Consider the following 57,671-nt stretch of genomic DNA (forward strand, 5'->3'; position numbering starts at 1 on the left):
TATCCGCCATAGCTCAGTTGGTAGTAGCGCATGACTGTTAATCATGATGTCGTAGGTTCGAGTCCTACTGGCGGAGTAAGATCAAGAGTCTGAGACAAAATGGTTCTCAGCCACAAAAAAGCTAGAGATTCCCAATAGTGGAACTCTAGCTTTTTAATTTTGAGTCGTTCTCTTATTGTATTTTAGGAAGTTATTAGCCATGAGTACCAATCCCATGTCAATTCTCACTTGACGCTTACCTCTCAGATTACATCTCTTGTAACCTAAACAAGCCTTTATCTGCCCAAAGACAGGTTCCACATCAATCTTACAGTGTAGCTATCCTCCTTGTCATTATAATGCCAATTTGCTAAGTTTCTAGCCGACTGTTTATACCCTCTCTTCTGTTCCTGATCAAACATGGCATATTTAATCAGATGGTTCACCTTCTTTTCATCTAGACGAAGGAGGTTTTCTTCGCTTCTATATCCAGCATCTGCGACAACTGTCTTCAAGTCATGCGGATAGGTTTCAAGTAAAGGTAAAAGAGTTTTGGTGTCTGTCGGATTTGAGAAGACATCATAGTGAAGAACAAATTGGTTTTCCGTTCATCCTTTCCTTTAACGGGTGTCTCCTCCATGTCTTGGCTCAGTTTTTCCAATTCTTCTTCAAGGACTTGGGCGAATTCAATCAACTGCTCTGAGGAGATAGGCTCTTGTGTATCCAGTTCAATAGCTTGATGGATAAGGGGAGTGATTTCTTCTTGAAAATAGACCTGTATCTGTTCTTGAAGTTTGGCGGAGAATTTCTCTGTCGCTTCCTTCCACACGAAACTATACTTGTTGGCATTGGCTTCAATCTTAGTCCCGTCAATAAACAAACAATCTAAGGTTACTAACTCTTCCATTTTTAAACGAAGATTGAGGTCGATGAAAAGATCACGAATGAGTTCTTCCATCCCTTCAGCGACACGAAAAGGATTGATGGTACGATAGCTGACAACCAACTGCCCTGTTAGGTATTGATAGCGAGATTTTCAATCATCATTTTTTCAATTTTTCGTCCAGAGAAAATCCCTTGTGAATAGGCAAATAGAAGAGTAGATACAAGCATTTTAGGGTGATAAGACGGGCGACCAAAGGTATGATAGAAGGCGTGGAAGTGACAATCCTCCAAGGTATTTACCACTTTTTCAATAGTAAAGACGAGATGGTCTTGTGGCAAGAAAGAACTGATTTCTAGTGGTACAGTTGTTTGATTTGTGCTATAGTGAATATGCATGAGATAGCCTTTCTAAATGGTTTATTGGGCAATTCTATTTTACCAAGACTATCGCAACCATGCCAAAAAGCAATGGCAAATCCGTTGCTTTTTGGGGAGACAAGGGACTATTGTCCCAGTCTCTTTTCTTATGTGAACCGCGTCCCAAAAGTTAGACAAAAAAATCTAACTTTTGGGATGTGGTTCATAGACGGGTGGTCATGATTTTATAAATGAAGTAAACTTCTCAAAATTCAAAACTTAATTTTGGCATCTATAATTACCTTTATATTTTATTTTTAGTTTGTTTAGCTTTAAATTCTTCTTTTATAGGATTTGAAGCTTTTTTAGTTCGTTTTTCTGTTAGACTAGTGTTAATAATAAGAAAGGGATTTTTTATATGCTTCAAAAATTTTATGAACGAGCATTTGTCTTTTTGAAACTAGTTGAACAAGAATATGCTTCTTTATGTCAGAGTTGTGCTGAGTGGGAATCACTTCATCTTCGTTTTTTACTTTATTACTTGATAAGATTTAGAATTAAAAGCGATAAAGAGTTTTGTCTATATCATTTCCAGACGGCCTATCGTCTGTATCTAGATAAATTCTTGCTAGAGGGTGCTACTCTAAACTAGTGAGGTTCATATATATCATTTATCACGAACAATAATGAGCATTGAATTTGTAATTTTAAGGATTTTATTTAAATTATAAGGTTTCAAATTTTATAATTTGCAGAAATTCCAAATCTTTTCCAGTGTTTCTTCTTGATAAAATGGTCTTTTTTTCTTATAATAAATTGTAAGATATAATTGCGGGTGAAATTCCTGCCATGTATATGAGAAAGGACGAGCTCCTAGTAGCTCAGACAAGATTATGACTTCAGTTGTTGTTGTAGGTACCCAATGGGGCGATGAAGGTAAAGGGAAAATTACAGATTTTCTTTCAGCTAATGCAGAGGTGATTGCTCGTTACCAAGGTGGTGATAATGCTGGTCACACAATTGTGATTGATGGCAAGAAATTTAAGTTGCACTTGATTCCATCAGGTATTTTCTTCCCTGAAAAAATTTCAGTTATTGGGAATGGGATGGTTGTGAACCCGAAATCTCTTGTGAAAGAGTTGAGCTATCTTCATGAGGAAGGTGTGACAACTGATAACTTGCGTATTTCTGATCGTGCACATGTCATTTTGCCATATCATATTGAATTAGACCGTTTGCAAGAAGAAGCTAAGGGCGACAATAAAATCGGGACTACTATCAAGGGTATTGGCCCAGCCTACATGGATAAAGCTGCTCGTGTAGGGATTCGAATTGCAGATCTTTTGGATAAGGATATTTTCCGTGAACGCTTGGAACGGAATCTTTCGGAAAAGAATCGTTTGTTTGAAAAATTGTATGACAGTACCCCTATTTCAATTGATGATATTTTTGAAGAGTACTATGAGTATGGCCAACAAATCAAGCAGTATGTGACAGATACATCTGTTATCTTGAATGATGCACTTGATAACGGTAAACGTGTACTTTTTGAAGGTGCACAAGGTGTCATGTTGGACATTGACCAAGGTACTTATCCATTTGTTACTTCTTCAAACCCTGTCGCTGGTGGTGTGACAATTGGGTCTGGTGTTGGTCCAAGTAAGATTGACAAGGTTGTAGGTGTTTGTAAAGCCTATACAAGTCGTGTAGGTGATGGACCTTTCCCAACTGAATTGTTTGATGAAGTGGGAGATCGCATTCGTGAAGTAGGTCATGAGTATGGTACAACAACTGGCCGTCCACGTCGTGTGGGTTGGTTTGACTCAGTTGTGATGCGTCATAGTCGCCGTGTATCTGGTATTACCAATCTTTCATTGAATTCTATTGATGTTTTGAGCGGTTTGGATACTGTGAAAATTTGTGTGGCTTATGATCTCGATGGTCAACGTATCTACCACTACCCAGCTAGTCTTGAGCAATTAAAACGTTGCAAACCTATCTACGAGGAATTGCCAGGTTGGTCAGAAGACATTACTGGAGTCCGTAATTTAGAAGACCTTCCTGAGAATGCACGTAACTATGTTCGTCGTGTAAGCGAGTTAGTTGGTGTTCGTATCTCAACTTTCTCAGTAGGTCCTGGTCGTGAACAAACTAATATTTTAGAAAGTGTCTGGTCATAGGAGATTTTTAAGATTAGTTTAAGACAGGTTGGGTATACTATAGACAGTTACAAGAAGACCTCCTAACTTGTTGTAACAAATATCCTAAACTTTTCTTTTTCATAATAATCTCCCTACTAAGTCACCCCATTGGGTGGCTTTTTTTTAGTTCATAAGTCCTATATAGGCTTCTACTTGACTTTTTAAAATAAAGAAAAAAACAGTGGGACAGAAATCTGTAGACCAAGTCTTAATTTGATAGAACTAGAACTTCATGGTTTCAACAATTCGGTAGATTGGTTAAGGTTGTGAATGGAGAAAAGAAGTTTTGGTAAAAGTAGCTTTTTGAATTTTAAAATACCAACAAATAGTTTAATCTACTAATAAATTATGGGTGTACAACTAAGCAAAAATGAGGTTGGGATTTTTGATCCCAGCCTCTTCAGTGAACTATTTTCTTTAGAATTTATAAGTTAGATAAAATTAAATTTTTTGTAAATTAGCTTATTTGATAACTTGGTTTCCTGATTTGTCATTTTGAATTTGGTTCATTTCGTGCATAAAAACATCTGCTTTCAGTTTATCTGTGATGATACTGACACTTATTAGCTTATTTAGATTTTTCTCATATCCTTCTAAAAAAATAGGATTTCTAATTTTCATGGTTAACTTTGCACAATTAAAGGGACGCTTTTTAATGGTTATTTGTTCGATATCTTGAAGTTTAAATTGATAATGTAATACGCTGAGGCCCCTGCTACTATAGGTGTAATACTGAATAGTATTGTTTTTATGAACTTCTAATTTTACTCCATTTATGAAGAGATAATACCCCATAAACCATAGAAGAAGTGGAACATAAATCAGTACAATTGCTATAATAATCTTGTCTGTAAAATCGGTATTATAAGCTATCAGATGCTTTAGAATCCAGAGAATCATAACAGATAAAGATATCATGAATGGTCCCCCTACTCTATTAAGTTGATTTTTATATGGAAACATTAAGGTAAATTTTGGTTTATCCAGTAATAACTCTAATTTCATCATTTACCCTCTCATATTGTTTATTGTATAAATTTCAGTATATTCATCATTTTTGATTTTCTATCAATTTTGCTAATATTATACTCTTTTTAAAACATTATTTCTACAATCCAGCTATTTAATACTATCTAAAGTTAGTCAGTGTAAATATTATAGAGCTCTTTTTTTGTCTAGGAAAACATGCTATAATGATAGAATTGATAAGCAGGAAAAGAGAGAAGCTATGAATTATACAGTTAAAGAAAAAGAAGCTTTTATGAGAGAGGCCTTGAAAGAGGCAGAAATTGCTCTAGAACACGATGAAATTCCAATTGGCTGTGTGATTGTCAAGGATGGAGAGATCATTGGCCGTGGGCATAATGCGCGCGAGGAGTTGCAACGGGCAGTCATGCATGCAGAAATCATGGCTATAGAGAATGCGAATGTGAGTGAAGAGAGCTGGCGTTTACTAGATTGCACCCTTTTTGTGACCATAGAGCCCTGTGTGATGTGTAGCGGGGCGATTGGGCTTGCCCGTATTCCAAACGTAGTTTACGGGGCTAAAAACCAGAAATTTGGTGCAGCTGGAAGTTTGTACGATATTTTGACAGATGAGCGTCTAAATCATCGTGTAGAGGTAGAAACGGGAGTTTTGGAGAGTGAGTGTGCAGCGATTATGCAGGATTTTTTCCGAAATCGACGGAAAAAATAATTTCTCTTTAAAAACAGAGTGGAATGTGGTATAATAAATAGTGGAGCAACAGTTCTGCGTGAAGCGGGTCAGGGGAGGAATCCAGCAGCCCTAAGCGAGTGTGAATTGTGTGCTCTTTTTTCGTGCTTTTTTCGAATAAATAAGATAAAATAGCCTAGAATAAATGATTATAGAAAAGAGAAAATATGAAAATTCGTGGTTTTGAATTGGTTTCGAGTTTTACAGATGAAAATTTGCTCCCTAAGCGTGAGACAGCCCATGCAGCTGGTTATGATTTAAAGGTTGCGGAACGCACTGTGATTGCTTCAGGAGAGATTGTTCTCGTCCCAACAGGAGTCAAGGCTTATATGCAGCCAACAGAAGTGCTCTATCTCTATGACCGTTCATCAAACCCTCGTAAGAAGGGCTTGGTCTTGATTAACTCAGTTGGGGTCATTGATGGGGATTATTATGGAAATTCTGGAAATGAAGGGCATATTTTTGCTCAGATGAAAAACATTACTGACAAGGAAGTGATTCTTGAAGTTGGGGAACGTGTGGTTCAGGCTGTCTTTGCACCATTTTTAATCGCAGACGGAGATGCAGCTGATGGCGTGCGGACTGGTGGATTTGGATCGACAGGGCATTAAGATGAAGATAATCTTTGTACGTCATGGGGAGCCAGATTACCGTGAGTTAGAGGAACGTTCTTATACAGGTTTTGGGATGGATTTAGCACCTTTATCTAAGGAAGGACGGCAACAAGCTCAGGAACTTTGCCAAAATCCTTTGCTTGGCTCAGCTGATATACTGGTGTCTTCTGCAGTGACGCGAGCATTAGAAACGGCTTTTTATGTATCTTGTGCTACAGGCCTTCCTTTGAGGGTGGAGCCTTTGTTACACGAATGGCAGGTTTACGAAAGTGGCATAGAGAATTTTGAAAAAGCACGTACTCTGTTTTTAGAAAACAAGGGGGAGTTGCTTCCTAATAGTCCTATTCAGTATGAGACAGCTGCGGAAATGAAGTCTCGATTTCTAGAATCTATGGCTAAGTATCGAGAACATCAGACTGTAGTTGTTATAGCTCATCGTATGCTAATACGTCAGTTTGTGCCAAGTGAGAAGATTGATTTTTGTCAAGTGATTGAGTGTGAGGTAGAAATTTAGAAAGAGGTTTATCATCGCAAAGAAAAAAGCGACATTTGTATGTCAAAATTGTGAATATAATTCCCCTAAATATCTAGGGCGCTGTCCAAACTGTGGGTCTTGGTCTTCTTTTATAGAAGAAATCGAGGTTGCCGAGGTCAAGAATGCGCGTGTATCCTTGACGGGTGAGAAAACCAAACCCATGAAACTGGCTGAGGTAACCTCAATCAATGTCAATCGAACCAAGACTGAGATGGAGGAGTTCAACCGTGTACTTGGAGGCGGAGTGGTACCAGGAAGTCTTGTACTCATTGGTGGGGATCCAGGGATTGGGAAATCAACTCTTCTCTTACAAGTTTCAACCCAGCTATCTCAAGTAGGGACTGTTCTCTACGTCAGCGGGGAGGAGTCTGCTCAGCAAATCAAGCTACGAGCAGAGCGCTTGGGAGATATTGATAGCGAGTTTTATCTCTATGCAGAGACCAATATGCAGAGTGTTCGCGCTGAGGTGGAGCGCATCCAACCAGATTTTCTCATCATCGACTCCATCCAGACGATTATGTCTCCTGAGATTTCAGGGGTGCAGGGGTCTGTTTCTCAGGTACGTGAGGTGACAGCTGAACTTATGCAGTTAGCTAAGACTAATAACATTGCTATCTTTATCGTAGGGCATGTGACCAAGGAAGGGACCTTGGCTGGTCCGCGTATGTTGGAGCATATGGTAGATACAGTGCTTTACTTTGAAGGGGAACGTCACCATACCTTTCGTATCTTGAGAGCGGTCAAAAACCGTTTTGGTTCCACTAATGAGATTGGCATCTTTGAGATGCAGTCGGGCGGATTGGTTGAGGTACTCAATCCGAGTCAAGTTTTCCTAGAAGAGCGTTTGGATGGGGCTACTGGTTCATCAATCGTGGTGACCATGGAAGGGACCCGTCCGATTTTGGCGGAGGTTCAAGCTTTGGTAACACCAACCATGTTTGGAAATGCTAAGCGCACAACGACAGGTCTTGATTTCAATCGTGCTAGTTTGATTATGGCTGTTTTGGAAAAACGTGCAGGATTGCTCTTGCAAAATCAGGATGCCTATCTCAAATCTGCTGGCGGTGTCAAATTGGATGAACCTGCGATTGACTTGGCTGTTGCGGTTGCCATTGCTTCGAGCTACAAAGACAAGCCTACCAATCCTCAGGAATGTTTTGTGGGAGAGTTAGGCTTGACCGGAGAAATTCGGCGCGTAAATCGTATCGAACGACGCATCAATGAAGCGGCAAAACTGGGCTTTACCAAGATTTATGTACCCAAGAATTCCTTGACAGGAATCACTCCTCCTAAGGAAATTGAAGTCATTGGAGTGACGACTATTCAGGAAGTTTTGAAAAGGGTCTTTGCATAATCCGTGACAAATCTTCTTAAAAATGATAAGATAGGAGAAATATTTGATTATCAAATTTTTAAGGGGGAAATCGTGTCGTATTTTGAACAGTTTATGCAAGCCAATCAGGCTTATGTTGCCCTTCATGGGAAATTAAATCTGCCACTTAAGCCGAAAACAAGAGTAGCAATCGTGACCTGCATGGACTCACGGCTACACGTCGCGCAAGCTTTAGGTTTAGCACTTGGAGATGCCCATATCTTGCGGAATGCGGGTGGTCGAGTAACAGAGGACATGATTCGTTCACTTGTGATTTCCCAGCAACAAATGGGAACTAGAGAAATTGTGGTGCTTCATCATACAGACTGTGGAGCTCAAACTTTTCAAAATGAAAGTTTTCATGAACATTTGAAACACGAGCTCGGAGTTGATGTGTCTGATCAAGATTTTTTACCATTCCAGGATGTTGAAGAGAGTGTGAGAGAGGACATGCAGTTGCTTCGAGAATCTCCACTGATTCCTGATGATGTGGTTATTTCAGGTGCTGTCTATGATGTGGATACAGGAAGTATGAGAGAAGTATACTAACTTTGTCTCGAAAAAAATTCATCCTAGCATAAAATCGATTGTTAAAATGTAGGATTTTTAATTTTAATATAGCTAATATAAAAAAGTAAAAAACAAGGGTATAAATGTTTGCTCTTGTTTTATTTTTGATTGAAAAATAAAGGAAAAAGCGCTACAATGGTAGATGGAAAATGTTGTGTAAAAAACAAGTGATACATAAATACCGGAGGAAATCATGTCTTTTTCTGATTTAAAGCTGTTTGCCCTTTCTTCAAATAGAGAATTGGCAGAGCGTGTGGCGCAAGAGATTGGGATAGAGTTGGGGAAATCGACTGTTCGCCAATTTTCAGATGGGGAGATTCAGGTCAACATTGAAGAATCAATCCGTGGTAAACACGTCTTTATCCTACAATCAACGAGCTCACCTGTAAATGACAATCTGCTCGAAATTTTGATCATGGTAGATGCCTTGAAGCGGGCTAGTGCAGAATCTGTCAACGTTGTCATGCCTTACTATGGCTATGCACGTCAGGATAGAAAAGCGCGCGCGCGTGAGCCAATCACAGCAAAACTCGTTGCAAACATGCTAGAAGTGGCTGGGGTGGATCGTTTGTTGACGATTGATTTGCACGCTGCACAGATTCAGGGATTCTTTGATATTCCTGTGGATCACTTGATGGGCGCTCCCTTGATTGCGGACTATTTTGAACGTCGTGGCATGGTTGGCTCCGACTACGTGGTTGTCAGCCCAGACCATGGTGGGGTGACTCGTGCTCGTAAATTGGCAGAGTTTTTGAAAACTCCGATTGCGATTATTGACAAACGTCGCAGTGTAGACAAGATGAATACCAGTGAAGTGATGAACATCATTGGTAAAGTAGAAGGTAAGACTTGTATCTTGATTGACGATATGATTGATACAGCTGGAACTATTTGTCATGCAGCAGATGCTCTTGCTGAAGCGGGTGCTGTTGAAGTTTACGCAAGCTGTACGCACCCAGTTCTTTCAGGACCGGCTATGGACAATATCCAAAAATCAGCTATTAAGAAATTGGTTGTTTTGGATACTATCTACCTACCAGAAGAGCGTTTGATTGATAAGATTGAACAAATCTCTATCGCCCACCTTCTAGGAGATGCCATCGTGCGTATCCATGAAAAACGCCCTCTTTCTCCTTTGTTTAGTATTGAGAAAAAGATTTAATCTTTCACTTGAAGTAGACAGAACTCCTAGCAAGTTTCTTTTCTTGCTAGGAGATTTTTTGTAGTCAAAATCTGCAAGCCTTTTCAAAATATGCTATACTGATGAAAAAGGAGGATTTCTATGAGCCAAGAATTTATCAATCCAAGTGATGGTGTGATTCGTCAGTATCTGGCGACCAGTAAAACATTAGCGGTAGTGGGTTTGTCTGACCGTGAGGAAACAACTAGCAATCGAGTGACCAAGGAAATGCAGGCTCGAGGCTATAAAATTATTCCAGTTAATCCCAAGGCTGCAGGTGGGAAAATCTTGGGAGAAAAGGCTTATGCGAGTCTAGCTGAGATTCCTTTTCCTGTAGATATTGTCAATGTTTACCGTCGTAGTGAGTTTTTGCCAGATGTGGCGCGTGATTTTCTCAAGGCTGATGCCAAGATTTTTTGGGCGCAATTAGGACTTGAAAGCCTAGAAGCGGAAGAAATCTTGCGTTCCGGAGGATGCGATGACATCGTGATGAATCGCTGTATCAAGAGAGAACATACACGCTTAATTCTTGAACAATAAAAGGTAGCCATGGGCTACCTTTTATGTTAGAAAATACCAATCAATGCCTGCATGCCAAGACTGGTAAGGATGATGGCAATCCAGCAAAGGGCTCCAAGGAGAATGGATTTTCCGCTGGATTTGACCATGGCGAGGAGATTTGTTTTGAGACCGATAGCACTCATAGCCATGATAATGAGGAATTTGGAGAGTTGTTTGAGAGGAGTGAAGAAGCTACTAGACACACCGAGAGAGGTGAGAAGAGTCGTTAAGAGAGAGGCTAGGATGAAATAAAGGATAAAAAGTGGGAAGACTTTTTTTAGTTGAAAATCTTGGCTGTTTTTTTGTTGGCGGCTTTGCCAGTAGGAGAGAAAGAGAGTGATGGGAATGATTGCTAGGGTGCGTGTGAGTTTCACAATGGTTGCAGATTCGAGGGTATTGCTTTGGTAAAGACTGTCCCAGGCGCTAGCTGTAGCCGTTACAGAGGAAGTGTCATTGACCGCAGTTCCTGCAAAGAGGGCAAAGCCGTCATTGGATAGGTGAAGCCAGGTTCCTAGAGTTGGAAAGATGAGCGCAGCCAAGACATTGAAGAAAAAGATAACGGAGATGGCTTGGGCAACTTCTTTTTCCTTGGCATGGATAACGGGCGCTGTTGCAGCAATGGCAGAACCACCACAGATAGAAGAACCCACTCCAATCAAGGTAGCCAGTTTTGTGTCTAGCGCAAAGAAACGCTGGAAGAGGTAGGCAACGATTAAGGAAATCGAAATGGTGGAAAGGATGACAGGGAGTGAAGTTTGTCCAACTGCAAAGACTTGCGAGATATTGAGACCAAAACCGAGTAAGATAACGGCATACTGGAGTAATTTTTTGGAACTAAAGGTCAAACCTGCATCTAGTTGTTTGTAGGGTGAGAGCCAGGGGTGGAGGAGCATTCCAGCAAAAATTGCAAAGACAGGTGCGCCCACGACGGGGAAAAATCCTCCCAGGAACCAAGATACGATAGAAATGAGAAGGCAGGCCAAGATTCCTGCTCCATTTTTTGATAAAAATGACATATAAACCTCCGAAAATAAGCACTTATTATTATAGTCCTGTCGAGAAGAAAAGTAAAACAGAAAGTGAAAAATGCGGGTTTCAGATGGATTTTGCGGTCAGGGAGCTTTTGTAGTATAATAGTACTATGTTCTGTAAGCAAGGGGGATATCTATGGACTTAACCAAGCGCTTTAATAAACAGTTAGACAAGATTCAAGTTTCCTTGATCCGCCAGTTTGACCAGGCTATTTCAGAGATTCCTGGGGTCTTGCGTTTGACCTTGGGGGAACCTGATTTTACAACGCCAGATCATGTCAAGGAGGCAGCCAAGCGAGCCATTGACCAGAACCAATCCTACTATACAGGGATGAGCGGTTTACTGACCTTGCGCCAGGCTGCTAGCGACTTTGTAAAAGAAAAGTACCAGCTAGATTATAATCCTGAAAATGAAATCTTGGTCACTATCGGAGCGACAGAGGCTTTATCTGCTACTTTGACAGCTATCTTGGAAGAAGGAGACAAGGTGCTCTTGCCAGCTCCTGCCTATCCAGGATATGAGCCGATTGTCAATCTAGTTGGGGCAGAGATTGTCGAGATTGATACAACTGAAAATGGTTTTGTCTTGACTCCTGAGATGTTGGAAAAGGCCATTTTGGAGCAAGGGGACAAGCTCAAAGCAGTTATTCTCAACTATCCAGCCAATCCGACAGGAATTACCTATAGTCGGGAGCAGTTGGAAGCCTTGGCAGACGTTTTACGCAAGTATGAGATTTTTGTTGTCTGTGATGAGGTTTACTCAGAATTAACCTATACAGGCGAAGCCCATGTATCTCTGGGAACTATGCTGAGAGACCAGGCTATTATTATCAATGGCTTATCTAAGTCTCACGCCATGACTGGTTGGCGTTTAGGCTTTATCTTTGCTCCTGCAGCTTTCACAGCACAGTTAATCAAGAGTCACCAATATTTGGTTACTGCCGCAAACACTATGGCTCAACATGCTGCGGTGGAGGCTTTGACCGCTGGTAAAAACGACGCAGAGCCTATGAAGAAGGAGTACATCCAGCGTCGAGATTATATCATCGAAAAGATGACTGCTCTTGGTTTTGAGATTATCAAACCAGATGGTGCCTTCTATATCTTTGCTAAAATTCCAGCGGGTTACGATCAAGATTCCTTTGCTTTTCTCAAGGATTTTGCCCAGAAGAAAGCCGTGGCCTTTATTCCTGGTGCCGCCTTTGGGCGTTACGGAGAAGGCTATGTGCGCCTGTCTTATGCAGCCAGCATGGAAACGATCAGAGAGGCCATGAAACGACTTGAGGAGTACATGAGAGAAGCATGATTCAGTCTATCACGAGTCAAGGCTTGGTGCTCTACAATCGTAATTTTCGTGAGGATGACAAGCTAGTCAAGATCTTTACCGAGCAGGCGGGCAAGCGCATGTTTTTCGTCAAACACGCTGGCCAGTCCAAACTAGCTCCAGTTATTCAGCCCTTGGTGTTAGCACGATTTCTCTTGCGAATCAATGATGACGGCCTTAGCTACATCGAGGACTACCATGAGGTGATGACCTTTCCCAAGATTAATAGTGATCTCTTTGTCATGGCCTATGCGACCTATGTAGCTGCCCTTGCAGATGCTAGTTTGCAGGACAATCAGCAGGATGCTCCCTTGTTTGCTTTTTTGCAAAAGACTTTGGAGTTGATGGAAGCAGGGATAGATTATCAGGTTTTGACCAATATTTTTGAAATTCAAATCTTGGCTCGATTTGGGCTTAGCCTTAATTTTAACGAGTGTGTCTTTTGCCATCGGGTCGGTCAGGCCTTTGATTTTTCTTTCAAATACGGAGCCTGCCTTTGCCCAGAGCATTATCATGAAGATGAGAGACGTTGTCATCTAAATCCCAATATCCCTTATCTGCTCAATCAATTTCAAGCCATTGATTTTGAGACCTTAGAGACCATTTCGCTCAAGCCTGAAATCAAGCAAGACTTGCGCAAGTTTATAGACCAAATCTACGAAGAGTATGTTGGGATTCACCTAAAATCAAAGAAATTTATTGATTCCCTAGCAGACTGGGGACAATTACTAAAAGAGGAAGACAAATGAAAAAAATCGCAGTAGATGCTATGGGGGGCGATTACGCACCTCAAGCCATCGTTGAGGGGGTCAACCAAGCCCTTACTGACTTTTCAGATATTGAGGTTCAACTCTATGGAGATGAAAGCAAAATCAAGCAATATCTAACAGCGACAGAGCGCGTTAGCATTATCCATACGGATGAGAAAATTGATTCAGACGATGAGCCGACAAAAGCTATCCGTAAGAAGAAAAATGCTAGCATGGTATTAGCAGCCAAGGCAGTCAAAGAGGGAGAAGCAGACGCTGTCCTCTCAGCTGGGAATACAGGTGCCTTGTTGGCTGCAGGATTCTTCATCGTGGGTCGCATCAAAAATATCGACCGTCCTGGACTCATGTCTACCTTGCCGACCATTGATGGCAAAGGGTTTGACATGCTAGACCTTGGGGCCAATGCGGAAAACACAGCCCAACACCTGCATCAATATGCTGTCCTAGGTTCCTTCTACGCGAAAAATGTTCGTGGGATTGCAAAACCATGTGTTGGTTTGCTCAACAACGGAACAGAAAGCAGCAAGGGAGATCCCCTTCGTAAGGAAACCTATGCCTTGCTAGCAGCTGATGAAAGCTTAAATTTTGTCGGAAACGTGGAAGCGCGTGATTTGATGAATGGCGTTGCGGATGTTGTTGTGGCAGATGGTTTCACGGGAAACGCTGTGCTCAAATCTATTGAAGGGACAGCCATGGGTATCATGGGCTTGCTCAAGACAGCTATCACAGGTGGTGGGCTTCGAGCAAAACTTGGTGCTCTCCTTCTCAAGGATAGCCTTAAAGGTTTGAAAAAGCAACTCAACTATTCAGATGTTGGAGGCGCTGTTTTGTTTGGTGTCAAGGCACCTGTTGTTAAGACTCATGGCTCAAGTGATGCTAAAGCTGTGTACAGTACGATTCGCCAGATTCGTACCATGCTAGAAACAGACGTAGTTGCTCAAACTGCGCGTGAATTTTCAGGAGAATAAAAAGATGACAGAAAAAGAAATTTTTGACCGTATTGTGAACATTATCCAAGAGCGACAGGGAGAGGACTTTGTCGTGACAGAGGCTTTGAGTTTGAAAGACGATCTCGATGCAGACTCAGTGGACTTGATGGAGTTTGTCTTGACGCTAGAAGATGAATTTGGTATCGAGATCAGCGATGAGGAAATTGACCAATTGCAAAGTGTAGCAGATGTGGTCAGAACTATTAAAGGTAAGATATAGCCAAAAGCAACATGCAAGTCATGTTGTTTTTTTGTTTGCAGAAAAAAGAATAACGTTAAAATTTTTTGTAGAAATTGCGAATAAAGAGATGAGAAAGAAAAAAGGAGGAACGTTCATGTACATGCCAATCTTGTATCCATGGTACATCAAGTGGTTTTTAAAATAAAAATGAAACAGTTGTTCATTTTCGAATTGTTTTTCGAATAGATAGGTAAGGAAAAAGGAAGGAGAGAAAAAATGATTTCAGTAATTTATCCAATTTGGTTTTTAAAATGGCTTAAAGACTAGAAGTCGTAAACTAAAAAATAGAAATAAAGGAGAAAAAAGATGACAAACTTTGACAAAATGGAACAGAACTTTGTAACTCTTACAGAAGAAGAGTTGATGGATGTGGATGGGGGAGCATGGCCGATTGTAGCTTGGATGATTGCTAATCCTGTGACAGCAGCTAAAATTGCTGGTGGAATTACTGCAGCAGGAATTGCAGGTTATAATTATATGACGAGTAGATGGTAATAGAAGGAGGAGATGATATGGAAAAATCTATTTTAAAATTTGAAACAATGACTGATACGGACTTGCAGGAAATTCAAGGGGGAGCCTTTCCTCTTCTTATCCCTGTGGCAGTCGGTTTTGTAAAAGGTTTTGTATATACAGGTGGAGCTATTTTAACAACTCGAGCACTCTTGTCAGGGGAATAGGAGTCTATCATGAAAAAATTCTTATTAGGATTTGCTGAGGGATATTTTATTGTATCACTCATTATCTACATCGCAACGTATTTGATTTTGAAAAAACCGATCAATACCTTGTTTTATCCAGAAACCTATCCAATTCTGCTTGGTCTATTTTATGTAGGATACGAGTACAAAACAAAAGAAAGTACGATTGGGAATTGATTGACCATCAGATTGGAGTTTGAGATGAAAGTTGTTTAATTACTAGGAAAAGCTTGGCCAGAGACCGCTATATTATTTGGCTTGATGGCTTATCTAATTATTAGAATCGTAGCTGATATAAACAAAATAAATCTACCTACATGGTTTGAATATTATGATATACCTACGATTTCATTATTCTTGATGACCTTTATCTTACTTTATAGAAGTGAAGAAAAAGATGACAAGTGGTGACAACATGAGTCTGATTTCTGTAGCTTCAGTATAAGAGAAATATTGGAGTGTTAGACCAATGAACCATAATCCGCATTTAGTGAGGAAGGTGTCTGTGTGTTAAAAAAGAAGTAATGTTATTAGAGGGCTTCTACTAGTACGTATTGTGCTTTCTATCCTTCAAGTTTTAATGGACTATAAGTTATTGCCAGGAAAGTATGGTGTAAATTTTATGGAAGTTTCAGACTTGTTCTCTTATCCCTACTTCTTTTAATCATTTACATAGCGGTAAAATACCATACTATCCGGAAAATAACGGCTAAAGAAGGCAATGAGGACGAAAATGACTAAGATTTTAAAATCTATTCTTGTATTCATTTTCCTATTTTTGATGAATATTTTCATCTTTACGATACTAGCAACTCTTGGATTTCAAGTAACAATGAGTGAAAATAGTTATATGGTGCCCCCGGTGTTTGCGTTTATCGTTTTATACACCATTCACAAAAGAAGTGGGAAAGGTAAGAAATCTGTGTAATTGAATGATCTAGGCAGGACGCTTGTTCTGCCTATTTTCTTTGACAAAAAGTGCTGTTTAGGCGTGGATATTGTTTTTTCAGAAATAATTCCCTTATTTCTTCTTCGTTTGGTTAAAATAATCTTACAAAGTTTTTAAGAGATTGTTAGAAAAAAGGAGAAGGATATGAAATTTAAGAAAAGGCACTACCGTCCCCAGATGGATCAGATGGATTGTGGCGTGGCTTCCTTGGCTATGATCTTTGGCTACTACGGTAGTTATTACTCCTTGGCTCATCTACGAGAGTTGGCCAAGACGACCATGGATGGGACGACGGCTTTGGGGCTTGTAAAGGTGGCAGAGGAGCTTGGTTTTGAAACGCGGGCTATCAAGGCGGATATGACGCTCTTTGATCTGTCGGATTTGAGCCTTCCTTTTGTGGCTCATGTGCTCAAGGAAGGGAAATTGCACCACTACTATGTGGTGACAGGTCAGGATAAGAAAACGATCCATATCGCTGATCCAGATCCTGGTGTCAAGCTGACCAAGATTTCCCGTGAGCGATTTGCGCAAGAATGGACAGGGGTCGGCCTCTTTATGGCGCCATCTCCAGACTATAAACCCCATAAGGAGAAAAAACAGGGACTCCTATCCTTCTTGCCGATATTATTCAAACAACGTGGCTTAATTGCCAATATCGTCCTAGCGACACTCTTGGTGACCTTAATCAATATTGTGGGTTCCTACTACCTTCAGTCCATCATTGACAGTTACGTACCAGACCAGATGCGTTCGACGCTAGGAATTATTTCTATTGGTTTGGTCATCGTCTATATCCTCCAGCAGATTTTGTCTTATGCTCAGGAGTATCTCCTACTGATCCTTGGGCAACGCTTGTCGATTGACGTGATTTTGTCCTACATCAAGCATGTTTTTCACCTGCCGATGTCCTTTTTCGCGACACGCAGGACAGGAGAAATCGTGTCTCGTTTTACAGATGCCAATAGTATCATCGATGCGTTGGCGTCGACCATTCTGTCTATCTTTTTGGATGTGTCGACGATTTTGATTATCTCGCTTGTCTTGTTTTCACAAAACATAACGCTCTTTTTCATTAGTCTGCTTGCACTTCCCATTTATACCGTGATTATCTTTGCCTTTATGAAGCCTTTTGAAAAGATGAATCGGGACACTATGGAAGCTAATGCGGTTCTGTCTTCTTCTATCATCGAGGACATCAACGGTATTGAGACCATTAAGTCTTTGACCAGTGAAAGTTCACGCTATCAAAAGATTGACAAGGAATTTGTAGCTTATCTGAAAAAATCCTTTACCTATAGTCGGGCAGAAAGCCAGCAAAAGGCTCTGAAAAAAGTTGCCCAGCTCCTGCTCAATGTTGCCGTTCTCTGGATGGGAGCAGTGCTCGTCATGGATGGCAAGATGAGTTTGGGCCAGCTGATTACCTATAATACTTTGCTTGTTTACTTTTCCAATCCTTTGGAAAATATCATCAACCTGCAAACCAAACTTCAGACAGCGCAGGTTGCCAATAATCGTTTAAATGAAGTGTATCTAGTAGCTTCGGAGTTTGAGGAGAAGAAAACGGTCGAGGATTTGAGCATGATGAAGGGAGATATGACTTTCAATCAGGTTCACTACAAGTATGGTTACGGTCGAGATGTTTTGTCGGATATCAATTTGACGATTCCGCAAGGTTCTAAAGTGGCTTTTGTGGGAATTTCAGGATCAGGAAAGACCACATTGGCCAAGATGATGGTTAATTTCTACGACCCTAGTCAGGGAGAGATTAGTCTGGGTGGTGTCAATCTCAATCAGATTGATAAAAAAGCCTTGCGCCAGTATATCAACTATCTGCCTCAACAGCCCTATGTATTTAACGGAACGATTTTGGAGAATCTTCTCCTTGGAGCTAAGGAGGGAACGACTCAGGAAGATATCTTACGGGCGGTCGAGTTAGCTGAGATTCGGGAAGATATTGAGCGGATGCCATTGAATTACCAGACAGAGTTGACTTCGGACGGAGCTGGAATTTCTGGAGGACAACGGCAGCGAATCGCTCTGGCGCGTGCTCTTTTAACGGATGCACCTGTTTTGATATTGGACGAGGCGACCAGCAGTCTGGATATCTTGACGGAGAAGCGGATTGTGGATAATCTCATGGCACTAGACAAAACCCTGATTTTCATCGCCCACCGCTTGACCATTGCTGAGCGGACAGAGAAGGTTGTTGTCTTGGATCAGGGCAAGATTGTCGAAGAAGGCAACCATGCAGACTTGCTTGCGCAGGATGGCTTTTACGCTCATTTGGTCAATAGCTAGAAAGAGGAGAAGATGAAACCAGAATTTTTAGAAAGCGCAGAGTTTTACCATCGTCGTTACCATAATTTTTCCAGTCGGGTGATTTTACCTATGTCACTTCTGCTCGTGTTTTTACTTGGATTTGCAGTTTTTGCAGAGAAGGAGATTAGTTTGTCTACCAGAGCGACTGTCGAACCTAGTCGGATCATTGCCAATATCCAGTCGACTAGTAATCAACGCATTGTGGCAAATTATCTAGAAGAAAACAAACTAGTCAAGCAGGGGGATCTCCTCGTTCAGTACCAGCAAGGGGCGGAAACCGTTCAGGTTGAAGCATACACCAGTCAGTTGGAGATGTTTAAGGATCAAAAAAAGCAGTTGGGTTATTTGCAATCCAGTTTGAAAGAGGGGACTGATCAATTTCCAGAGGCGGATAAGTTTGGTTATCAGGAGATGTTTCGAGACTATCTCAGCCAAGCTAGTAGTCTTAGGAGTAATGTTTCTCAGCAAAATGCCAGCATCTCCTCTCAAAATGCGGCAGCAAGTCAGAGTCAGGCCGAGATTGGCAATCTTATCAGCCAAACGCAGGATAAAATTCGAGATTACAAAACAGCTAAGTCGGCGATTGAAACAGGAGCTCAACTGGATAGTCAAAATGCGGCCTACTCTTTTTATCAGACCTATAAAAACCAAGCTGGAGAAGATCCGCAATCCAAATCGCAAGTTATTGCACAGGTGGATGCACAAATTACCCAGCTAGAGTCTAGTTTAGCTACTTATCGTGTGCAGTATGCGGGATCTGGAGCTCAACAAGCCTACGCAACGGGACTGGATAGTCAACTTGAATCCCTCAAGTCTCAGCAGCTAGTCAAAGTCGGCCAGGAATTAACTCTTTTGGATCAGAAAATTTTGGAGGCAGAGTCGGGTAAGAAAGTCCAAGGAAGTCTGCTGGACAAGGGGAAAATTACAGCAAGTGAGGATGGGGTGCTTCACCTTAATCCTGAAACCAGTGATTCTACCATGGTTGCAGAAGGAACCCTGCTAGCCCAACTGTACCCGGCCTTAGAAAGAGAAGGCAAAACCAAACTCACAGCCTATCTCAGTTCAAAAGATGTTGCAAGGCTAAAAGTAGGTGATTCTGTTCGCTTTACTACAAGCAAGGATGCCAACAAAGAACTTGTTCTTGTTTCTGCGATTACGAATATTGATGCGACAGCTACTAAGACTGAAAAGGGAAATTTCTTTAAGATAGAGGCGGAGACCAGTCTGACTCCTGAACAGGCAGAAAGGCTTCGCTACGGTTCAGAAGGACGTTTGACACTAATCACAGGAAAGAAAAGTTATTTCCGCTATTATTGGGATCAATTTTTGAACAGAGAATAATGTTTGTTTTTAATGCAATATTATACTTTTAAAACTGTAAAATGTTTTGATTTTACAGTTTTTCTTAATGTTAAAAATGGACACCTTCCTATTTGTTCGCAAATTCTTGCTATTCTTGCTGTTTTGTAGTAAAATGAAGTAAAGAAATACGAAAGGCGAACTTTAACATGTCAAAAGAATTGATCTATTCGGGAAAAGCCAAGGATATCTATACAACTGAGGATGAAAATCTCATTATTTCAACTTACAAGGACCAGGCAACTGCCTTCAATGGTGTCAAGAAGGAGCAGATTGCGGGCAAGGGAGTGTTAAATAATCAGATTTCATCTTTTATTTTTGAGAAGTTAAATGCGGCAGGTGTAGCGACTCACTTTGTGGAGAAAATTTCGGGCACGGAACAACTCAATAAAAAGGTTGAGATTATTCCTCTAGAAGTTGTGCTTCGCAACTACACGGCTGGTTCATTTTCAAAACGTTTTGGTGTGGATGAGGGCATCGCCTTGGAGACTCCGATTGTTGAATTTTACTATAAAAACGATGATTTGGATGATCCCTTTATCAATGACGAGCATGTGAAATTCCTTAAAATTGCGGATGACCAGCAGATTGCTTACTTGAAGGAAGAAACGCGTCGTATCAATGAACTTTTGAAAGCTTGGTTTGCTGAGATTGGCCTTAAATTGATTGACTTTAAGCTAGAGTTTGGTTTTGACAAGGATGGCAAGATTATCTTGGCAGACGAATTTTCACCAGATAACTGCCGTTTGTGGGATGCGGATGGCAATCACATGGACAAGGATGTTTTCCGTCGAGGCTTGGGAGAACTGACAGATGTTTACGAAGTTGTCTGGGAAAAGTTGCAGGGTTTGAAATAATCTGTTTGCAATACTCTCAAGGTCGTTGGGAACATTGCAAGAGCTGAAATAAAGGAATAAGAATTGATGAATAAACGTATTTTTGTTGAAAAAAAGGCCGATTTTCAGGTTAAGTCAGAGAGTTTGGTAAGAGAACTCCAGCACAACTTGGGACTTTCAACCCTGAAAAGTATTCGCATTGTGCAAGTTTATGATGTCTTTGATTTGGCAGAGGCCTTGTTTGCACCTGCGGAAAAACACATCTTCTCTGAGCAGGTGACGGATCATGTCTTGGATGAATCAGCCGTGCAAGCGGATCTTGCCAATTATGCTTTCTTTGCCATTGAAAGTCTACCAGGACAGTTTGACCAACGTGCGGCTTCTTCACAGGAAGCCTTGCTTTTGCTGGGAAGTTCAAGTGATGTGACGGTCAACACAGCCCAACTTTACTTGGTTAATAAAGATATTGATGCGACTGAGTTGGAAGCGGTCAAAAACTATTTGCTCAACCCAGTGGATTCTCGTTTCAAGGACATCACGACAGGAATTGCCAAGCAGGAATTTTCAGAGTCAGACAAGACCATTCCTAAATTGACTTTCTTTGAAAGCTATACGGCAGAAGACTTTGCCCGCTACAAGGCAGAGCAAGGGATGGCTATGGAAGTGGACGATTTGCTCTTTATCCAAGACTATTTCAAGTCAATCGGGCGAGTGCCGACGGAAACAGAGCTTAAGGTTTTGGACACTTACTGGTCTGACCACTGTCGTCACACGACTTTTGAGACCGAGTTGAAACACATTGATTTCTCAGCTTCTAAATTCCAAAAGCAGTTGCAGGCGACTTATGAAAAGTATATTGCCATGCGTGATGAGTTGGGACGTTCGGAGAAACCACAAACCTTGATGGATATGGCCACTATTTTCGGTCGTTACGAACGTGCCAATGGGCGTTTGGACGACATGGAAGTGTCTGATGAGATCAATGCCTGCTCTGTTGAAATTGAAGTGGATGTTGATGGTGTCAAGGAACCGTGGCTCCTCATGTTCAAGAATGAAACCCACAATCATCCAACTGAAATCGAACCATTTGGTGGAGCGGCTACTTGTATCGGTGGTGCCATTCGTGACCCATTATCAGGTCGTTCCTACGTTTACCAAGCCATGCGTATCTCAGGTGCAGGTGACATTACAGCGCCGATTTCGGAAACGCGTGCTGGTAAATTGCCACAACAAGTCATTTCTAAAACAGCGGCTCATGGTTATTCTTCTTACGGGAATCAGATTGGTCTTGCGACGACCTATGTTCGTGAGTACTTCCATCCGGGCTTTGTAGCCAAACGTATGGAGCTTGGTGCCGTTGTTGGTGCTGCTCCCAAGGGCAACGTTGTCCGTGAAAAACCTGAAGCGGGCGATGTGATTATCTTGCTCGGTGGTAAGACTGGGCGTGATGGAGTCGGTGGTGCGACGGGTTCTTCTAAGGTTCAAACAGTTGAGTCTGTAGAGACTGCTGGTGCTGAGGTTCAAAAAGGGAATGCTATCGAAGAACGCAAGATTCAGCGCCTCTTCCGTAATGGCGATGTCACTCGTCTTATCAAGAAATCCAACGACTTTGGTGCTGGTGGTGTCTGTGTAGCCATCGGTGAATTGGCAGACGGTCTTGAAATCGACCTCAACAAGGTTCCTCTTAAATACCAAGGTTTGAATGGTACAGAAATTGCCATCTCTGAATCACAAGAACGGATGGCTGTGGTGGTTCGTCCTGAGGACGTAGACGCCTTCGTTGCCGAATGTAACAAAGAGAATATTGACGCTGTTGTGGTTGCTACAGTGACTGAAAAACCAAATCTAGTCATGCACTGGAATGGTGAAATCATTGTCGACTTGGAACGCCGTTTCCTTGATACTAATGGTGTGCGCGTGGTCGTAGATGCCAAGGTTGTGGACAAGGATGTTAAACTCCCAGAAGAGCGCAAGACAAGCGTTGAAACCCTTGAAGCGGATACTCTTGCGGTTCTATCTGACTTGAACCATGCGAGTCAAAAAGGCTTGCAGACTATCTTTGATAGCTCTGTCGGTCGTTCAACTGTCAACCACCCACTTGGCGGTCGCTATCAACTCACACCAACTGAGGCTTCTGTGCAAAAATTGCCCGTTCAACATGGTGTGACTCACACTGCGTCAGTCATGGCCCAAGGATTCAACCCTTACGTGGCAGAATGGTCTCCATACCACGGTGCTGCTTATGCGGTTATCGAAGCAACTGCTCGTTTGGTTGCTACTGGTGCCAACTGGTCCAAGTCTCGCTTCTCTTACCAAGAATATTTCGAGCGCATGGACAAACAGGCAGAGCGTTTTGGTCAGCCAGTAGCGGCTCTCCTAGGTTCTATCGAAGCACAAATCCAGCTTGGCTTGCCATCTATCGGTGGTAAGGACTCTATGTCTGGTACTTTTGAAGAATTGACAGTGCCACCAACCTTGGTTGCCTTTGGGGTGACAACGGCAGATAGCCGGAAGGTGCTCTCTCCTGAGTTCAAGGCTGCTGGTGAAAACATCTACTACATCCCAGGTCAAGCTCTCTCTACAGAGATTGATTTTGACTTGATTAAGCAAAACTTTGCTCAGTTTGAAGCCCTTCAAAAAGCTCACAAAGTGACGGCAGCTTCAGCTGTTAAATATGGTGGTGTTATTGAAAGTTTGGCTCTTGCTACCTTTGGAAATCATATTGGTGCAGAGGTTATCTTGTCTGAACTTGCAAGTTCTTTGACAGCTCAATTAGGCGGATTTGTCTTCACATCTCCTGAAGAAATCGCTGGAGTGGAGAAGATTGGACAAACAAGTGCCAACTTTACACTGCTTGTCAACGGTGTGAAGCTAGATGGACAGAAACTTGACAGTGCCTTCCAAGGAAAACTGGAAGAAGTTTACCCAACTGAATTTGCTCAAGCAACTGAACTGGAAGCAGTGCCAGCTATCTCTTCTGAGACAGTCATTAAAGCTAAAGAAACTATTGAAAAACCTGTGGTTTATATCCCAGTATTCCCAGGAACCAACTCAGAATATGACTCAGCCAAGGCCTTTGAAAAAGAAGGTGCAGAGGTTAACTTGGTGCCATTCGTGACCTTGAATGAAGAGGCTATTGTCAAGTCAGTTGAAACCATGGTTGACAATATCGGCAAGGCTAATATCCTTTTCTTCGCGGGTGGTTTCTCAGCTGCAGATGAGCCAGATGGATCAGCTAAGTTTATTGTCAACATCCTTCTCAATGAAAAAGTGCGTGTAGCTATTGATAGCTTTATCGCTCGTGGTGGCTTGATTATCGGTATCTGTAATGGATTCCAAGCCCTTGTAAAATCAGGTCTTCTTCCATACGGGAACTTCGAGGATGCCAGCAGTACTAGCCCAACCCTCTTCTACAATGATGCTAACCAGCACATGGCCAAGATGGTGGAAACTCGGATTGCTAATACAAATTCACCGTGGCTTGCCGGAGTGCAAGTGGGCGATATCCACGCTATTCCTGTTTCGCACGGTGAAGGGAAATTTGTCGTGACGGCTGAGGAATTCGCTGAACTCCGTGACAATGGACAAATTTTCAGCCAATACGTTGACTTTGACGGCAAACCAAGTATGGACTCTAAGTACAACCCAAATGGTTCTGTCCATGCCATTGAAGGAATTACCAGCAAGAACGGCCAAATTATTGGTAAGATGGGTCACTCAGAACGTTATGAAGACGGTCTCTTCCAAAACATCCCAGGAAATAAAGACCAGCACCTATTCGCGTCAGCTGTGCGTTATTTCACAGGGAAATAAAAGGTATAAAAAATGACATACGAAGTAAAATCTCTTAATGAAGAATGTGGCGTTTTTGGTATTTGGGGGCATCCAGATGCTGCCAAATTGACCTATTTTGGCCTCCACAGTCTTCAGCACCGTGGTCAGGAGGGGGCAGGAATCCTCTCCAATGACCAAGGGAAATTGAAGCGCCATCGTGATATGGGGCTTCTATCAGAAGTTTTCAAAAATCCTACTAAATTGGACAAACTAACAGGAACGGCTGCCATTGGGCATGTGCGTTATGCAACTGCTGGAGAAGCTTCTGCCGATAATATCCAACCTTTCATTTTTCGCTTTCATGATATGCAGTTTGGGTTGGCTCATAATGGGAATCTGACCAACGCGTCGTCGCTCAAAAAAGAATTGGAACAAAGAGGTGCGATTTTCAGTTCGACTTCCGATTCGGAAATCTTGGCTCATCTGATTCGCCGTAGTCATAATCCTAGTTTGATGGGCAAAATCAAGGAGGCGCTCAGTCTTGTCAAAGGCGGTTTTGCTTATATCTTGCTGTTTGAGGATAAATTGATTGCGGCCCTTGATCCTAATGGCTTCCGTCCGCTTTCTATCGGGAAAATGGCAAACGGAGCGGTGGTTGTTTCCTCTGAAACCTGTGCTTTTGAAGTGATCCGAGCAGAGTGGATTCGAGATGTGAAACCAGGAGAGATTGTTATTATTGATGACAATGGCATCCAGTATGATAGTTATACGAATGATACCCAGCTGGCAATCTGCTCTATGGAGTATATCTACTTTGCCCGCCCTGACTCCAATATCCATGGTGTCAATGTCCATACGGCACGGAAACGTATGGGAGCCCAATTGGCGCGTGAATTTAAGCACGAAGCGGACATCGTGGTTGGTGTACCAAATTCCTCGCTGAGCGCAGCTATGGGATTTGCGGAAGAATCCGGTCTGCCAAACGAAATGGGACTGATCAAAAACCAATACACGCAACGTACCTTTATCCAACCGACTCAAGAGTTGCGGGAGCAAGGGGTACGGATGAAACTGTCTGCTGTTTCAGGCGTTGTCAAAGGCAAACGTGTCGTCATGATTGATGATTCCATTGTCCGTGGGACAACCTCTCGTCGCATTGTTCAGCTATTGAAAGAAGCAGGTGCGTCTGAGGTTCACGTTGCTATTGGAAGTCCTGCACTAGCTTATCCATGTTTCTACGGGATTGATATCCAGACGCGTCAGGAGTTGATTGCTGCCAATCATACGGTCGAAGAAACCTGCCAAATCATTGGAGCAGATAGTCTGACCTATCTTTCGATTGATGGCTTGATTGATTCTATCGGGATTGAAACAGATGCGCCAAATGGCGGTCTCTGTGTCGCTTACTTTGACGGTGACTACCCAACGCCTCTCTACGACTATGAGGAAGAATATCGTAGAAGTTTGGAAGAAAAGACCAGTTTTTACAAATAGGCGGATAACGATTTTCCATTAAAGGAAAGGAATAAACAAATGACAAATAAAAATGCTTATGCGCAATCCGGTGTGGATGTTGAAGCGGGTTATGAAGTTGTTGAACGGATCAAAAAGCACGTGGCTCGTACGGAGCGTGCAGGTGTCATGGGAGCTCTGGGTGGCTTTGGTGGCATGTTTGACCTCTCAAAAACAGGTGTCAAAGAGCCCGTATTGATTTCAGGGACTGACGGTGTCGGAACCAAGCTCATGTTGGCTATCAAGTACGACAAGCATGACACGATTGGGCAGGACTGTGTTGCCATGTGTGTCAATGATATCATCGCTGCAGGTGCGGAGCCTCTTTACTTCCTTGACTACGTCGCGACTGGTAAAAATGAACCAGCTAAACTAGAACAAGTGGTTGCTGGTGTGGCAGAAGGCTGTGTGCAGGCAGGCGCTGCTCTCATCGGTGGGGAAACAGCTGAAATGCCGGGTATGTATGGTGAAGATGACTATGACTTGGCTGGTTTTGCGGTCGGTGTGGCTGAAAAATCTCAAATTATTGACGGCTCAAAGGTGACAGAAGGTGATGTTCTTCTCGGACTTGCTTCAAGTGGTATTCACTCAAATGGTTACTCGCTCGTTCGTCGTGTCTTTGCGGACTATACAGGTGAGGAAGTTTTACCAGAATTGGAAGGCAAGAAACTCAAGGAGGTTCTTCTTGAGCCAACTCGTATCTATGTCAAGGCTGTCTTGCCACTCATCAAGGAAGGGTTGGTCAATGGAATTGCCCACATCACAGGTGGTGGCTTTGTTGAGAATGTCCCACGCATGTTTGTAGCTGACTTGGCTGCTGAGATTGAGGAAAGCAAGGTTCCAGTTCTTCCAATTTTCAAAGCCCTTGAAAAATACGGTCAGATCAAGCATGAAGAAATGTTTGAAATCTTCAATATGGGTGTGGGACTCATGCTGGCAGTTAGCCCTGAAAATGTAGGTCGTGTCAAAGAATTGCTGGATGAACCAGTCTATGAAATTGGTCGCATCGTCAAGAAAGAAAACGAAAGTGTCATCATCAAATGAAAAAAATAGCGGTTTTTGCCTCTGGTAATGGCTCAAATTTTCAGGTGATTGCCGAAGAATTTCCGGTGGAGTTTGTCTTTTCAGACCATCGTGACGCCTATGTGCTCGAGCGTGCAGAAAAGCTCGGCGTCCTGTCCTATGCTTTTGAACTCAAGGAGTTTGAGAACAAGGCAGACTACGAAGCAGCTCTTGTCGAACTCTTGGAAGAACACCAGATTGACTTGGTTTGTCTAGCAGGCTACATGAAAATCGTTGGGCCAACCTTATTGGCAGCTTATGAAGGTCGAATCATCAATATCCATCCAGCCTACTTGCCAGAATTTCCAGGAGCTCATGGGATTGAGGACGCTTGGAATGCTGGTGTCGCTGAGAGTGGCGTGACCATTCACTGGGTGGATTCGGGTGTGGATACAGGAAAGGTCATCAAACAAGTACGCGTACCACGACTAGCTGATGATACCATTGCCAGTTTTGAAGCTCGCATTCATGAGGCAGAGTACAAGTTGTATCCAGAGGTTATTAGAGAATTGTTGGATAAGTAAATGAAAGGAAATAACATGACTAAACGCGCCTTAATCAGCGTCTCAGACAAAGCGGGCATTGTTGAATTTGCCCAAGAACTTAAAAAACTTGGTTGGGAGATTATCTCAACAGGTGGGACAAAGGTTACCCTTGATAATGCTGAGGTGGAGACCATTGCGATCGATGATGTGACTGGTTTCCCAGAAATGATGGACGGCCGTGTCAAGACCCTTCACCCAAATATCCACGGTGGTCTCCTCGCTCGTCGTGATCTAGATAGCCACCTTGAGGCGGCAAAGGACAATCAAATCGAGCTCATTGACCTTGTAGTGGTCAATCTCTATCCTTTCAAGGAAACCATTCTCAAACCAGATGTGACGTATGCTGATGCGGTGGAGAATATCGATATCGGTGGTCCTTCTATGCTTCGCTCAGCAGCTAAAAATCACGCCAGCGTGACAGTTGTGGTAGACCCAGTGGATTATGCTGTGGTTTTGGACGAATTGTCAGCAAACGGCGAAACAAGTTACGAAACTCGCCAACGGTTGGCAGCCAAGGTTTTCCGTCACACTGCGGCTTATGATGCCTTGATTGCAGAATACTTCACAACTCAAGTGGGCGAAAGCAAGCCAGAAAAACTCACTTTGACCTATGATCTCAAGCAACCAATGCGTTACGGTGAAAACCCTCAACAAGATGCAGACTTTTACCAGAAAGCCTTGCCAACGGATTACTCCATCGCTTCAGCAAAACAGCTCAACGGTAAGGAATTGTCCTTCAACAATATCCGTGATGCGGATGCTGCCATTCGTATTATCCGTGACTTCAAAGACCGTCCAACCGTTGTGGCTCTCAAACACATGAACCCATGTGGTATCGGTCAGGCTGATGACATCGAGACTGCTTGGGACTACGCTTATAAGTCTGATCCAGTGTCTATCTTCGGTGGAATTGTCGTCCTCAACCGTGAGGTGGATGCTGCGACTGCTGAGAAGATGCACGGCGTTTTCCTCGAGATCATCATCGCACCGAGCTATACCGATGAAGCGCTAGCCATTTTGACCAATAAAAAGAAAAACTTGCGCATCCTTGCCTTGCCATTCGACGCTCAAGATGCCAGCGAAGTGGAAGCAGAATACACAGGTGTGGTTGGTGGACTTCTTGTGCAAAACCAAGACGTGGTCAAAGAAAGCCCGACTGACTGGCAAGTGGTGACCAAACGCCAGCCAACCGAGACAGAAGCAACTGCTCTTGAGTTCGCTTGGAAGGCTATCAAGTACGTCAAATCAAACGGAATCATCGTAACCAACGACCACATGACACTTGGCGTTGGTCCAGGTCAAACCAACCGTGTGGCCTCTGTGCGTATCGCCATTGAACAAGCTAAAGACCGCCTTGATAGTGCTGTCCTTGCTTCAGATGCCTTCTTCCCATTCGCGGATAACGTGGAAGAAATCGCCAAAGCAGGCATTAAAGCCATCATACAGCCTGGAGGATCAGTCCGTGACCAAGAATCCATCGAAGCTGCGGATAAATACGGCTTGACCATGGTTTTCACAGGAGTGAGACATTTTAGACATTAAGAAGACAAAAGGGAAGAAAACAGTTTCTTTCCTTTTTTTATCTAAAACGCGGAGTGGAACAAGATTAAAACGAACGTTTGTGATATAATATTAGTAAATAATTCGCAAAAGAGGTTGTAAGATGAAGCTGTTAGTTGTCGGTTCGGGTGGTCGTGAACATGCCATTGCTAAGAAGTTGCTTGAATCAAAAGAAGTTGAAAAAGTCTTTGTAGCTCCTGGGAATGACGGGATGACTCTAGATGGTCTGGAATTGGTGGACATCTCTATTTCCGAACATTCTAAATTGATTGAGTTTGCAAAAGCCAACGATATTGCTTGGACCTTCATCGGTCCAGATGATGCCCTGGCTGCTGGGATTGTGGATGATTTTAACCAAGCTGGTCTCAAGGCCTTTGGTCCGAATAGGGCTGCGGCGGAGCTGGAATGGTCCAAGGACTTTGCCAAGGAAATCATGGTCAAGTACGGCGTTCCGACAGCAGCCTATGGCACATTTTCCGACTTTGAGGAAGCCAAAGCCTACATCGAGAAGCAAGGGGCGCCTATAGTGGTCAAGGCGGACGGCCTAGCTCTAGGCAAGGGTGTGGTTGTTGCTGAGACAGTCGAGCAAGCGGTCGAAGCAGCTCATGAGATGCTTTTGGACAATAAATTCGGGGACTCAGGTGCGCGTGTGGTTATCGAGGAATTCCTCGATGGTGAGGAGTTCTCTCTCTTTGCCTTTGTCAATGGCGACAAATTCTACATCATGCCAACGGCTCAGGATCACAAACGTGCCTATGATGGCGACAAGGGGCCTAACACTGGTGGGATGGGTGCTTATGCGCCAGTTCCTCACTTGCCAGAGAGCGTGGTTGCCACAGCGGTTGACACCATTGTCAAGCCAGTCCTTGAGGGCATGATTCAGGAAGGTCGCCCTTATCTGGGTGTTCTTTACGCAGGGCTTATCTTGACAGCTGATGGACCCAAGGTTATCGAGTTTAACGCTCGCTTCGGAGATCCTGAAACGCAAATCATCTTACCTCGCTTGACATCTGACCTTGCGCAAAATATTACGGATATCCTCGATGGCAAGGAGCCCAACATCACTTGGACGGACAAGGGTGTGACTCTGGGTGTGGTTGTCGCATCCAATGGCTACCCGCTAGACTATGAAAAAGGTGTCAAGTTGCCAGTCAAAACTGATGGCGACATCATCACCTACTATGCAGGGGCTAAGTTTGCAGGAAATAGCAGAGCACTGCTCTCAAACGGAGGACGTGTCTATATGCTCGTCACCACAGCAGACACCGTCAAAGAAGCCCAAGACACTATCTACAAGGAACTTGACAAACAAAACACAGAAGGCCTCTTTTACCGAACAGATATCGGAAGCAAGGCAATTAAGTAAAGATATAAGAATAACGCGACGCAGTCGCCAAACACGATAATGGTCGCCATGGTGAAAAGACCAGAACAGAACTTGTTCTGGTCGGGGGAAACTTTGAGACCTTAGGCTCAAAGTTTAGGAATGAAACCGAAGGTTTGCTTCCGTCCCCACCACCTAAGACCATTATCAAAAAAGGAAGAAAAAGGATTAAAAATGAAACCAGTAATTTCCATCATCATGGGCTCCAAATCCGACTGGGCTACCATGCAAAAAACCGCCGAAGTCCTAGACCGTTTCGGTGTAGCCTACGAAAAGAAAGTTGTTTCCGCACACCGTACACCAGACCTCATGTTCAAACATGCGGAAGAAGCACGTAGCCGTGGCATCAAGGTCATCATCGCTGGTGCGGGTGGCGCAGCCCATTTGCCAGGTATGGTAGCTGCCAAAACAACCCTTCCTGTCATTGGTGTACCAGTCAAATCACGTGCTCTTAGTGGCGTGGACTCGCTCTACTCTATCGTTCAGATGCCGGGTGGCGTACCAGTCGCAACTATGGCTATCGGTGAAGCAGGAGCGACAAACGCTGCCCTCTTTGCCCTCCGTCTCCTGTCAGTAGAGGATCAGGCTATCGCGACAGCTTTGGCAAATTTTGCAGAAGAACAAGGAAAAATCGCAGAGGAGTCTACAAATGAGCTCATCTAAAACAATCGGAATTATCGGTGGCGGTCAGCTGGGGCAGATGATGGCCATTTCTGCTATCTACATGGGGCACAAGGTCATCGCGCTGGATCCTGCGGCGGATTGCCCAGCTTCTCGTGTGGCAGAAATCATCATGGCTCCTTATAACGATGTGGATGCCCTCCGTCAGTTGGCTGAGCGTTGCGATGTCCTGACCTATGAGTTTGAAAATGTCGATGCCAACGGTTTGGATGCTGTTATCAAGGATGGTCAGCTTCCTCAAGGAACAGACCTGCTTCGCATCTCCCAAAATCGCATTTTTGAAAAGGACTTTTTGTCAAACAAGGCTCAAGTCATCGTAGCACCATACAAGGTCGTGACTTCAAGTCAAGACTTGGCAGACATTGATCTATCTAAAAACTATGTCCTCAAGACTGCGACAGGTGGCTATGATGGACATGGGCAAAAGGTCATTCGCTCAGAAGCAGACTTGGAAGAAGCCCGTGCACTAGCCGACTCAGCAGACTGCGTCTTGGAAGAATTCGTCAACTTTGACCTGGAGCTTTCGGTTATCGTGTCAGGAAATGGCAAGGATGTTACGGTTTTCCCAGTTCAGGAAAATATCCACCGCAACAACATCCTGTCTAAGACCATCGTACCAGCTCGCATTTCTGATAGTCTAGCTGAGAAAGCCAAAGCAATGGCAGTGCAAATCGCAGAACAACTGAACTTGTCTGGAACCCTATGTGTGGAAATGTTTGCGACAGCTGATGACATCATTGTCAACGAAATTGCGCCACGTCCACACAACTCAGGCCACTATTCGATCGAAGCCTGTGATTTCTCCCAGTTTGATACCCATATCTTAGGTGTTCTCGGAGCATCATTGCCAGAAATTAAATTACATGCACCTGCCGTCATGCTCAATGTTCTCGGCCAGCATGTCGAGGCCGCTGAAAAATATGTCACAGAAAATCCAAGCGCCCACCTCCACATGTATGGTAAAATAGAAGCAAAGCACAACCGCAAGATGGGACATGTGACTTTGTTTAGTGATGTGCCGGATAGTGTGGATGAGTTTGGGAAAGGGATTGATTTTTAGGAGAAATCTATGATTCAAATAATCGTAAATGCATTTGTTGAAAAGGATAATACTGGAGCAGTCGTCGAAGTCTTGTATGCTAGTGGTGATTACGAAAAAGTGAAAACCAAATATGAAGAGCTAGTGGCTCAGTACCCAGAAAACTATTTAGTTATCTATGATGTACCGTTGGATACTAACCTTAGTAGTTTACCACACTATCCATCTGTGTTTATTGGAAAAGAAGAGTTTGAGGAGAGAGAAGAATAATGATTTTAGATTTATTTAATAACGAAAATAATACTATTGAAACGGATACTCTTAGCATAAAGGAACATGCAATAGCTACTCAAAATGATGTTATTCAGATAGACAATATTTCTATGATGACAAAAGCAACATTGGCATTTAGAATTTCTTTGAAAGAAATAGCTTTTGCAGCTATTATGTTAATAATGTTTCCGATAGATTTTATCCCAAATATCATTCCGATTACTTTTTTGGCTTTGTACATTTATATTGTATATAACCGTTATGAGAAATATCTTAAAACAAAATATTACATAGAGTTCAATTTAGGGTCTAGCAAAAATTCTTATTTGTTTTTTAAGGAAGAAATATTTCGAGACAAAGTATATGAAGTAATTAAAAAATCTTTTGGTGATAAAAATCAGATCACTTTTATTGATATAAAACATCAACAAATTGGTGGGGAACAAAATATTTTTGAAACAGGCTCATATAAAACAACTGTATCAGGTAATGATAATGTAGTTGGAAATGATTTTGGTTCAGGTAATAATGTCACATTTAATGGGGACAACAATGTTAACTCAAATATTGTTACGGATTCTATTTTAGAAAAATCTAATATGAATGTTGAATTTCCGTGGTCGGAACTTTCTAAACAACTTCAACAGATTCTTAACAATGCTTCTGTTCTATCTGAGCAATCTGTCGAAATTTTAAAGGACTTACTTGCTGCAACTGACAAAAATAGTGAATCTGAATTTACTGTAATTGTTAAAGAAAATGCATCATTTTTCAATCAACAGTTTATTAAAGATATAATATCAGGAACTTTAGGTGGAGTTATTTCATCATTACTATCAGGCAGATAAAATTATAGGAGAAACAACCATGATCAACCGTTACTCTCGCCCTGAGATGGCGAACATTTGGAGTGAAGAAAATAAATACCGTGCTTGGCTTGAGGTGGAAATCTTGGCTGACGAGGCATGGGCTGAGTTGGGGGAAATCCCTAAGGAAGATGTGGCTTTGATTCGCGAGAAGGCGGACTTTGACATCGACCGTATTTTGGAGATTGAGCAGGAGACTCGCCACGATGTGGTGGCTTTCACGCGTGCGGTTTCTGAGACTCTTGGTGAGGAGCGCAAGTGGGTCCACTATGGTTTGACTTCTACCGACGTGGTGGACACGGCCTACGGTTACCTCTACAAGCAAGCCAACGATATCATCCGTCGTGACCTTGAAAATTTCACCAACATCATCGCTGATAAGGCTAAGGAGCACAAGTTCACCATCATGATGGGTCGTACCCACGGTGTGCACGCTGAGCCTACAACTTTTGGTCTTAAATTGGCGACTTGGTACAGCGAAATGAAGCGCAACATCGAGCGTTTCGAGCATGCAGCTGCTGGAGTGGAAGCTGGTAAGATTTCTGGTGCGGTTGGTAACTTTGCCAACATTCCACCATTCGTAGAGCAATATGTCTGCGACAAATTGGGTATTCGTGCTCAAGAAATCTCTACACAGGTGCTTCCTCGTGACCTTCACGCTGAGTACTTTGCAGTTCTTGCTAGCATCGCAACTTCTATCGAGCGTATGGCTACTGAAATCCGTGGTCTGCAAAAATCTGAACAACGTGAAGTGGAAGAGTTCTTTGCTAAAGGTCAAAAAGGTTCTTCAGCAATGCCTCACAAACGCAATCCTATCGGTTCTGAAAACATGACAGGTCTGGCGCGTGTTATCCGTGGTCACATGGTGACAGCCTATGAAAATGTGGCTCTTTGGCACGAACGTGATATCTCTCACTCGTCAGCTGAGCGTATCATCACACCAGATACGACCATTTTGATCGACTACATGCTCAACCGTTTTGGAAATATCGTCAAGAACTTGACGGTCTTCCCAGAAAACATGATCCGCAACATGAATTCTACGTTTGGTCTTATCTTTAGTCAACGTGCGATGTTGACCTTGATTGAAAAAGGGATGACTCGTGAGCAAGCCTATGACTTGGTGCAACCAAAAACAGCCTACTCTTGGGATAACCAAGTAGACTTCAAACCGCTTCTGGAAGCAGATCCAGAAGTAACTTCACGCCTCACTCAAGATGAAATTGACGAAATCTTCAACCCTGCATACTACACTAAACGAGTGGATGATATCTTTGAACGTATCGGACTCGGTGACTAAGCATAAAATAAAAAAGCGAGATTCAATCTCGCTTTTTTGTATTCTTGTCGAAGAGGTTTAGTCTTCTTTTCTCTTAGTCAGTCCGTAGGCTGCTAGAGTCGCCATGAGTCCTGCTGCGACCAAGGCTGCAGAGTCTTGACTTCCTGTTGCAGGGAGTTGTTTTTCATCTGCTTTGGCAGTAGTTGGTGCAGTTTGCTCAGCTTTCTCAACGGCAGTGCCGACTTCAACAACTTGGGTGACCGCTTCCTGTGTTACCACGCTATTGACAAGCGTTCTTTCTTCTTTTCCATCAGCACTAGTGCTCACAGAGTAGAAGGCAGTACGGTGGCCGTTAGCTCCTTTAGTAACAACTTGCGTTTGTCCTTTTGGTAATTGAGGATTTTCACGTGTCACAGTAGTGAATGGAATTTCTTCCTCTTGGATATCCAGTCTTGGTTTTGTTTCTGCGGCTGGAGCAAGACCGTGTTCGTCCCCTACATGGGTTACAAGGGTTCCGACTTCAATAACTTGGGTCACTGCTTCTTGGGTCACAAGACTATCTACAAGAGTTTTCACTTCCTTACCGTCAGCACTAGTGCTCACAGAGTAATAATGGCTGCGACGACCGTTAGCGCCTTTAGTAACGACTTGAGTCTTCCCTTTGAGCAAGAGTGGATTTTCACGTGTCACGGTAGTGAATGGAATCTCTTCCTCTTGGATATCCAGTCTCGGTTTTGCTTCTGCAGTTGTCGCTTTACCATTTTCATCTCCTTTGTGAGTAATAGGGGCACCGATTTCAATCACTTGTGTCACAGGCCCTTTGGTTACTTGGCTATCTAGAACGGTTTCTGTTTGTTTACCATTTTCACTAAGGACAGAGATGTAATGAGTGCGTTCGCCATCTACACCTGGTGTGACAATCTTTTCTTGCTTAGCCGGGAGGTTCGGATTTTCTTTTTTGATAATCTCAAAAGGAATCTTTTCTGCTCTTGTGATGAGTTCAGGTTTGGTTTCAACGTTGGCAGCTAGTTCGTTTTCATCGAGGCTTCCTGAGTGAGTTGCTGCTGGTTTGAGGCCTAGGCGGGCTGCCTTGAGTTTGGCTACGAGAGCGTCTAACTCGGCTTGTTTGCTACGGTTGAGGTTGTAGTTGAGAGTCTCTTTAGCTGCATTTAGGGCGTCCAAGCTTTCCTTGCTGTATCCATCCAAGTTTGCAGGGATTTGAGCAAGCTCCTCGCGGAGTGCGTTGTAGTTAGCGCGGAAGTAGTCTTTGTTATGATCTGCAAAAGCAGTCATGAGTTCAAAGATTTCTTCTTCCTTGTATTCTGCACTTGGTCTATCTGCCCAGATAGCAAGCATACTACCAATAGTAGGAAGGTCAACTTCAGGGTATTTAGTTGATGCTAGTTGATTAAATGGAGTTTTCTCGGTATTTTCGAGAGCTTTTTTGAGGAAGCCACCACCATCTTCTGGTTTTTGACCGAGAATGTAGTACCAGTCTCCGTTGGTATTAAGGAATTTATAGCCTTTACTTGCAAGGTACTGAGGAGATGCAAGGTTGTAGCCCCACCATCCTTTAGACCAGTAAGAGATGATGACATCCTTGTCAAACTCAACATCGTCCTTGTCCTCGTAGTAGAAACCATCGTTGAAGGCCATTGGTTGAAGGCCTCTTTCTTTGGCCATGGCAGCAAGAGTGTTAGCATATTCAGCAAACTTGCCATAGAGTCCATACCATTTGAGGTAGTACCAGCCTTGGGCGTTGGTAGCATCATTGGCATATTCGTCTGTACCGTAGTTGAAGATCTTAGTCTTGCCTGCAAAGAAGTCCATGTACTTGCCGATGAGGGCTTTGACAAAGTTCATCGCCTCTTCGTTTTCGAGGTCCATGGTTGTTTTGGAGACTTTATCAAAATTAGCTTGAGGGTTTGCGATACCTAATTTTTCCATAGCGACGAGCATGGCATCCATGTGACCTGGGCTGTTGATCGCTGGGATGAGTCCAATCCCTTTTGATTTTCCGTACTCGATCAATTCAGTGATTTCAGCCTGGCTAAGAGTGGTTCCGTTTGGATCGTCGTAGTAAGCTTTTGTTCCTTCGGTGATGGCCTTTTTGACATCATCACTTGCATAAGTTTTTCCGTTAGCTGTGATAGTCATGTCATCAAGTAGGAAGCGAAGTCCGTCATTTCCTAGGAGGAGATGCACATCAGAATATCCAAGTTCACTAGCTTTATCAATGATACGTTTGAGTTGCTCAGCTGAGAAGTACTTACGTCCAGCATCGATTGAGATTACCTTGTTCTTGGCAAGTTTTTCAACTTCGCGTTTCGCGTCTTCTTCTTTTTGAGCTTCTGGTGTGAAGGTCAAATTGCTAACAGCTTCTTGGAGTTTTGCGATTGCTTGATCAATGGTGTCTTGTTGGGCACGGCTGAGGTTGCTATCAAGTGAGCGAATGGCTTTTTCAGCTTCTTTGACAGCTGCGACACTTTCTGCAGTATAGCGGTTAAGGTCTGTTGGTACTTCTTTCAGAGCTTGCTCAGCAGACTCATAGTCGGCAGCGAAGTACTCAGCATTGGCATTTGCGAAGCTACGCATGAGTTTGAAGAGGCGTGATGGTGAATAGCGTGCAGATGGTTCATCCGCCCAAGCAGCCACCATACCACCGATGAATGGAATGTCAGCTCCTTCAGATTTTGGTACAGAAGTGATTGGAGTGTTCTTGATTCCATTGAGCCCTTGGTCGAGGTTGTACCAGCCTTGGCCATCCGCATTTCGTCCGAGAACATAGTACCAAGCATCGTTGGTATTAAGAATTTGGTGGCCTTTTTCAACTAGAAGTTTAGAAGAAGCGACGTCGTATCCGCCCCATCCACCAGTCCACATTGAAACGATGATGTCTTTGTCAAAGGTACCAAAGCTAGTATCACTATTGTAGTAGATTCCATCGTTGAAGGCCATTGGTTTGAGACCGTGAGATTTGACGATACGAGCAAGGTCATTAGCATAAGCGATAAATTTATCATAACCCTTGTCAGGGAATCCATCTTCTGGATACCATTTATAGGCTTGAAGAACGCTCCAGCCTTTGGCGTTTGTAGCATCGTTGGCATACTCGTCGAGTCCGATGTTAAAGATGTCAGATTTGCCAGCGAAGTAAGCAGCATACTTGTCAATCAGAGCCTTGGTAAATGCAACTGCTTCTTTGTTATCAAGGTCAACGGTACGAGCAGATTCCTTATCAAAGTAGGTAAAGTTTGGCTTCTCAATACCAAGTTCTTTCATGGCATTGAGAATGGCATCCATGTGGCCAGGGCTGTTTACAGTTGGGATGAGACCAATGCCTTTGTTTTTAGCATAGTTGATCAAGTCCGTCATTTGGCTCTCTGTTAAGTGGTTGCCATTTGGATCCTTGTAGTAGGCATCTGTTCCTTTTTCGAGTGCACGTTTGACATCATCACTGGCATAGGTTTTGCCATTGGCTTTGATCGTCATGTCGTCCAACATAAAACGCATGCCATCATTTCCAACTAGTAAATGAAGGTCAGTATAACCGTAGTGTTTGGCTTTGTCGATGATTTCTTTGAGTTGCTCAGGTGAGAAGTACTTGCGTCCAGCATCGATTGAGATCATTTTTCTTTTCGCCAGTTTTTCATTTACCTGACTTGCTCGTTCAACGCTCGGAGCCGTTGTTGCAGGTGTTGATGGATCATTTTTCTTTTCTTCGTCAATTTTTACTGGTTCTGAGTTTTCTTCTGAAGCAGGAATAGTTTTTTCATTGACTGGAGTCTCGTCAGCTTTCTCTGCAACTGCTGGGGATTCAGTTTTTTCGGTTGTTGGAGCGAGTGTAGCTGAAGCTTCTTTTGTCTCCTCGGTTTTTGCTTCAACTCTTTCTTCAAGCTTGCTTTCAGTCGATGTTTCAGCAGCCAGTGGTTCTCCCTGAGCGGTTTGAGCCACGCTTGGATTTTCTGGTGTTGGAGTGACGCTGTCGGCAGATACGGCTTGAGTGCCGAAAGTAAATCCTATGAGCACAGAAGCTGCTCCAATCGCGTACTTACGAATGGAGAAGCGCTGTTTCTTTTCTAGTTTCATGATAAAACCTCCCTGTTATTATATTGTATGATAGCGTTTACACAAAACTGTTTTTATTTTATTATCTAAGATATAAAAAGTCAAGTGGCTTTATGAAAGAACTATAATAAATGGAGGAAATCATAAGATTTAGGAAAAAATTGTCAAAAAACTAAAAACAAGGAAAATCTAGCCAATATTTAACTTGTTTTTAGTAAAAGCACTACTAATTAAAGAATTACCCTTCGTCATATGTTCATACTAAATGGTGCATGCTATAATGAACATAGAAAAAGCCTGAGCTAGGCTCAAGCTTTTTCTTAATGACCTCGATCACACGAGATGAATTTGATTTTGTAGTAGTCAGCTCGTTTATAAGTTTCACTATAGGCAAGGACTTGGCCAGTGGCCTCAAGTTTTGTAGTCTTCGTTTGGAAGACAGTTGGAAATTGTGTATCAATTCCCAGCGTAGAAGCAGCATGCTCGGGTGTTGGGAATGCGATTTCGTTGATTTCCTCAAAATGCTCATCAGTCATGTGAATGCGGTAATCCAATTTGAAACGTTTATAGATAGAACTATAATAGTCAAGATTTGGATAGTTGGCGTTGATATATTGTTCGGGAATATAAGAAGTGTGGTAGATATAGGTCACACCGTTAGTTTGACGTGTCCGTTCGATCTTGTAGTAGAACTGGTCTCCACGCAAACCAAGTTTTTCCAAATATTCAAGCTTATTTCCACGTTCGATAGAAAGGACAGTTACCTTATCGTCCTTTGTTTCAAAAATTTCCACATCTGAAAACTCAACGAGTTTGTGCTTACGAGCGCGTGAAACAAAAGTTCCTTTTCCTTGCTGGCGGACAATATAGCCATCTTTGGCAAGGTCGTTCAAGGCACGAACAACTGTGATAGAACTAACATCATACATCGCGATCAACTCTGCTTCAGTATAAAATTTGTCTCCACTCGCAAATTGACCTGAGATGATTTTATTCTTGAGTTCGTCTTTAATATATTGGTATTTTGGAATAGCCATAATTGCACCTCAATTTTTTTCTTTCTCCTCCTTTGATTTTACCACAAACACAAAGAAAATAGTAGCATTTAGATGAAAAAATAACATAATACATTAAAAATATTATTTTGCACATATATAAAGGCTCCGTCGAAACAGAGGTCGTGTAAAAGCCTTCATTTCATGCTATTTTTTAGATAATTTTGGTAAAAAAGAAGTAAAAAAATAGAAAAATTTTAAAGAATTTTCTAAAACCTATTGACAAATGCACAAGATTTGATTATAGTTAATATTATAATAAATGAAAGCGCAAACTTGATAAGTCAGAGGTAATAACATGACAAGATTTAAAATTGAGGACGATTTCTATTTAGACGAAAAACCGTTCAAGATTTTGTCCGGCGCCATTCATTATTTTAGGATTCCAGCAGAGGATTGGTATCATTCTCTCTATAACTTAAAGGCGCTTGGCTTTAATACAGTCGAGACTTATGTGGCTTGGAATTTACACGAGCCTGTTGAGGGAAAATTTAATTTTGAAGGTGCTCTAGATTTGGAGAAATTTCTCCAAATAGCACAGGAATTGGGACTTTATGCTATTGTACGTCCTTCGCCATTTATCTGTGCCGAGTGGGAGTTCGGTGGCTTACCAGCTTGGCTCTTGACCAAGCCCATGCGAATCCGTTCGTCCGATCCAGCCTACATCGAGGCTGTTGCTCGCTATTATGACCAATTATTGCCAAGGCTTGTGCCTCGCTTGTTGGATAATGGCGGAAACATTCTCATGATGCAAGTTGAAAACGAGTATGGCTCATATGGTGAGGATAAGTCTTATCTACGAGCCATTCGGAAATTGATGGAAGACCGAGGGATTGATTGCCCACTCTTTACTTCAGATGGCCCATGGAGGGCTACTCTGAAAGCCGGAACCTTGATCGAAGACGACCTCTTTGTGGCAGGGAACTTCGGTTCTAAGGCTCCTTACAACTTTTCACAGATGCAGGAATTCTTTGATGAGTATGGTAAAAAATGGCCACTCATGTGTATGGAATTCTGGGATGGTTGGTTCAACCGTTGGAAAGAACCCATCATCACACGGGATCCTAAAGAATTGGCAGAAGCTGTTCGAGAGGTATTGGAGCAAGGCTCTATCAACCTCTACATGTTCCATGGTGGCACAAACTTTGGTTTCATGAATGGTTGCTCGGCTCGAGGAACTCTGGATTTGCCACAAGTCACATCTTACGACTATGATGCCCTTCTCGATGAAGAAGGAAATCCAACTGCTAAATACCTAGCGGTTAAGAAGATGATGGCAACCCACTTCCCAGAGTATTCACAGTTGGAACCACTCTATAAGGAAAGCATGGAGATAGGGTCCATTCCATTGGTCGAAAAAGTTTCCTTGTTTGAAACTCTGGATAGTCTCTCTAGTCCTACTGAGAGCCTCTATCCAAAAGCGATGGAAGAACTTGGTCAAAGTTATGGCTACCTTCTCTACCGCAATGAGGCAAGTTGGGATGCAGAAGAGGAACGTCTCCGTATCATCGATGGACGTGACCGAGCTCAACTCTTTGTAGATGGTCAATGGATTGCTACTCAATACCAGACAGAGATTGGTGAAGATATCTACTGTCAAGGCAACCGAGAAGGCTTTTCAGAGATTGACATCTTGATCGAAAATATGGGGCGTGTCAACTACGGACATAAGTTCTTAGCAGATACGCAACATAAAGGAATTCGTACAGGTGTCTGCAAAGATCTACATTTCTTACTGAATTGGAAACAATATCCACTACCACTGGATAATCCTGAGAAAATTGATTTTTCAAAAGGATGGACAGAAGGACAACCAGCCTTTTACGCTTTCGACTTTACCGTTGAAGAGCCGAAGGATACCTACTTAGACTTGTCTGAGTTTGGTAAGGGAGTTGCCTTTGTCAACGGGCGCCACCTAGGGCGTTTCTGGAACGTCGGCCCGACCCTCTCACTTTATATCCCTCATAGCTATCTCAAGGAAGGTGCTAACCGCATCATCATCTTTGAAACTGAGGGCGAATATAAAGAAGAGATTCATTTAACTCGTAAACCTACACTAAAACACATAAAGGGGGAAAACTTATGACAATTGTAGGATGCCGTATCGATGGACGTTTGATCCACGGTCAAGTAGCCAATCTTTGGGCAGGGAAACTAAACGTTTCGCGCATTATGGTTGTAGACGACGAAGTTGTTAACAACGATATTGAAAAGAGTGGCTTGAAACTTGCTACACCACCAGGTGTGAAACTCAGTATCTTGCCAGTTGAGAAAGCAGCAGCCAATATCCTTGCTGGTAAATACGATAGCCAACGTCTCTTTATCGTTGCACGTAAACCAGACCGTTTCCTTGGTTTGGTCGAAGCAGGTGTTCCGCTTGAAACACTCAACGTCGGCAATATGTCTCAAACACCAGAAACTCGCTCTATCACACGTTCTATCAACGTAGTAGACAAGGATGTGGAAGATTTCCACAAACTAGCAGACAAAGGTGTGAAACTCACTGCTCAAATGGTTCCAAATGATCCAGTTTCAGACTTTTTGAGCTTATTAAAATAGGAAAAAATTTTTAGGAGGTCATTGTTATGATACAATGGTGGCAAATTTTACTTCTCACTTTGTACTCAGCTTATCAAATCTGTGATGAGTTGACAATCGTTTCATCTGCAGGTTCTCCTGTATTCGCTGGTTTTATTACTGGTTTGATCATGGGAGATGTGACAACTGGTTTGTTTATCGGTGGTAGCTTGCAGTTGTTCGTTCTCGGGGTTGGTACCTTCGGTGGTGCTTCTCGTATCGACGCAACTTCTGGTGCGGTTCTTGCAACAGCATTCTCTATCTCTCAAGGTATTGATACAGATCTTGCAATCACAACAATCGCTGTACCAGTAGCAGCACTTTTGACATACTTCGACGTTCTTGGACGTATGACTACTACTTTCTTTGCACACCGTATTGATGCTGCGATCGAACGCTTTGACTACAAAGGTATCGAACGCAACTACCTACTTGGTGCAGTGCCTTGGGCTCTTTCTCGTGCCCTTCCAGTATTCTTCGCTCTTGCTTTTGGTGGTGCTTTTGTACAATCAGTAGTAGACCTTGTTAAAGAATATCAATGGATTGCAGATGGTTTGACACTTGCAGGACGTATGCTTCCAGGTCTTGGATTTGCAATCTTGCTTCGTTACCTTCCAGTTAAACGTAACCTTCACTACCTTGCAATGGGATTTGGTTTGACAGCTATGTTGACTGTTCTTTACTCATATGTAACAGGTCTTGGTGGAGCTGTTGCGGGTATCCTTGGTACTCTTCCTGCTGATGTTGCTGAAAAGATTGGCTTTGCTAACAACTTCAAAGGTTTGTCTATGATTGGTGTTTCTATCGTAGGTATCTTCCTTGCAGTTGTTCACTTTAAGAACAGCCAAAAAGTAGCTGTAGCAGCACCTTCTACACCATCAGAAAGTGGGGAAATCGAAGATGACGAATTCTAATTACAAACTTACAAAAGAAGATTTTAATCAAATCAACAAACGTAGCTTGTTTACTTTCCAATTAGGTTGGAACTACGAACGTATGCAAGCTTCTGGTTACCTTTACATGATCTTGCCTCAATTGCGTAAAATGTATGGGGATGGAACTCCTGAATTGAAAGAAATGATGAAAGTTCATACTCAATTCTTCAATACTTCACCATTCTTCCACACTATTATCGCTGGTTTTGACCTTGCCATGGAAGAAAAAGATGGTGTGGGTTCAAAAGATGCCGTTAACGGTATCAAGACAGGTTTGATGGGACCATTCGCTCCTCTTGGAGATACAATCTTTGGTTCACTTGTACCTGCTATCATGGGATCTATCGCAGCAACTATGGCTATCGCTGGCCAACCATGGGGTATCTTCCTTTGGATCGCAGTTGCAGTTGCTTATGACATCTTCCGTTGGAAACAATTGGAATTTGCCTACAAAGAAGGGGTTAACCTTATCAACAACATGCAAAGTACTTTGACAGCTTTGATTGACGCTGCATCTGTACTTGGTGTCTTCATGATGGGTGCTCTTGTAGCAACAATGATCAACTTTGACATTTCTTACAAATTGCCAATCGGTGAAAAGATGATTGACTTCCAAGACATCTTGAACTCAATCTTCCCACGCTTGCTTCCAGCAATCTTTACTGCCTTTATCTTCTGGTTGCTTGGTAAGAAAGGTATGAACTCTACTAAAGCGATCGGTATCATTATCGTTCTTGCAGTAGGTCTCTCTGCTCTGGGTAAATTTGTACTTGGAATGGGCGCATAATTTATGAGTAAATCATTAATTTTGGTGAGTCATGGTCGTTTCTGTGAAGAACTTAAAGGTAGCACAGAAATGATCATGGGTCCACAGGACAACATTCATGCAGTGGCTCTTCTTCCAGAAGATGGTCCAGAAGAATTTACTGCAAAATTTGAAGCTGCTATCGAAGGATTGGATGATTTCCTAGTCTTTGCGGACCTTCTCGGCGGAACACCTTGTAACGTGGTAAGCCGTTTGATTATGGAAGGTCGCGACATTGAACTCTACGCAGGGATGAATCTTCCAATGGTGATTGAATTTATCAATGCAAGCCTTACAGGTGCAGATGCGGATTATAAGAGCCGTGCTGCAGAAAGCATTGTAAAAGTCAACGATTTGTTAGCGGACTTCGATGATGACGAAGATGAATAATACTCTTCGAAAATCTCTTCAAACTACGTCAGCGTCGCCTTGCCGTATATATGTTACTGACTTCGTCAGTATTATCCGGCAACCTCAAAGCAGTGCTTTGAGCAGCCTGCGGCTAGCTTCCTAGTTTGCTCTTTGATTTTCATTGAGTATACGATGTGACAACGTGAAAATCGTTAGAACAGCTTGTATAGAATATACATGGGAATGGGAGTCAATCCCATTCCCATATTTTCAATAGGAATGAAACAATAATAGATTAGAGGAACTCTATGCTAAATTACACAAAAGAAGAATTACTTGAACTGGGTGCAGAAATCACGACTCGTGAAATCTACCAACAGCCTGATGTATGGAAAGAGGCTTTTGAAGCCTATCAAGCAAAACGAGAAGAAATTGCAGCATTCCTACAAGGAATCGCTGATAAGCATGACTATATCAAGGTCATCTTGACGGGTGCTGGTACTTCTGCTTATGTGGGAGATACCTTGGTGCCTTACTTTAAGGAAGTCTATGACGAACGCAAATGGAATTTCAATGCCATTGCGACAACTGATATTGTTGCCAATCCAGAAACTTATTTGAAAAAAGATGTGGCGACTGTCCTTGTTTCCTTTGCTCGTAGTGGGAATTCACCTGAAAGTGTGGCGACGGTTGATTTGGCCAAAGCCTTGGTTGATGACCTCTATCAAGTGACCATTACATGTGCTGCAGAAGGTAAATTGGCTCTTCAAGCTCATGGCGATGAGCGCAATCTCTTACTCTTGCAACCAGCTGCTTCCAATGACGCTGGATTTGCCATGACTTCTAGCTTTACGTCCATGATGCTAACAGCTCTCTTGGTTTTTGATCCTACAGAATTTGCTGTGAAAGCTGAACGTTTTGAAGTTGTGACGAGCCTTGCCCGCAATGTTCTAGAAAATGCAGCAGATGTTAAAGAGCTGGTTGACCTCGACTTTAACCGTGTTATCTACCTAGGCGCTGGTCCTTTCTTTGGACTTGCTCATGAAGCTCAGCTCAAGATTTTGGAATTAACAGCTGGTCAAGTTGCGACCATGTATGAAAGCCCAGTCGGCTTCCGTCACGGTCCAAAATCTCTTATCAATGAAGATACCGTTGTTTTGGTCTTTGGTACAACGACAGACTACACTCGCAAGTACGACTTGGACTTGGTTCGCGAGGTGGCTGGTGATCACATTGCTCGTCGTGTCGTGCTTTTGAGTGATCAAGCCTTTGGTCTTGAAAATGTCAAAGAAGTGGCTCTTGGCTGTGGTGGAGTCTTGAATGATATCTACCGTGTCTTCCCTTACATCGTTTATGCCCAACTCTTTGCCCTTTTGACTTCACTCAAGGTAGAAAATAAACCAGATACACCGTCTCCTACAGGTACAGTAAACCGTGTGGTACAAGGTGTTATCATTCATGACTATCAAAAATAAGGAAGTATCTATGAGTAAATTACAATTAAGTCCTAATAAAGTAGCTTGCTTGCAAAAACTCTCTGACGAGAACGGCATTATCTCAGCTCTTGCTTTTGACCAACGTGGCGCTTTGAAACGCCTCATGGCTCAATACCAAACGGAAGAGCCAACAGTGGCTCAAATGGAAGAACTCAAAGTCTTGGTTGCAGATGAATTGACAAAATACGCATCATCTATGCTCCTTGACCCTGAATATGGTCTTCCAGCTACAAAAGCGCTTGATGCCAATGCTGGTCTTCTCCTTGCTTATGAGAAAACTGGCTACGACACAACTAGCACCAAACGCTTGCCTGACTGCTTGGATGTTTGGTCTGCCAAACGCATCAAGGAACAAGGTGCAGATGCTGTCAAGTTCTTGCTTTACTATGACGTAGATAGCTCTGACGAACTCAACCAACAAAAACAAGCTTACATCGAACGCATCGGTTCTGAGTGTGTGGCAGAAGACATTCCGTTTTTCCTTGAAATCCTCGCTTACGATGAAAAAATCGCTGATGCAGGTTCAGCAGAATACGCAAAAGTGAAGCCACACAAGGTTATCGGTGCTATGAAGGTCTTCTCAGACCCACGCTTTAACATCGATGTCTTGAAAGTAGAAGTTCCAGTCAATGTGAAATATGTTGAAGGATTTGGCGATGGTGAAATCGTGCATACACGCGAAGAAGCAGCAGCCTTCTTCAAAGCACAAGATGAAGCAACTAACTTGCCATATATCTACTTGAGTGCAGGTGTGTCAGCCAAACTCTTCCAAGAAACACTTGTCTTTGCCCACGAATCAGGCGCAAACTTCAACGGTGTTCTTTGCGGACGTGCAACTTGGGCTGGATCAGTTGAAGCTTACATCAAAGACGGTGAGGCAGCAGCTCGTGAATGGTTGCGTACAACTGGATTTGAGAACATTGACGAACTCAACAAGGTTCTTCAAACAACAGCAACTTCATGGAAAGAACGTGTAGAAGCATAAAACAAGAATAGAATAATCCCTTTTTGTTAAGAAGATACTTAAGGTTTTCTGACAAAGGATTCTGAAAATAGGAACTACAACCATAGATGGTGCATACACTCTCTATGGTTTGTTTACTTAAGAGAAATGGATCAAAGGAGAGAAGAATGAAAGCATACACAGAGCGTGTATTTGGAAATCATGAGAGCAAGGATGTCTTGGCCTATCGCTTTGAGACTGATGGTGGTTACCAGCTTGAAGTTATGACTTATGGTGCGACCATTTTGCGCTATGTCACACCTGATAAGGCTGGAAATTTTGCCAATGTGATTTTGAGCTTTGATGATTTTGATAGCTATGTAGGGAATAGTCCCAAGCATGGAGCAAGTATAGGTCCTGTAGCGGGCCGTATTGCAGGTGCGACATTTGAGCTCAATGGCAAGACCTATGACCTTGAAGTCAACAATGCTAGCAACTGTAACCACAGTGGTTCAACAGGTTGGGATTCGAGCTTGTTTGAATTGGTCGAGGTGAGCGACCATGGCTTGACCCTCTACACAGAGCGTACAGACGGGACAGGAGGGTTCCCTGGTAACCTCAAGATCTGGATCAGCTATCACTTGGAAGAAACTGGTGCCTACGAAGTCAGCTATAAGGTGACGACAGATCAGGATACGCTTGTCAATCCAACCAACCACAGCTATTTTAACTTGTCTGGTGATTTCACGCAGACGGTTGACCGTCATGTATTCCAACTAAACACAGAGGGCATTTACCCAATCGCTCCCGACGGTGTCCCAGCTAAGACTCCAGACGCTACTCGTGATGTGGTTAAACATATCTACAATGGTGCTTTGTTGAAGGACATCTTTGCAGAGGAAGATGAGCAAATCCAGTTGGTATCTGGTTTGGATCACCCATTTGCTCTTCCCGCCGGTCATGACAATGCTGGTTTCCTTTATGACCAAAACTCAGGTCGCTTCCTACTTTTCAAGACAGAGGCCCCTTGCTTTGTGGTCTACACAGCAAACTTTGTGGATGAGAGTGTGCTCATCGGAGGCCAACCAATGGTACAGCACAATGGGATTGCCCTTGAAGCGCAAGCTTTACCAGATGCCATTCACAGTGACCTCAAAGACCAGGTCATTCTCAAAGCAGGGGAAACTTTCACTAGCAAAACTCGCTACGAGCTTGTTGTAAAATAAAAAGAAGAGCTGGTTTCCAGCTCTTTTGAGTTGTCTTCGTTGACATTTTATCTCAATAGTGTATAATTGATGTAATTTATAAAGTTACAACAAAAAGGAGACACCCTATGACTTATGCATACCAAAGCCACATTTACCTAGCAGAGGCGGTTTTAAATGTCAAGGATTTGACGAGTCAAACGGCTTTTTATCACCAGATTATTGGCTTGGAGATTTTATCTCAAACAGAGATAGAAGCGATTTTGGGACTTGGTAAAAAAGCCTTGGTCCACTTGATTGCGACAGAAAAAGCTGGGGAAGTAAGGGAGCATTATGGGCTCTACCATCTGGCGATTTTGTTGCCAACACGAAAAGCCTTGGCAGATGTCTTGAAGCACCTAAGTGACTTGCGGATTCCTCTGGTTGGGGGTGCAGATCATGGATACAGCGAGGCTATTTATCTAGAGGATTTGGAAGGAAATGGCATTGAACTTTACCGTGATAAGCCAGTTTCTTCATGGGATATTCGAGAAGATGGTCGTATTATTGGTGTGACCGAGGCTCTTGCGGCACAGGACATCTATGAGTTGGGGGAAAAGGCAGAGCCCTTTTTCCTAGCCGAAGGGACGAGAATGGGACATATCCATCTATCGGTTAAGGATAGCCACGCGGCAAGTCAGTTTTATCAAAAGGTGTTGGGGCTGGAAGATAAATTTAGTATTCCTAGTGCTAGTTGGATAGCGGCAGGTCAGTACCATCACCACCTGGCTGTCAACGAATGGGCTGGAAAAGGTCTGGCTCCGCGTGAGCAAGGCTTGCCAGGCTTGGCCTACTACGCCCTTGAGGTCGAAAGCAAGGAAGAACTCTTGAACATCGTTAAGCAAGCACAAGAGCTAGAAGCTCCGATCAAGTGGTTACATTCGAGTGAAGTGGATCTTGTAGACCCAGACGGGATTGTGACACGCATTCGCTTGGCACGATGAGACGAGGAAAATACGTCATTTATTTTAGAGACATAGAAAAAGGCGGACAAGCTCGTATTCTGTTTTTAGAATAGAGACTTGTTCGCTTTTTATGGAATGATAAAGAGTGAAACCATTATAGCCAAACTGTAAAGGTAATCACCTGTTTTTTGTAGCTGACAAAGATTTTTCCTCTTTGAAGTTTGTAGTAGCTTTTTCTATATCTTGGACAAAGGTCTGCAAGATAGTGGGTAAGTAGGCTTCGCAAGTGCCGTAGATAGAGTTCATAGGTTGGTCCATTCTAAGAATGGCTCGTATTGCTACGAGCATAGATTCTAATAGTATTTGTCATTCTATTATATCATGAAAGCGATAGCAGGGTAAGATTCTATAGATAAAGAGGGAACGAGAACTTTGACAAAGAAGTCCATTAGAGATATAATGAAGAAAAAGTGACCAAGGATAAATCAATGACAAACTCAAAGTATATTACACGGCTTAAACGCTCAGAAGGCCAGTTACGTGGTATCCAAAAAATGATAGAAGAAGAGCGTGATTGTGCAGATATCATTACTCAGTTGACAGCGGTTCGTTCGAGTGTGGAGCGTGTGATTGAGATGATCATTACCGAGAATCTCACAGCCTGCATCAACCAACCCCTAGACGACCCTGAGGCTCAAAAAGAACGCTTAGAAAAGGCTGTTCAGTACCTAATCAAACGAAAATAGTAGTTCTCTATGTGATAGAACAAGATAAGAAAGTAGATCACAGGTGGGAAAGATGACAAAAGAAGAACGAGCAGAAAAATGGTTTCAGAGTGTTCCTGAGGCAGAAGCTATTCCTATACAAACTAAAATGGAGATCTGTAGTCAGGCAGCGAAACGAATGGCACTTATCTGGCTTGGCCTACTTGGTGTGGAATGCTTGTTCCTATTCTGGATTACTGGGGGCGAACTGTTCAATCAAGTAGCGGACTTTCTAAATCAGCTATCAGAAGGGAGTCCCACAAAAAATCGATATAGGGGTCTCGCACTCGTAGGTACTCTTATTTGTCTGCCTGTCTTGATTTTTCCTAGCGTTGTTGCCCATTTCTTTAGACAAATTTGGATTCAAAAAGAGTCTGAAAAGGTAGTCAAAGTGATGGCCTCTGTTACAAGTGATCAGCCTGTTCTAGCAGGAGACGAGAGAGCAGATTTTTCGAGCATTTCAGGAAGAATCTTTGCGGATTGGGTGCTAGATGATGGTGAGAAGGAACAAAATGGCTTTGGATTTGAGGAAGTATGGCAGCAACTGGCAGCCGTCCAAGATGGTGGTAGGGATTTTCTCACTTTAATACCTCAGCAACCAGTTAAACTAAAGGGGAGTCAGCTTGTATTGGATTTTGTACAGGTTTGTCAGGATGAAGATTCGGACGGTTTTCATTTTGAGATCAGTGTTGCCGATGCTGAACGGATCAATGAGAATGTAATCTACGAAAAAAATGGGCTGAGCAAGAAAGAAACTCAAGACATGCTTCGGGCATATTTGGAGAATAGAGTCACATCAGAGCTAGAAGACTGGGAAATTGTACTAGATATGCGGACAGATGAGCAGAAAAATATCGCAATCTATCAGGAAATAACCCAATTGCTAACAGATGATAGTGAGGCACGATCTCGTTTGACCTCCTGTTTTGAATCACCGAAAGCCTATTTCAAGCAGTATGCAGAGAGATATGATGAGCGGGGCATAGGAGAAGAAGTCAATGAAGCTATGATAAAATGGCTTGCTATTGCTGATGAACTACTTGCTGTGGATGCAGTCATTGAGTTAGACTGGAAGACAGATAAGGACGAATTTCTGTACCAATTAACGCCTTTGGCAGCTAAACAAACTCTTGATTTGGAGGAGAATTGGTTCGACGAGGGTGATGACATCCCTACTTGGTGTAAAATTTTGGACGAAAGATGGGCTGGACACGATCTCTGTCTTGCTTGTATGGATATTAATAGTGATAGTTATGTGCTATTTATCTGCAAGAGGGATATTCTGGAAAAATTAGTCACCTTGAGTCACACAATCAATCAGCGTTTTGACTATGCAAAAAATATGTAATTGCTAGAACGTTCACAAGGAGGATGCACGCCTCATTTCCCTAGCTGAAGCATTTAAACTAGACGCATCTATCGGACAAGTCGCGGATATACCTTGTGGCTATGCGGTGGAAAGAAAAGATATGCTTGCTGGCTGGAAATCATGCCCATCCTAACAGTTGGAGTTCCGTCTAAGATAACTTGTATGAAAATGAAAGAAATCTAGAGATGCTTGGATACAAATTGGAAGAAAACCCATTTTTGTGGTATAATTAAAGGTAGCAAGACAAGTTAAAGGAGGCCAGCAAATGGAAGCATACAAAAAAGTAGTAGAAATGCTAAATGGGCTAGATATTCCTTTTGAAATCGTGGAGCACGAGCCAGCCTTGACAACAGAGCAAGCCGACAGTTTTATCGAAGGAATCGAAGGTGTCCGTACCAAGACCATGTTTCTAACCAACAAAAAGAAAACAGCCTATTATCTCGTGATTATGGATGATAAGAAACGTTTGGATATGGACCTCTTGAAAGACTTGGTAGGAGCCAATAGAATCCGTATGGCTTCCTCTGAGAGCTTGTTTGAAAAAATGATGTTACCAGCAGGTGTTGTTTCTCCATTTGGCTTGCTGAACAATACTGACAAGGACATTCAAGTTTATTTCGACAAAGAAATCATGTCGGAAAAACGGATGAGTTTCCACCCCAATACCAACGAGAAAAACCTTTTTTTGGACACGACAGATATACTCAAATTCCTAGAAGCGATTGGTTACGAGTTCCATATCATTGAGTTGTAAAAACGAAAAAACCGATTAAGAAACTTAATCGGTTTTTTGCTTATTCTACTTGACCAGGCCAAGCATTCATACCACCTTCTACATTGGTAACGGTGAGACCTTGGGCGCTGAGGAATTGACAGGCAGAGGCAGAACGCACTCCTCCTTGGCAGATGACATGGTATTCATGGTCGGGTTTGAGTTCTTTGTAGCCTTGCTCTAAGGTACTTAACGGAAGATTTTTGGCACCTGGTGCATGTCCTGCTTGGAATTCATGTACTTCACGTACATCGATAAGATCTAGTTTTTCATTTTGATATTTTTCATAAAAGTCAGCCATGCTGATATTAGTTACCATATTCTACTCCTTCTGGGTTAGCCATTTTGTATAGTGAATAAGCGCCGTCAAGGTTTTGGGCGGTAAATCCTGCTTGTTTGAGGATACGCTCTGCGATATAGCTGCGCAAACCACTGTGGCAGCTAACGATGTAGGCTTGGTTCTTGTCCAGTTCGTCCAAGCGTTCCCGTAGTTCGTTTAGGGGGATGTGGATGGTATCGACTTTGAATCGACCACTCTGGAATTCGCCACTTGTCCGTACATCTAGGAATTTCTTTCCCTTAGCCAGTTCGTCTTCGAGCTGGTACCATTGAATATTGTCGCTGAGACCTTCGATAAGGTTCAAGGCTGCGTAGCCCAGCATATTGACGGGATCCTTGGCAGAGCCAAATGGCGGGGCATAGGTAAACTCTAACTCTGGTAAGTCAAAGACGGTGAGGTTTCCCTTGATGGCTGTTGACAGGATGTCGATGCGCTTGTCAACACCTTTCTTCCCAACTCCTTGGGCACCATAGATTTTTCCAGTGGTTGGGTCAAAGAGGAGCTTCAAGGCCATATCAGTAGCGCCTGGATAATAACCAGCGTGGTCTTTCCCACTGACATGAAGCGCCTTGTAAGGAAATTGATTCATGCGAAGGATACGCTCGCTGAGACCAGTCGAAGCAGCTGTCATATCAAAGGCACGAACGATCGCAGTGCCGATACTGCCCTTGTTAGTACGGCCGAGTCCTGCGATGACGTCCGCCACTTGGCGTCCTTGGCGATTGGCAGGAGAAGCTAGAGAGATGAGGGCGTCTTGGCCAGTAATCTCTTGCTTGACAACGATAGCGTCCCCAACTGCAAAAATATCTTTTTGACTGGTTTCATAATGTTCATCGACCAGAATCCCACCACGAAGTCCCAGTTCAATCCCCGCAGCTTTTGCCAGTCTGTTTTCAGGTTCAACACCGACAGAAAGGATGGTGAGGTCAGAAGAGATCTTTTGACCGTTTTCGAGAACGATGATTTTTCCTTGCTCTTCAAATCGAGTCGCAGACTGAGAAGTGATAACGCGAACGCCGTTTTTGACCAATTCTGCTTGGACAAAGGCTGCCATTTCCTGATCTAATGGTGGCAAGACATGGCGTGCTTTCTCCACGATGGTGACTTGCAATCCACGTTTCGCCAGGTTTTCAGCCATTTCAAGCCCGATAAAGCCTGCACCGATAACGACAGCTTCTTTTGGATGATTGTCCAAGGCTGCCATAATTTCATCGAGGTCAGGAACATTGCGAAGCGTGTAGGCATTCTTAGCTTCTGCCAAGCCTTCAATGGTAGGAACAAATGGTTTAGCTCCTGGAGAGAGGATCAGCTTGTCATAGCTTTCTGTGAATTCCTGTCCATCGTGTCGCACCGTCACAGTGTGCTTTTCTGGGGAAATGCTGATGACCTCGTGAAATGGTCGCACATCGAGATTAAAGCGTGCCTTGAGACTTTCAGGAGTTTGGACTAATAAACTATCACGGTTTGCAATTTCTCCTGAAACATAGTAAGGAAGGCCGCAGTTTGCAAAGGAAACAAAGGGACCTTTCTCAAAAATAGTGATTTCAGCGTCTTCCATGAGACGTCTGAGACGGGTTGCTGCTGACATACCGCCTGCAACTCCTCCGACAATGATAATTTTCATTGACTTTCTCCTTTATGCTTCTAGATGACCTTACCTGTCCAAGCACTCATACCGCCTCGAACATTGATAACATCATAGCCTTTTTTCTTTAGCTTTTTAGCGGCTAGTTTGCTTCGTACACCTGAATGACAAATGACATAAAGTGTTTCTTTTGTTGCAGGTGTATAGGAACCAATTTCAGTTAGAGGGATATTCTTGGCATTTTTGATATGACCTCTACGGAATTCCGTAGGCGTCCGAACATCCAGTAGCTGAATCGGTTCTCTGAGTTTAGCTTCTAACTCGCTGGTGGAAATACTGTCAATTTTTGTAAATAAGTGAAACATAGGCACCTCCAAATATACCCTTATGGGGTATATTAAACCATGAAGTCAAGCTTTTGTCAAGCAAGTTGTTTTGACTTGGGAGAGGGCTTGGTTTTGAGAGTTTAGAAAGCAGGCTATTCTTGACCTTTCAAAGGCTTTTTGATATGATGGGTCCAAAGTAAGTATGAGGTGATAAGATGACCAGTGAATACCAGAAAATGATAGCAGGGGAGCCTTACCGTCCGTCGGATCTTGAATTACGGGCCTTGGCTCAGGCTTCTCGCCAAAAACAGGCTGCCTTTAACCGAGAAGAAGATCCCTTGAAGGGAGCGGATATTATCAAGACTTGGTTTGGCTCAACTGGGCAAAATCTCTATGCCAATCCACGCCTGGTGGTCGATTATGGGGTCAATATCCATCTAGGGGAAAATTTTTATTCTAATTGGAACTTGACCATGCTGGATGTTTGTCCGATTCGCATCGGGAACAACGCCATGATTGGTCCCAACTGTCAGTTTTTAACCCCACTCCATCCACTGGATCCGCATGAACGCAATTCAGGGGTCGAATACGGCAAGCCCATCACCATTGGAGACAATTTCTGGGCTGGAGGTGGCGTTATTGTCCTTCCTGGAGTGACACTAGGAAATAACGTCGTTGCAGGAGCGGGGGCCGTGATCACCAAGTCCTTTGGAGACAATGTTGTCCTAGGTGGGAATCCTGCGCGTGTTATCAAGGAAATCCCAGTAAAAGAAAACTAAAAAGAACAGCTGGTGCTGTTCTTTTTATGAACTTTAGTCTTATAAATTTGTCTTATAAATTTTTCTTCTTTCTAGCTTTCTTGGCCAAGGAGACATCGCACTGGGGGTGTTGGTCTTAAAAACCTATTAAAGGTAGCCTAGCGTTCAAAAATTGTTTTTAGCAGTCCTTTCTAAAAAATTACTAGGCAAAATCTAATCCAAACTAAATTTAAGGAAACTTTCAGAAAATTTTTAGTTTTATTTCAGAAATCTTCTGTAGACTGTCTAGCTATATCATACGAAGGAGAAGAAAAAGGTATGAAATCAAAAAAATGGACCCTACTCGCAACGAGTTTAACGGCAATGGTGCTGATGGCAGCATGTGCCCAGTCAACAACTACATCCAATACCAATGCAACGACAACTTCAACAAAGACAAACCAATCTTCCTATTTTACAGAGAAGGACTATGATACTTCTTATGATGAAAGCACAGCTTCTAAGATTGAGCTATCTGGCTCATCAGCAAACGTCTCTGGAGATGGCATGACAGTCTCTAGCTCAACAGTGACCATCACAAAATCTGGAACCTATGCAATTTCAGGTCAGTCTGACGGAGTGCAGATCAAGATCGAGGCAGATAAATCGGCAGATGTTCATCTAGTCCTAAAAGGTGCGACCATGACCAATACCAATGCAGCGATATCTGCGATATCAGCTGGCCATGTCTACTTAACTCTAGCAGAGGGAACCACCAACAGTCTCTCTGACTCAAGCTCTAACAGCGACGAAAAAGCAGACGCAGCTCTCTTTTCTAAGGTGGATTTGACCATCAACGGGAAAGGAACTCTCAATGTAGATGGCAAGAAAAACAATGGTATCAAGGCCAACGACACCCTCCACATCACGGGTGGAACCTATAACATTACAGCAGTTGGTGATGCCTTTAATGTCAATGATGAACTAAACATCACTGGTACGACCATGACCATCGATGCCAAAGAAGATGGAGTCAAGGTGGATAATGATGAAGATACTTCAGTCGGAACCATGTACCTATTTAACAACAACATCACCGTTACAGCAGGGGATGATGGCATCCACGCTTCTGGAGACCTCGTCATCGATAGTGGGACCTACACCGTCAAGAGTTCGACAGAAGGACTTGAAGGAAAATCCATCACTATCAACGGAGGGGACATTAGCATCTACTCAACAGATGATGGAGTTAATGCAGCTAATAAAAATGCCCAACAGAGTGAAATCTTCTTCACCATGAATGGCGGGAACCTGACAGTAGAAGTTGGTCAAGGGGACACAGACCCAATCGACTCAAATGGAAATATCACTGTCACAGGCGGAACCATTAAAATGATTGGTCAAACAGGTTTTGACTTTGATGGAACAGCGACCTACACAGGTGGTGACATCTATCTCAACGGTGAAAAACAAACGGAAATTGTCAACTCTATGCCTGAAGGCGGTGGACCAAATGGAGGTCCTCAAGGGGGCGGTCCAGCCCCTGGCGGACAAGGATAAGCAAAATTCTCCTTTCTTGAAAGAGAAGGGAGATTTTTGTGTTGTTACTAGAGGAAATGTAAAGCCAACTCCTTGACACTCCGTCAGCTTTTGATACAATAGTACAAAATTAGAGGAGGTGGGCTATGATTCAGAAGCATGCGATTCCCATTTTAGAGTTTGATGACAACCCCCAAGCGGTCCTTATGCCCAATCACGAGGGTTTAGACTTAAAGTTGCCAAAGAAGTGTATCTATGCATTTTTGGAGGAGGAGATTGACCACTATGCTCAAGAAGTAGGGGCGGATTGTGTTGGTGAGTTCGTTTCTGCCACCAAGACTTATCCAGTCTATGTCGTCAACTACAAGGGCGAGGAGATTTGTCTGGCCCAGGCGCCCGTGGGTTCTGCCCCAGCGGCCCAGTTTATGGATTGGTTGATTGGTTATGGTGTGGAGCAAATCATCTCCACTGGAACCTGTGGTGTCCTAGCCGATATAGAGGAAAATGCCTTTCTCGTCCCTGTTCGCGCTTTGCGAGATGAGGGTACCAGCTACCACTATGCAGCGCCTTCTCGTTATATGGAGATGCAGATTGAGGCTGTCTCTGCCATTGAGCAAGTCTTGGAACAAAGAGGTATTCCTTATGAGGAAGTTATGACCTGGACGACAGATGGTTTTTACCGAGAGACGGCTGAAAAGGTTGCCTATCGCAAGGAGGAAGGCTGTGCTGTTGTGGAGATGGAGTGCTCTGCTCTTGCGGCAGTGTCTCAGCTACGTGGGGTTGTCTGGGGAGAGTTGCTCTTTACCGCAGATTCCTTAGCAGATCTAGATAACTACGACAGTCGTGACTGGGGCGCAGAAGCTTTTGATAAGGCACTCGAACTCTGTCTTGCCATTGTGTACCACATGTGAGTGTTCTGACTGTTTTTATGGTAGAATGTAGCTATGTTAATCAAATCTTTTTTGGAAAAAATAAATATGACTCTGGCTCGGTTATCACCAGCCCGTCGCATCTTTTTAAGTTTTGCCCTAGTGATCTTCTTAGGTTCGCTCCTTTTAAGCCTCCCCTTTGTGCAAGCAGGGACGTCACAAGCGACCTACTTTGACCATCTCTTTACGACTGTGTCTATGGTCTGTGTGACAGGGCTCTTTACCCAGCCAGTGGCCTCTACTTACAATATCTGGGGCCAGTTGATTTGCATGCTCTTGATCCAGATCGGTGGATTGGGGCTTATGACCTTTATTGGAATCTTTTATATCCAAGGCAAGCAAAAGCTCAGTCTTCGTGGTCGTGAGACTATTCAAGAAAGTTTCAGTTATGGAGAAACCCAGTCTCTAAAGGACTTCATCCGCTCAATCTTTCTGACGACTTTTCTGGTGGAAGGGCTCGGAGCCTTTC

The 57,671-nt window shown here is 43.1% G+C and carries 58 protein-coding genes, 1 tRNA gene, 1 other RNA gene and 2 pseudogenes (1 of these 62 running past the window's edge); 51 read left to right on the plus strand and 11 right to left on the minus strand.

All coding sequences use genetic code 11. The features are described 5' to 3' along the window. Positions 1–2: 2 nt before the first annotated feature. Positions 3–76 (plus strand) — tRNA-Asn (locus tag HF881_RS07910). A 77-nt stretch (positions 77–153) separates the two neighbouring features. Here HF881_RS07910 and HF881_RS10525 read toward each other — a convergent pair. From HF881_RS10525 to HF881_RS10605, 4 genes and pseudogenes are all read right to left on the minus strand, one after another. Next, positions 154–300 (minus strand): transposase, encoded by a 147-nt coding sequence (locus tag HF881_RS10525; RefSeq protein WP_247944572.1) that lies wholly within the window; start codon positions 298–300, stop codon positions 154–156. After that, positions 276–527 (minus strand): annotated as a pseudogene (locus HF881_RS10530) (transposase); the annotation flags it as partial. The gene HF881_RS10525 and the pseudogene HF881_RS10530, both read right to left, overlap by 25 nt. Further along, positions 491–985, minus strand: a complete 495-nt coding sequence (locus HF881_RS07920; RefSeq protein ID WP_169447051.1) for a transposase — start codon at positions 983–985, stop codon at positions 491–493. The gene HF881_RS07920 and the pseudogene HF881_RS10530, both read right to left, overlap by 37 nt. An 8-nt stretch (positions 986–993) precedes the next feature. Further along, on the minus strand, positions 994–1,254 hold the full coding sequence (locus HF881_RS10605) for a transposase (RefSeq protein WP_346775288.1): 261 nt from the start codon (positions 1,252–1,254) through the stop codon (positions 994–996). On the opposite strand from HF881_RS10605, the pseudogene HF881_RS10540 reads away from it, so the two are divergent. From HF881_RS10540 to HF881_RS07930, 3 genes and pseudogenes are all read left to right on the plus strand, one after another. After that, positions 1,221–1,415, plus strand: a pseudogene (locus HF881_RS10540) (hypothetical protein). The gene HF881_RS10605 and the pseudogene HF881_RS10540 overlap by 34 nt on opposite strands. A 224-nt stretch (positions 1,416–1,639) precedes the next feature. Beyond that, the gene (gene comW, locus HF881_RS10545; protein ID WP_093586853.1) at positions 1,640–1,873 is read left to right on the plus strand and encodes a sigma(X)-activator ComW; all 234 of its coding nucleotides are present in this window, start codon (positions 1,640–1,642) and stop codon (positions 1,871–1,873) included. Between the two features lie 241 nt (positions 1,874–2,114). Next, positions 2,115–3,401, plus strand: a complete 1,287-nt coding sequence (locus tag HF881_RS07930; protein ID WP_169447053.1) for an adenylosuccinate synthase — start codon at positions 2,115–2,117, stop codon at positions 3,399–3,401. A gap of 483 nt (positions 3,402–3,884) precedes the next feature. Here HF881_RS07930 and HF881_RS07935 read toward each other — a convergent pair whose 3' ends face one another. Further along, positions 3,885–4,430, minus strand: coding sequence for a hypothetical protein (locus tag HF881_RS07935; protein ID WP_206283186.1), 546 nt, complete (start codon positions 4,428–4,430; stop codon positions 3,885–3,887). A 220-nt stretch (positions 4,431–4,650) separates the two neighbouring features. Here HF881_RS07935 and tadA point away from each other — a divergent pair, with 220 nt between their 5' ends. The 8 genes from tadA (at position 4,651) to HF881_RS07975 (ending at position 9,947) form a co-directional block, all read left to right on the plus strand. After that, positions 4,651–5,118 carry a tRNA adenosine(34) deaminase TadA gene (tadA, locus tag HF881_RS07940; RefSeq protein ID WP_169447054.1) on the plus strand — a complete coding sequence of 156 codons (468 nt, stop codon included), beginning with the start codon at positions 4,651–4,653 and terminating at the stop codon, positions 5,116–5,118. A gap of 32 nt (positions 5,119–5,150) precedes the next feature. Continuing rightward, positions 5,151–5,245, plus strand: an RNA gene (gene ffs, locus HF881_RS07945) — signal recognition particle sRNA small type. A 58-nt stretch (positions 5,246–5,303) separates the two neighbouring features. Further along, on the plus strand, positions 5,304–5,747 hold the full coding sequence (locus tag HF881_RS07950) for a dUTP diphosphatase (RefSeq protein WP_169447055.1): 444 nt from the start codon (positions 5,304–5,306) through the stop codon (positions 5,745–5,747). Continuing rightward, positions 5,707–6,264 (plus strand): histidine phosphatase family protein, encoded by a 558-nt coding sequence (locus HF881_RS07955; protein ID WP_206283188.1) that lies wholly within the window; start codon positions 5,707–5,709, stop codon positions 6,262–6,264. Before HF881_RS07950 ends, HF881_RS07955 begins: the two co-directional genes overlap by 41 nt. A gap of 10 nt (positions 6,265–6,274) precedes the next feature. Next, positions 6,275–7,639, plus strand: coding sequence for a DNA repair protein RadA (gene radA / locus HF881_RS07960; RefSeq protein ID WP_346775289.1), 1,365 nt, complete (start codon positions 6,275–6,277; stop codon positions 7,637–7,639). Positions 7,640–7,711: 72 nt separating this feature from the next. Continuing rightward, positions 7,712–8,206, plus strand: a complete 495-nt coding sequence (locus tag HF881_RS07965) for a carbonic anhydrase (protein ID WP_004246703.1) — start codon at positions 7,712–7,714, stop codon at positions 8,204–8,206. Between the two features lie 214 nt (positions 8,207–8,420). Continuing rightward, a complete protein-coding gene (locus HF881_RS07970; protein WP_000010178.1) occupies positions 8,421–9,389 on the plus strand; it encodes a ribose-phosphate diphosphokinase in 969 nt (322 codons plus the stop codon). Positions 9,390–9,509: 120 nt separating this feature from the next. Further along, positions 9,510–9,947 (plus strand): CoA-binding protein, encoded by a 438-nt coding sequence (locus HF881_RS07975; protein WP_169447056.1) that lies wholly within the window; start codon positions 9,510–9,512, stop codon positions 9,945–9,947. A 26-nt stretch (positions 9,948–9,973) separates the two neighbouring features. Here HF881_RS07975 and HF881_RS07980 read toward each other — a convergent pair whose 3' ends face one another. Next, on the minus strand, positions 9,974–10,984 hold the full coding sequence (locus HF881_RS07980; RefSeq protein WP_169447057.1) for a YeiH family protein: 1,011 nt from the start codon (positions 10,982–10,984) through the stop codon (positions 9,974–9,976). Between the two features lie 151 nt (positions 10,985–11,135). Here HF881_RS07980 and HF881_RS07985 point away from each other — a divergent pair, with 151 nt between their 5' ends. From HF881_RS07985 to purB, 23 genes are all read left to right on the plus strand, one after another. Beyond that, positions 11,136–12,305 carry a pyridoxal phosphate-dependent aminotransferase gene (locus tag HF881_RS07985; protein ID WP_169447058.1) on the plus strand — a complete coding sequence of 390 codons (1,170 nt, stop codon included), beginning with the start codon at positions 11,136–11,138 and terminating at the stop codon, positions 12,303–12,305. Further along, a complete protein-coding gene (gene recO, locus HF881_RS07990; RefSeq protein WP_169447059.1) occupies positions 12,302–13,072 on the plus strand; it encodes a DNA repair protein RecO in 771 nt (256 codons plus the stop codon). The genes HF881_RS07985 and recO overlap by 4 nt, the downstream gene beginning before the upstream one ends. Continuing rightward, positions 13,069–14,061, plus strand: a complete 993-nt coding sequence (plsX, locus tag HF881_RS07995; protein ID WP_169447060.1) for a phosphate acyltransferase PlsX — start codon at positions 13,069–13,071, stop codon at positions 14,059–14,061. Before recO ends, plsX begins: the two co-directional genes overlap by 4 nt. Positions 14,062–14,065: 4 nt before the next feature. After that, the gene (locus HF881_RS08000; protein ID WP_125849140.1) at positions 14,066–14,302 is read left to right on the plus strand and encodes an acyl carrier protein; all 237 of its coding nucleotides are present in this window, start codon (positions 14,066–14,068) and stop codon (positions 14,300–14,302) included. Between the two features lie 327 nt (positions 14,303–14,629). Beyond that, positions 14,630–14,818 (plus strand): class IIb bacteriocin, lactobin A/cerein 7B family, encoded by a 189-nt coding sequence (locus HF881_RS08005; protein ID WP_169447061.1) that lies wholly within the window; start codon positions 14,630–14,632, stop codon positions 14,816–14,818. Between the two features lie 17 nt (positions 14,819–14,835). Further along, positions 14,836–15,003, plus strand: coding sequence for a bacteriocin (locus tag HF881_RS08010; protein WP_169447062.1), 168 nt, complete (start codon positions 14,836–14,838; stop codon positions 15,001–15,003). A 9-nt stretch (positions 15,004–15,012) separates the two neighbouring features. Beyond that, entirely contained in the window at positions 15,013–15,201 is a 189-nt protein-coding gene (locus HF881_RS08015) for a hypothetical protein (RefSeq protein ID WP_169447063.1), read from the plus strand. A gap of 69 nt (positions 15,202–15,270) precedes the next feature. Then, positions 15,271–15,435 carry a bacteriocin immunity protein gene (locus HF881_RS10640; RefSeq protein WP_346775290.1) on the plus strand — a complete coding sequence of 55 codons (165 nt, stop codon included), beginning with the start codon at positions 15,271–15,273 and terminating at the stop codon, positions 15,433–15,435. 322 nt (positions 15,436–15,757) lie between these two features. Continuing rightward, positions 15,758–15,952, plus strand: a complete 195-nt coding sequence (locus HF881_RS10550) for a hypothetical protein (RefSeq protein WP_240956796.1) — start codon at positions 15,758–15,760, stop codon at positions 15,950–15,952. A gap of 165 nt (positions 15,953–16,117) precedes the next feature. Beyond that, positions 16,118–18,271, plus strand: coding sequence for a peptide cleavage/export ABC transporter ComA (comA, locus tag HF881_RS08020; protein ID WP_169447064.1), 2,154 nt, complete (start codon positions 16,118–16,120; stop codon positions 18,269–18,271). Between the two features lie 12 nt (positions 18,272–18,283). Next, complete coding sequence (gene comB / locus HF881_RS08025; RefSeq protein ID WP_169447065.1) at positions 18,284–19,633, plus strand: competence pheromone export protein ComB; 1,350 nt, start codon at positions 18,284–18,286, stop codon at positions 19,631–19,633. A gap of 167 nt (positions 19,634–19,800) precedes the next feature. Beyond that, complete coding sequence (gene purC, locus HF881_RS08030; protein ID WP_169447066.1) at positions 19,801–20,508, plus strand: phosphoribosylaminoimidazolesuccinocarboxamide synthase; 708 nt, start codon at positions 19,801–19,803, stop codon at positions 20,506–20,508. Positions 20,509–20,574: 66 nt separating this feature from the next. After that, positions 20,575–24,300 carry a phosphoribosylformylglycinamidine synthase gene (locus HF881_RS08035; protein WP_169447067.1) on the plus strand — a complete coding sequence of 1,242 codons (3,726 nt, stop codon included), beginning with the start codon at positions 20,575–20,577 and terminating at the stop codon, positions 24,298–24,300. Positions 24,301–24,312: 12 nt separating this feature from the next. Beyond that, a complete protein-coding gene (gene purF, locus HF881_RS08040) occupies positions 24,313–25,755 on the plus strand; it encodes an amidophosphoribosyltransferase (RefSeq protein ID WP_169447068.1) in 1,443 nt (480 codons plus the stop codon). Positions 25,756–25,794: 39 nt separating this feature from the next. Beyond that, positions 25,795–26,817 carry a phosphoribosylformylglycinamidine cyclo-ligase gene (gene purM, locus HF881_RS08045; protein ID WP_169447069.1) on the plus strand — a complete coding sequence of 341 codons (1,023 nt, stop codon included), beginning with the start codon at positions 25,795–25,797 and terminating at the stop codon, positions 26,815–26,817. Continuing rightward, positions 26,814–27,359 carry a phosphoribosylglycinamide formyltransferase gene (gene purN, locus HF881_RS08050; RefSeq protein WP_169447070.1) on the plus strand — a complete coding sequence of 182 codons (546 nt, stop codon included), beginning with the start codon at positions 26,814–26,816 and terminating at the stop codon, positions 27,357–27,359. Before purM ends, purN begins: the two co-directional genes overlap by 4 nt. 15 nt (positions 27,360–27,374) lie before the next feature. Further along, positions 27,375–28,922 (plus strand): bifunctional phosphoribosylaminoimidazolecarboxamide formyltransferase/IMP cyclohydrolase, encoded by a 1,548-nt coding sequence (gene purH / locus HF881_RS08055; RefSeq protein WP_169447071.1) that lies wholly within the window; start codon positions 27,375–27,377, stop codon positions 28,920–28,922. A 121-nt stretch (positions 28,923–29,043) separates the two neighbouring features. Then, positions 29,044–30,306, plus strand: a complete 1,263-nt coding sequence (gene purD / locus HF881_RS08060) for a phosphoribosylamine--glycine ligase (protein WP_169447072.1) — start codon at positions 29,044–29,046, stop codon at positions 30,304–30,306. Positions 30,307–30,498: 192 nt separating this feature from the next. Continuing rightward, positions 30,499–30,987, plus strand: a complete 489-nt coding sequence (gene purE / locus HF881_RS08065; RefSeq protein WP_045762511.1) for a 5-(carboxyamino)imidazole ribonucleotide mutase — start codon at positions 30,499–30,501, stop codon at positions 30,985–30,987. Continuing rightward, positions 30,974–32,065, plus strand: coding sequence for a 5-(carboxyamino)imidazole ribonucleotide synthase (gene purK, locus HF881_RS08070; RefSeq protein ID WP_240956797.1), 1,092 nt, complete (start codon positions 30,974–30,976; stop codon positions 32,063–32,065). The genes purE and purK overlap by 14 nt, the downstream gene beginning before the upstream one ends. A gap of 9 nt (positions 32,066–32,074) precedes the next feature. Beyond that, complete coding sequence (locus HF881_RS08075; RefSeq protein ID WP_169447074.1) at positions 32,075–32,314, plus strand: phosphoribosylaminoimidazole carboxylase; 240 nt, start codon at positions 32,075–32,077, stop codon at positions 32,312–32,314. Further along, positions 32,314–33,165, plus strand: a complete 852-nt coding sequence (locus HF881_RS08080) for a hypothetical protein (protein ID WP_125416458.1) — start codon at positions 32,314–32,316, stop codon at positions 33,163–33,165. Before HF881_RS08075 ends, HF881_RS08080 begins: the two co-directional genes overlap by 1 nt. 19 nt (positions 33,166–33,184) lie before the next feature. After that, a complete protein-coding gene (gene purB, locus HF881_RS08085; protein ID WP_000610728.1) occupies positions 33,185–34,483 on the plus strand; it encodes an adenylosuccinate lyase in 1,299 nt (432 codons plus the stop codon). Positions 34,484–34,540: 57 nt separating this feature from the next. On the opposite strand, the gene strH is transcribed toward purB, so the two are convergent. Continuing rightward, positions 34,541–38,551 carry an LPXTG-anchored beta-N-acetylhexosaminidase StrH gene (strH, locus tag HF881_RS08090; RefSeq protein ID WP_169447075.1) on the minus strand — a complete coding sequence of 1,337 codons (4,011 nt, stop codon included), beginning with the start codon at positions 38,549–38,551 and terminating at the stop codon, positions 34,541–34,543. Between the two features lie 299 nt (positions 38,552–38,850). Further along, complete coding sequence (locus HF881_RS08095) at positions 38,851–39,567, minus strand: GntR family transcriptional regulator (RefSeq protein ID WP_001007187.1); 717 nt, start codon at positions 39,565–39,567, stop codon at positions 38,851–38,853. A 316-nt stretch (positions 39,568–39,883) separates the two neighbouring features. On the opposite strand from HF881_RS08095, the gene HF881_RS08100 reads away from it, so the two are divergent. The 12 genes from HF881_RS08100 (at position 39,884) to HF881_RS08155 (ending at position 51,728) form a co-directional block, all read left to right on the plus strand. Then, a complete protein-coding gene (locus HF881_RS08100; RefSeq protein ID WP_169447076.1) occupies positions 39,884–41,671 on the plus strand; it encodes a beta-galactosidase family protein in 1,788 nt (595 codons plus the stop codon). Continuing rightward, positions 41,668–42,144 carry a PTS system mannose/fructose/N-acetylgalactosamine-transporter subunit IIB gene (locus HF881_RS08105; RefSeq protein ID WP_000156965.1) on the plus strand — a complete coding sequence of 159 codons (477 nt, stop codon included), beginning with the start codon at positions 41,668–41,670 and terminating at the stop codon, positions 42,142–42,144. The genes HF881_RS08100 and HF881_RS08105 overlap by 4 nt, the downstream gene beginning before the upstream one ends. 26 nt (positions 42,145–42,170) lie before the next feature. Continuing rightward, positions 42,171–43,076 (plus strand): PTS mannose/fructose/sorbose/N-acetylgalactosamine transporter subunit IIC, encoded by a 906-nt coding sequence (locus tag HF881_RS08110; protein WP_000616992.1) that lies wholly within the window; start codon positions 42,171–42,173, stop codon positions 43,074–43,076. Continuing rightward, the gene (locus tag HF881_RS08115) at positions 43,063–43,884 is read left to right on the plus strand and encodes a PTS system mannose/fructose/sorbose family transporter subunit IID (protein ID WP_061454232.1); all 822 of its coding nucleotides are present in this window, start codon (positions 43,063–43,065) and stop codon (positions 43,882–43,884) included. Before HF881_RS08110 ends, HF881_RS08115 begins: the two co-directional genes overlap by 14 nt. A 3-nt stretch (positions 43,885–43,887) precedes the next feature. Beyond that, complete coding sequence (locus HF881_RS08120) at positions 43,888–44,292, plus strand: PTS sugar transporter subunit IIA (RefSeq protein WP_169447077.1); 405 nt, start codon at positions 43,888–43,890, stop codon at positions 44,290–44,292. A gap of 269 nt (positions 44,293–44,561) precedes the next feature. Beyond that, positions 44,562–45,728, plus strand: coding sequence for an SIS domain-containing protein (locus HF881_RS08125; protein WP_169447078.1), 1,167 nt, complete (start codon positions 44,562–44,564; stop codon positions 45,726–45,728). Positions 45,729–45,738: 10 nt separating this feature from the next. Continuing rightward, the gene (lacD, locus tag HF881_RS08130; RefSeq protein ID WP_049519184.1) at positions 45,739–46,734 is read left to right on the plus strand and encodes a tagatose-bisphosphate aldolase; all 996 of its coding nucleotides are present in this window, start codon (positions 45,739–45,741) and stop codon (positions 46,732–46,734) included. A gap of 146 nt (positions 46,735–46,880) precedes the next feature. Further along, positions 46,881–47,918, plus strand: coding sequence for an aldose epimerase family protein (locus HF881_RS08135; RefSeq protein ID WP_169447079.1), 1,038 nt, complete (start codon positions 46,881–46,883; stop codon positions 47,916–47,918). A gap of 107 nt (positions 47,919–48,025) precedes the next feature. Further along, complete coding sequence (locus HF881_RS08140; protein ID WP_169447080.1) at positions 48,026–48,880, plus strand: VOC family protein; 855 nt, start codon at positions 48,026–48,028, stop codon at positions 48,878–48,880. A 449-nt stretch (positions 48,881–49,329) separates the two neighbouring features. Continuing rightward, positions 49,330–49,587 carry a metal-sensitive transcriptional regulator gene (locus tag HF881_RS08145; protein WP_000185163.1) on the plus strand — a complete coding sequence of 86 codons (258 nt, stop codon included), beginning with the start codon at positions 49,330–49,332 and terminating at the stop codon, positions 49,585–49,587. Between the two features lie 52 nt (positions 49,588–49,639). Beyond that, the gene (locus HF881_RS08150) at positions 49,640–50,953 is read left to right on the plus strand and encodes a DUF6630 family protein (RefSeq protein WP_169447081.1); all 1,314 of its coding nucleotides are present in this window, start codon (positions 49,640–49,642) and stop codon (positions 50,951–50,953) included. A 286-nt stretch (positions 50,954–51,239) separates the two neighbouring features. Further along, positions 51,240–51,728, plus strand: a complete 489-nt coding sequence (locus HF881_RS08155) for a prolyl-tRNA synthetase associated domain-containing protein (protein ID WP_169447082.1) — start codon at positions 51,240–51,242, stop codon at positions 51,726–51,728. A 40-nt stretch (positions 51,729–51,768) separates the two neighbouring features. On the opposite strand, the gene HF881_RS08160 is transcribed toward HF881_RS08155, so the two are convergent. Genes HF881_RS08160 through HF881_RS08170 form a run of 3 tightly spaced genes read right to left on the minus strand, consistent with a single transcriptional unit; the run spans position 51,769 to position 54,036 of the window. Beyond that, positions 51,769–52,065 (minus strand): rhodanese-like domain-containing protein, encoded by a 297-nt coding sequence (locus tag HF881_RS08160; protein WP_169447083.1) that lies wholly within the window; start codon positions 52,063–52,065, stop codon positions 51,769–51,771. Next, entirely contained in the window at positions 52,055–53,710 is a 1,656-nt protein-coding gene (locus HF881_RS08165; protein ID WP_169447084.1) for an FAD-dependent oxidoreductase, read from the minus strand. Before HF881_RS08165 ends, HF881_RS08160 begins: the two co-directional genes overlap by 11 nt. Before the next feature lie 20 nt (positions 53,711–53,730). Then, positions 53,731–54,036: a rhodanese-like domain-containing protein gene (locus HF881_RS08170; protein ID WP_169447085.1), complete on the minus strand. Its 306-nt coding sequence runs from the start codon at positions 54,034–54,036 to the stop codon at positions 53,731–53,733. 176 nt (positions 54,037–54,212) lie between these two features. Between HF881_RS08170 and HF881_RS08175 the strand changes: the two genes are divergently transcribed. The 4 genes from HF881_RS08175 to HF881_RS08190 all read left to right on the plus strand — a co-directional run. Next, a complete protein-coding gene (locus HF881_RS08175; RefSeq protein WP_169447086.1) occupies positions 54,213–54,776 on the plus strand; it encodes a sugar O-acetyltransferase in 564 nt (187 codons plus the stop codon). A 297-nt stretch (positions 54,777–55,073) separates the two neighbouring features. Next, positions 55,074–56,294 (plus strand): carbohydrate-binding domain-containing protein, encoded by a 1,221-nt coding sequence (locus HF881_RS08180; RefSeq protein ID WP_169447087.1) that lies wholly within the window; start codon positions 55,074–55,076, stop codon positions 56,292–56,294. 125 nt (positions 56,295–56,419) lie between these two features. Further along, on the plus strand, positions 56,420–57,184 hold the full coding sequence (locus HF881_RS08185) for a nucleoside phosphorylase (protein WP_169447088.1): 765 nt from the start codon (positions 56,420–56,422) through the stop codon (positions 57,182–57,184). A gap of 33 nt (positions 57,185–57,217) precedes the next feature. Then, a protein-coding gene (locus HF881_RS08190) for a potassium transporter TrkG (RefSeq protein ID WP_169447089.1) crosses the window boundary here: on the plus strand, positions 57,218–57,671 show its start. It continues 926 nt past the right edge of the window; only the first 454 of its 1,380 coding nucleotides appear in the window; the start codon lies at positions 57,218–57,220; its stop codon lies beyond the right edge, outside the window.

The sequence above is a fragment of the Streptococcus sp. WB01_FAA12 genome (genome assembly GCF_012843315.1).
Classification (GTDB): Bacteria; Bacillota; Bacilli; order Lactobacillales; family Streptococcaceae; genus Streptococcus.

Bases quoted from the DNA above. Each gene is read 5' to 3' on its own strand.
- purF (WP_169447068.1), top strand. From the start codon at position 24,313: ATGACATACGAAGTAAAATCTCTTAATGAAGAATGTGGCGTTTTTGGT.
- HF881_RS08135 (WP_169447079.1), top strand. From the start codon at position 46,881: ATGAAAGCATACACAGAGCGTGTATTTGGAAATCATGAGAGCAAGGAT.
- comW (WP_093586853.1), top strand. From the start codon at position 1,640: ATGCTTCAAAAATTTTATGAACGAGCATTTGTCTTTTTGAAACTAGTT.
- purM (WP_169447069.1), top strand. From the start codon at position 25,795: ATGACAAATAAAAATGCTTATGCGCAATCCGGTGTGGATGTTGAAGCG.
- purK (WP_240956797.1), top strand. From the start codon at position 30,974: ATGAGCTCATCTAAAACAATCGGAATTATCGGTGGCGGTCAGCTGGGG.
- HF881_RS07935 (WP_206283186.1), bottom strand. From the start codon at position 4,430: ATGATGAAATTAGAGTTATTACTGGATAAACCAAAATTTACCTTAATG.
- HF881_RS08075 (WP_169447074.1), top strand. From the start codon at position 32,075: ATGATTCAAATAATCGTAAATGCATTTGTTGAAAAGGATAATACTGGA.
- HF881_RS08010 (WP_169447062.1), top strand. From the start codon at position 14,836: ATGGAAAAATCTATTTTAAAATTTGAAACAATGACTGATACGGACTTG.
- purN (WP_169447070.1), top strand. From the start codon at position 26,814: ATGAAAAAAATAGCGGTTTTTGCCTCTGGTAATGGCTCAAATTTTCAG.
- lacD (WP_049519184.1), top strand. From the start codon at position 45,739: ATGAGTAAATTACAATTAAGTCCTAATAAAGTAGCTTGCTTGCAAAAA.
- HF881_RS08145 (WP_000185163.1), top strand. From the start codon at position 49,330: ATGACAAACTCAAAGTATATTACACGGCTTAAACGCTCAGAAGGCCAG.
- HF881_RS08005 (WP_169447061.1), top strand. From the start codon at position 14,630: ATGACAAACTTTGACAAAATGGAACAGAACTTTGTAACTCTTACAGAA.
- HF881_RS08095 (WP_001007187.1), bottom strand. From the start codon at position 39,567: ATGGCTATTCCAAAATACCAATATATTAAAGACGAACTCAAGAATAAA.
- HF881_RS08000 (WP_125849140.1), top strand. From the start codon at position 14,066: ATGACAGAAAAAGAAATTTTTGACCGTATTGTGAACATTATCCAAGAG.
- HF881_RS08180 (WP_169447087.1), top strand. From the start codon at position 55,074: ATGAAATCAAAAAAATGGACCCTACTCGCAACGAGTTTAACGGCAATG.
- HF881_RS07970 (WP_000010178.1), top strand. From the start codon at position 8,421: ATGTCTTTTTCTGATTTAAAGCTGTTTGCCCTTTCTTCAAATAGAGAA.
- purH (WP_169447071.1), top strand. From the start codon at position 27,375: ATGACTAAACGCGCCTTAATCAGCGTCTCAGACAAAGCGGGCATTGTT.
- HF881_RS08160 (WP_169447083.1), bottom strand. From the start codon at position 52,065: ATGGTAACTAATATCAGCATGGCTGACTTTTATGAAAAATATCAAAAT.
- purD (WP_169447072.1), top strand. From the start codon at position 29,044: ATGAAGCTGTTAGTTGTCGGTTCGGGTGGTCGTGAACATGCCATTGCT.
- plsX (WP_169447060.1), top strand. From the start codon at position 13,069: ATGAAAAAAATCGCAGTAGATGCTATGGGGGGCGATTACGCACCTCAA.
- HF881_RS08115 (WP_061454232.1), top strand. From the start codon at position 43,063: ATGACGAATTCTAATTACAAACTTACAAAAGAAGATTTTAATCAAATC.
- tadA (WP_169447054.1), top strand. From the start codon at position 4,651: ATGAATTATACAGTTAAAGAAAAAGAAGCTTTTATGAGAGAGGCCTTG.
- HF881_RS08140 (WP_169447080.1), top strand. From the start codon at position 48,026: ATGACTTATGCATACCAAAGCCACATTTACCTAGCAGAGGCGGTTTTA.
- comB (WP_169447065.1), top strand. From the start codon at position 18,284: ATGAAACCAGAATTTTTAGAAAGCGCAGAGTTTTACCATCGTCGTTAC.
- HF881_RS08165 (WP_169447084.1), bottom strand. From the start codon at position 53,710: ATGAAAATTATCATTGTCGGAGGAGTTGCAGGCGGTATGTCAGCAGCA.
- HF881_RS08015 (WP_169447063.1), top strand. From the start codon at position 15,013: ATGAAAAAATTCTTATTAGGATTTGCTGAGGGATATTTTATTGTATCA.
- HF881_RS07980 (WP_169447057.1), bottom strand. From the start codon at position 10,984: ATGTCATTTTTATCAAAAAATGGAGCAGGAATCTTGGCCTGCCTTCTC.
- HF881_RS08105 (WP_000156965.1), top strand. From the start codon at position 41,668: ATGACAATTGTAGGATGCCGTATCGATGGACGTTTGATCCACGGTCAA.
- HF881_RS08185 (WP_169447088.1), top strand. From the start codon at position 56,420: ATGATTCAGAAGCATGCGATTCCCATTTTAGAGTTTGATGACAACCCC.
- purB (WP_000610728.1), top strand. From the start codon at position 33,185: ATGATCAACCGTTACTCTCGCCCTGAGATGGCGAACATTTGGAGTGAA.
- HF881_RS07955 (WP_206283188.1), top strand. From the start codon at position 5,707: ATGGCGTGCGGACTGGTGGATTTGGATCGACAGGGCATTAAGATGAAG.
- HF881_RS07985 (WP_169447058.1), top strand. From the start codon at position 11,136: ATGGACTTAACCAAGCGCTTTAATAAACAGTTAGACAAGATTCAAGTT.
- HF881_RS08110 (WP_000616992.1), top strand. From the start codon at position 42,171: ATGATACAATGGTGGCAAATTTTACTTCTCACTTTGTACTCAGCTTAT.
- HF881_RS10550 (WP_240956796.1), top strand. From the start codon at position 15,758: ATGACTAAGATTTTAAAATCTATTCTTGTATTCATTTTCCTATTTTTG.
- HF881_RS08170 (WP_169447085.1), bottom strand. From the start codon at position 54,036: ATGTTTCACTTATTTACAAAAATTGACAGTATTTCCACCAGCGAGTTA.
- HF881_RS07975 (WP_169447056.1), top strand. From the start codon at position 9,510: ATGAGCCAAGAATTTATCAATCCAAGTGATGGTGTGATTCGTCAGTAT.
- HF881_RS08150 (WP_169447081.1), top strand. From the start codon at position 49,640: ATGACAAAAGAAGAACGAGCAGAAAAATGGTTTCAGAGTGTTCCTGAG.
- HF881_RS08100 (WP_169447076.1), top strand. From the start codon at position 39,884: ATGACAAGATTTAAAATTGAGGACGATTTCTATTTAGACGAAAAACCG.
- purC (WP_169447066.1), top strand. From the start codon at position 19,801: ATGTCAAAAGAATTGATCTATTCGGGAAAAGCCAAGGATATCTATACA.
- strH (WP_169447075.1), bottom strand. From the start codon at position 38,551: ATGAAACTAGAAAAGAAACAGCGCTTCTCCATTCGTAAGTACGCGATT.
- HF881_RS08035 (WP_169447067.1), top strand. From the start codon at position 20,575: ATGAATAAACGTATTTTTGTTGAAAAAAAGGCCGATTTTCAGGTTAAG.
- recO (WP_169447059.1), top strand. From the start codon at position 12,302: ATGATTCAGTCTATCACGAGTCAAGGCTTGGTGCTCTACAATCGTAAT.
- purE (WP_045762511.1), top strand. From the start codon at position 30,499: ATGAAACCAGTAATTTCCATCATCATGGGCTCCAAATCCGACTGGGCT.
- HF881_RS08155 (WP_169447082.1), top strand. From the start codon at position 51,240: ATGGAAGCATACAAAAAAGTAGTAGAAATGCTAAATGGGCTAGATATT.
- HF881_RS08120 (WP_169447077.1), top strand. From the start codon at position 43,888: ATGAGTAAATCATTAATTTTGGTGAGTCATGGTCGTTTCTGTGAAGAA.
- HF881_RS07930 (WP_169447053.1), top strand. From the start codon at position 2,115: ATGACTTCAGTTGTTGTTGTAGGTACCCAATGGGGCGATGAAGGTAAA.
- HF881_RS08125 (WP_169447078.1), top strand. From the start codon at position 44,562: ATGCTAAATTACACAAAAGAAGAATTACTTGAACTGGGTGCAGAAATC.
- comA (WP_169447064.1), top strand. From the start codon at position 16,118: ATGAAATTTAAGAAAAGGCACTACCGTCCCCAGATGGATCAGATGGAT.
- HF881_RS07950 (WP_169447055.1), top strand. From the start codon at position 5,304: ATGAAAATTCGTGGTTTTGAATTGGTTTCGAGTTTTACAGATGAAAAT.
- HF881_RS08080 (WP_125416458.1), top strand. From the start codon at position 32,314: ATGATTTTAGATTTATTTAATAACGAAAATAATACTATTGAAACGGAT.
- HF881_RS08175 (WP_169447086.1), top strand. From the start codon at position 54,213: ATGACCAGTGAATACCAGAAAATGATAGCAGGGGAGCCTTACCGTCCG.